Source organism: Acinetobacter sp. UBA3106 (assembly GCA_002365595.1).
Lineage (GTDB): Bacteria > Pseudomonadota > Gammaproteobacteria > Pseudomonadales > Moraxellaceae > Acinetobacter.
Window position 1 is genome coordinate 243,987 of sequence record DFAM01000016.1, and the last position, 54,431, is coordinate 298,417.

General features: G+C 43.6%; 51 protein-coding genes, 4 tRNA genes and 1 riboswitch. Of the genes, 29 read left to right on the forward strand and 26 right to left on the reverse strand.

What is annotated here, in order from left to right; genetic code table 11:
* From mbhE to B4C48_RS09110, 6 genes are all read left to right on the forward strand, one after another.
* Positions 1–1,005 (forward strand): hydrogen gas-evolving membrane-bound hydrogenase subunit E (gene mbhE / locus B4C48_RS09085; protein ID WP_291355718.1); only part of this gene is annotated, 1,005 nt, incomplete at its 5' end.
* Position 1,006: 1 nt separating this feature from the next.
* Positions 1,007–1,372, forward strand: coding sequence for a Na+/H+ antiporter subunit C (locus B4C48_RS09090; protein WP_291355719.1), 366 nt, complete (start codon positions 1,007–1,009; stop codon positions 1,370–1,372).
* Entirely contained in the window at positions 1,372–3,180 is a 1,809-nt protein-coding gene (locus B4C48_RS09095) for a monovalent cation/H+ antiporter subunit D (protein ID WP_291355721.1), read from the forward strand. The genes B4C48_RS09090 and B4C48_RS09095 overlap by 1 nt, the downstream gene beginning before the upstream one ends.
* 2 nt (positions 3,181–3,182) lie before the next feature.
* A complete protein-coding gene (locus B4C48_RS09100) occupies positions 3,183–3,704 on the forward strand; it encodes a Na+/H+ antiporter subunit E (protein ID WP_291355723.1) in 522 nt (173 codons plus the stop codon).
* The gene (locus B4C48_RS09105; protein ID WP_291355725.1) at positions 3,701–3,976 is read left to right on the forward strand and encodes a monovalent cation/H+ antiporter subunit F; all 276 of its coding nucleotides are present in this window, start codon (positions 3,701–3,703) and stop codon (positions 3,974–3,976) included. The genes B4C48_RS09100 and B4C48_RS09105 overlap by 4 nt, the downstream gene beginning before the upstream one ends.
* Before the next feature lie 11 nt (positions 3,977–3,987).
* On the forward strand, positions 3,988–4,386 hold the full coding sequence (locus B4C48_RS09110) for a Na+/H+ antiporter subunit G (RefSeq protein ID WP_291355727.1): 399 nt from the start codon (positions 3,988–3,990) through the stop codon (positions 4,384–4,386).
* Between the two features lie 60 nt (positions 4,387–4,446).
* On the opposite strand, the gene B4C48_RS09115 is transcribed toward B4C48_RS09110, so the two are convergent.
* From B4C48_RS09115 to tpiA, 10 genes are all read right to left on the reverse strand, one after another.
* Positions 4,447–4,854 carry a ribosome-binding factor A gene (locus B4C48_RS09115; protein ID WP_291355729.1) on the reverse strand — a complete coding sequence of 136 codons (408 nt, stop codon included), beginning with the start codon at positions 4,852–4,854 and terminating at the stop codon, positions 4,447–4,449.
* On the reverse strand, positions 4,854–7,559 hold the full coding sequence (infB, locus tag B4C48_RS09120) for a translation initiation factor IF-2 (protein WP_291355731.1): 2,706 nt from the start codon (positions 7,557–7,559) through the stop codon (positions 4,854–4,856). Before infB ends, B4C48_RS09115 begins: the two co-directional genes overlap by 1 nt.
* A 10-nt stretch (positions 7,560–7,569) precedes the next feature.
* Positions 7,570–9,054: a transcription termination factor NusA gene (gene nusA, locus B4C48_RS09125; RefSeq protein ID WP_291355733.1), complete on the reverse strand. Its 1,485-nt coding sequence runs from the start codon at positions 9,052–9,054 to the stop codon at positions 7,570–7,572.
* 39 nt (positions 9,055–9,093) lie between these two features.
* Complete coding sequence (rimP, locus tag B4C48_RS09130; protein WP_291355735.1) at positions 9,094–9,618, reverse strand: ribosome maturation factor RimP; 525 nt, start codon at positions 9,616–9,618, stop codon at positions 9,094–9,096.
* A gap of 211 nt (positions 9,619–9,829) precedes the next feature.
* Positions 9,830–9,906: transfer RNA gene (locus tag B4C48_RS09135), tRNA-Met, on the reverse strand.
* Positions 9,907–10,106: 200 nt separating this feature from the next.
* Positions 10,107–10,183: transfer RNA gene (locus B4C48_RS09140), tRNA-Met, on the reverse strand.
* Between the two features lie 73 nt (positions 10,184–10,256).
* Positions 10,257–10,333, reverse strand: a tRNA-Met gene (locus B4C48_RS09145).
* A gap of 46 nt (positions 10,334–10,379) precedes the next feature.
* A tRNA-Leu gene (locus B4C48_RS09150) sits at positions 10,380–10,464 on the reverse strand.
* A gap of 53 nt (positions 10,465–10,517) precedes the next feature.
* Positions 10,518–10,847: a preprotein translocase subunit SecG gene (gene secG, locus B4C48_RS09155; RefSeq protein ID WP_291355737.1), complete on the reverse strand. Its 330-nt coding sequence runs from the start codon at positions 10,845–10,847 to the stop codon at positions 10,518–10,520.
* A 13-nt stretch (positions 10,848–10,860) separates the two neighbouring features.
* A complete protein-coding gene (gene tpiA, locus B4C48_RS09160) occupies positions 10,861–11,652 on the reverse strand; it encodes a triose-phosphate isomerase (RefSeq protein ID WP_291355739.1) in 792 nt (263 codons plus the stop codon).
* 281 nt (positions 11,653–11,933) lie between these two features.
* Between tpiA and pilB the strand changes: the two genes are divergently transcribed.
* The 4 genes from pilB to coaE are packed head-to-tail and all read left to right on the forward strand — an operon-like array spanning position 11,934 to position 16,372.
* On the forward strand, positions 11,934–13,649 hold the full coding sequence (gene pilB, locus B4C48_RS09165) for a type IV-A pilus assembly ATPase PilB (protein WP_291355741.1): 1,716 nt from the start codon (positions 11,934–11,936) through the stop codon (positions 13,647–13,649).
* A 30-nt stretch (positions 13,650–13,679) separates the two neighbouring features.
* Positions 13,680–14,906, forward strand: coding sequence for a type II secretion system F family protein (locus B4C48_RS09170; protein WP_291355743.1), 1,227 nt, complete (start codon positions 13,680–13,682; stop codon positions 14,904–14,906).
* Complete coding sequence (locus B4C48_RS09175; RefSeq protein ID WP_291355745.1) at positions 14,906–15,766, forward strand: prepilin peptidase; 861 nt, start codon at positions 14,906–14,908, stop codon at positions 15,764–15,766. Before B4C48_RS09170 ends, B4C48_RS09175 begins: the two co-directional genes overlap by 1 nt.
* Positions 15,767–15,781: 15 nt before the next feature.
* Positions 15,782–16,372: a dephospho-CoA kinase gene (gene coaE / locus B4C48_RS09180; RefSeq protein ID WP_291355747.1), complete on the forward strand. Its 591-nt coding sequence runs from the start codon at positions 15,782–15,784 to the stop codon at positions 16,370–16,372.
* An 18-nt stretch (positions 16,373–16,390) separates the two neighbouring features.
* Here the strand turns inward: coaE and B4C48_RS09185 are convergent, their stop codons facing one another.
* The 3 genes from B4C48_RS09185 to B4C48_RS09195 form a co-directional block, all read right to left on the reverse strand.
* Complete coding sequence (locus tag B4C48_RS09185; protein WP_291355749.1) at positions 16,391–17,308, reverse strand: DMT family transporter; 918 nt, start codon at positions 17,306–17,308, stop codon at positions 16,391–16,393.
* A 32-nt stretch (positions 17,309–17,340) separates the two neighbouring features.
* Entirely contained in the window at positions 17,341–18,090 is a 750-nt protein-coding gene (gene rlmB / locus B4C48_RS09190; protein ID WP_291355751.1) for a 23S rRNA (guanosine(2251)-2'-O)-methyltransferase RlmB, read from the reverse strand.
* Between the two features lie 132 nt (positions 18,091–18,222).
* Entirely contained in the window at positions 18,223–18,546 is a 324-nt protein-coding gene (locus B4C48_RS09195) for a pyrimidine/purine nucleoside phosphorylase (protein ID WP_291355753.1), read from the reverse strand.
* A gap of 522 nt (positions 18,547–19,068) precedes the next feature.
* On the opposite strand from B4C48_RS09195, the gene recN reads away from it, so the two are divergent.
* The 3 genes from recN (at position 19,069) to ruvX (ending at position 21,834) form a co-directional block, all read left to right on the forward strand.
* Complete coding sequence (gene recN, locus B4C48_RS09200) at positions 19,069–20,730, forward strand: DNA repair protein RecN (RefSeq protein ID WP_291355755.1); 1,662 nt, start codon at positions 19,069–19,071, stop codon at positions 20,728–20,730.
* A gap of 113 nt (positions 20,731–20,843) precedes the next feature.
* Complete coding sequence (locus tag B4C48_RS09205; RefSeq protein ID WP_291355757.1) at positions 20,844–21,398, forward strand: YqgE/AlgH family protein; 555 nt, start codon at positions 20,844–20,846, stop codon at positions 21,396–21,398.
* Complete coding sequence (gene ruvX / locus B4C48_RS09210) at positions 21,391–21,834, forward strand: Holliday junction resolvase RuvX (protein WP_291355759.1); 444 nt, start codon at positions 21,391–21,393, stop codon at positions 21,832–21,834. Before B4C48_RS09205 ends, ruvX begins: the two co-directional genes overlap by 8 nt.
* A 374-nt stretch (positions 21,835–22,208) precedes the next feature.
* Here the strand turns inward: ruvX and B4C48_RS09215 are convergent, their stop codons facing one another.
* From B4C48_RS09215 to B4C48_RS09225, 3 genes are read right to left on the reverse strand one after another with little or no spacing between them, the layout of a single operon-like run.
* Complete coding sequence (locus tag B4C48_RS09215) at positions 22,209–23,219, reverse strand: HlyD family secretion protein (protein ID WP_291355761.1); 1,011 nt, start codon at positions 23,217–23,219, stop codon at positions 22,209–22,211.
* A gap of 33 nt (positions 23,220–23,252) precedes the next feature.
* Positions 23,253–23,459: a DUF1656 domain-containing protein gene (locus tag B4C48_RS09220; RefSeq protein ID WP_291355762.1), complete on the reverse strand. Its 207-nt coding sequence runs from the start codon at positions 23,457–23,459 to the stop codon at positions 23,253–23,255.
* Complete coding sequence (locus B4C48_RS09225; RefSeq protein WP_291355765.1) at positions 23,452–25,548, reverse strand: FUSC family protein; 2,097 nt, start codon at positions 25,546–25,548, stop codon at positions 23,452–23,454. Before B4C48_RS09225 ends, B4C48_RS09220 begins: the two co-directional genes overlap by 8 nt.
* A 473-nt stretch (positions 25,549–26,021) precedes the next feature.
* Between B4C48_RS09225 and B4C48_RS09230 the strand changes: the two genes are divergently transcribed.
* Positions 26,022–26,786 carry an IclR family transcriptional regulator gene (locus B4C48_RS09230; RefSeq protein ID WP_291355767.1) on the forward strand — a complete coding sequence of 255 codons (765 nt, stop codon included), beginning with the start codon at positions 26,022–26,024 and terminating at the stop codon, positions 26,784–26,786.
* 197 nt (positions 26,787–26,983) lie between these two features.
* Here B4C48_RS09230 and B4C48_RS09235 read toward each other — a convergent pair whose 3' ends face one another.
* Positions 26,984–27,616, reverse strand: a complete 633-nt coding sequence (locus tag B4C48_RS09235) for an alpha-ketoglutarate-dependent dioxygenase AlkB family protein (protein ID WP_291355769.1) — start codon at positions 27,614–27,616, stop codon at positions 26,984–26,986.
* 134 nt (positions 27,617–27,750) lie between these two features.
* On the opposite strand from B4C48_RS09235, the gene B4C48_RS09240 reads away from it, so the two are divergent.
* A complete protein-coding gene (locus B4C48_RS09240; RefSeq protein ID WP_291355771.1) occupies positions 27,751–29,553 on the forward strand; it encodes an ABC transporter ATP-binding protein in 1,803 nt (600 codons plus the stop codon).
* Positions 29,554–29,750: 197 nt separating this feature from the next.
* Here B4C48_RS09240 and phoU read toward each other — a convergent pair whose 3' ends face one another.
* Positions 29,751–30,467: a phosphate signaling complex protein PhoU gene (phoU, locus tag B4C48_RS09245; RefSeq protein WP_291355773.1), complete on the reverse strand. Its 717-nt coding sequence runs from the start codon at positions 30,465–30,467 to the stop codon at positions 29,751–29,753.
* 93 nt (positions 30,468–30,560) lie between these two features.
* Positions 30,561–31,913, reverse strand: a complete 1,353-nt coding sequence (locus B4C48_RS09250) for a TolC family outer membrane protein (RefSeq protein WP_291355775.1) — start codon at positions 31,911–31,913, stop codon at positions 30,561–30,563.
* 271 nt (positions 31,914–32,184) lie between these two features.
* Here B4C48_RS09250 and B4C48_RS09255 point away from each other — a divergent pair, with 271 nt between their 5' ends.
* The 7 genes from B4C48_RS09255 to B4C48_RS09285 all read left to right on the forward strand — a co-directional run bounded on the left by B4C48_RS09255 (position 32,185) and on the right by B4C48_RS09285 (position 38,945).
* Positions 32,185–33,252, forward strand: a complete 1,068-nt coding sequence (locus B4C48_RS09255; protein WP_409514829.1) for a hypothetical protein — start codon at positions 32,185–32,187, stop codon at positions 33,250–33,252.
* Positions 33,253–33,343: 91 nt separating this feature from the next.
* Positions 33,344–33,476, forward strand: a riboswitch (TPP riboswitch).
* A gap of 111 nt (positions 33,477–33,587) precedes the next feature.
* A complete protein-coding gene (gene thiC / locus B4C48_RS09260; RefSeq protein WP_291355779.1) occupies positions 33,588–35,480 on the forward strand; it encodes a phosphomethylpyrimidine synthase ThiC in 1,893 nt (630 codons plus the stop codon).
* 77 nt (positions 35,481–35,557) lie between these two features.
* Positions 35,558–36,178 carry an NUDIX domain-containing protein gene (locus B4C48_RS09265; RefSeq protein WP_291355781.1) on the forward strand — a complete coding sequence of 207 codons (621 nt, stop codon included), beginning with the start codon at positions 35,558–35,560 and terminating at the stop codon, positions 36,176–36,178.
* Positions 36,179–36,188: 10 nt separating this feature from the next.
* Entirely contained in the window at positions 36,189–36,998 is an 810-nt protein-coding gene (gene cpdA, locus B4C48_RS09270) for a 3',5'-cyclic-AMP phosphodiesterase (protein ID WP_291355783.1), read from the forward strand.
* 209 nt (positions 36,999–37,207) lie between these two features.
* Positions 37,208–37,735: an RNA polymerase-binding protein DksA gene (gene dksA / locus B4C48_RS09275; RefSeq protein WP_086174133.1), complete on the forward strand. Its 528-nt coding sequence runs from the start codon at positions 37,208–37,210 to the stop codon at positions 37,733–37,735.
* 4 nt (positions 37,736–37,739) lie between these two features.
* Complete coding sequence (gene gluQRS / locus B4C48_RS09280; protein ID WP_414631502.1) at positions 37,740–38,657, forward strand: tRNA glutamyl-Q(34) synthetase GluQRS; 918 nt, start codon at positions 37,740–37,742, stop codon at positions 38,655–38,657.
* 54 nt (positions 38,658–38,711) lie between these two features.
* A complete protein-coding gene (locus tag B4C48_RS09285; protein WP_291355785.1) occupies positions 38,712–38,945 on the forward strand; it encodes a zinc-ribbon domain-containing protein in 234 nt (77 codons plus the stop codon).
* 19 nt (positions 38,946–38,964) lie between these two features.
* Here the strand turns inward: B4C48_RS09285 and ftsW are convergent, their stop codons facing one another.
* From ftsW to B4C48_RS09310, 5 genes are all read right to left on the reverse strand, one after another.
* Entirely contained in the window at positions 38,965–40,161 is a 1,197-nt protein-coding gene (ftsW, locus tag B4C48_RS09290) for a putative lipid II flippase FtsW (protein WP_291355787.1), read from the reverse strand.
* 21 nt (positions 40,162–40,182) lie between these two features.
* Positions 40,183–41,529: a UDP-N-acetylmuramoyl-L-alanine--D-glutamate ligase gene (gene murD, locus B4C48_RS09295; RefSeq protein WP_291355789.1), complete on the reverse strand. Its 1,347-nt coding sequence runs from the start codon at positions 41,527–41,529 to the stop codon at positions 40,183–40,185.
* Between the two features lie 176 nt (positions 41,530–41,705).
* Positions 41,706–41,957 (reverse strand): DUF6587 family protein, encoded by a 252-nt coding sequence (locus B4C48_RS09300; RefSeq protein WP_291355791.1) that lies wholly within the window; start codon positions 41,955–41,957, stop codon positions 41,706–41,708.
* Between the two features lie 47 nt (positions 41,958–42,004).
* Positions 42,005–43,861, reverse strand: coding sequence for a ferrous iron transporter B (feoB, locus tag B4C48_RS09305; protein ID WP_291355792.1), 1,857 nt, complete (start codon positions 43,859–43,861; stop codon positions 42,005–42,007).
* Positions 43,858–44,121, reverse strand: a complete 264-nt coding sequence (locus tag B4C48_RS09310; RefSeq protein ID WP_291355899.1) for a FeoA family protein — start codon at positions 44,119–44,121, stop codon at positions 43,858–43,860. The genes feoB and B4C48_RS09310 overlap by 4 nt, the downstream gene beginning before the upstream one ends.
* 171 nt (positions 44,122–44,292) lie before the next feature.
* On the opposite strand from B4C48_RS09310, the gene xerD reads away from it, so the two are divergent.
* The 4 genes from xerD (at position 44,293) to thrC (ending at position 48,754) form a co-directional block, all read left to right on the forward strand.
* Entirely contained in the window at positions 44,293–45,210 is a 918-nt protein-coding gene (gene xerD, locus B4C48_RS09315) for a site-specific tyrosine recombinase XerD (RefSeq protein WP_291355794.1), read from the forward strand.
* Positions 45,211–45,308: 98 nt separating this feature from the next.
* Positions 45,309–46,124, forward strand: a complete 816-nt coding sequence (locus B4C48_RS09320) for a DsbC family protein (protein WP_291355796.1) — start codon at positions 45,309–45,311, stop codon at positions 46,122–46,124.
* Between the two features lie 123 nt (positions 46,125–46,247).
* Entirely contained in the window at positions 46,248–47,552 is a 1,305-nt protein-coding gene (locus B4C48_RS09325) for a homoserine dehydrogenase (RefSeq protein ID WP_291355798.1), read from the forward strand.
* Positions 47,553–47,614: 62 nt separating this feature from the next.
* The gene (thrC, locus tag B4C48_RS09330) at positions 47,615–48,754 is read left to right on the forward strand and encodes a threonine synthase (protein WP_291355800.1); all 1,140 of its coding nucleotides are present in this window, start codon (positions 47,615–47,617) and stop codon (positions 48,752–48,754) included.
* Between the two features lie 107 nt (positions 48,755–48,861).
* Here thrC and B4C48_RS09335 read toward each other — a convergent pair whose 3' ends face one another.
* On the reverse strand, positions 48,862–49,908 hold the full coding sequence (locus B4C48_RS09335; protein ID WP_291355802.1) for a D-alanyl-D-alanine carboxypeptidase family protein: 1,047 nt from the start codon (positions 49,906–49,908) through the stop codon (positions 48,862–48,864).
* Positions 49,909–50,129: 221 nt separating this feature from the next.
* On the opposite strand from B4C48_RS09335, the gene B4C48_RS09340 reads away from it, so the two are divergent.
* The 3 genes from B4C48_RS09340 (at position 50,130) to B4C48_RS09350 (ending at position 53,782) form a co-directional block, all read left to right on the forward strand.
* Complete coding sequence (locus B4C48_RS09340; protein ID WP_086174145.1) at positions 50,130–50,765, forward strand: response regulator transcription factor GacA; 636 nt, start codon at positions 50,130–50,132, stop codon at positions 50,763–50,765.
* A 19-nt stretch (positions 50,766–50,784) separates the two neighbouring features.
* The gene (locus tag B4C48_RS09345) at positions 50,785–52,350 is read left to right on the forward strand and encodes a sensor histidine kinase (protein ID WP_291355805.1); all 1,566 of its coding nucleotides are present in this window, start codon (positions 50,785–50,787) and stop codon (positions 52,348–52,350) included.
* Between the two features lie 79 nt (positions 52,351–52,429).
* Positions 52,430–53,782, forward strand: coding sequence for a sigma-54-dependent transcriptional regulator (locus tag B4C48_RS09350; protein WP_409514831.1), 1,353 nt, complete (start codon positions 52,430–52,432; stop codon positions 53,780–53,782).
* A gap of 7 nt (positions 53,783–53,789) precedes the next feature.
* Here B4C48_RS09350 and B4C48_RS09355 read toward each other — a convergent pair.
* On the reverse strand, positions 53,790–54,431 hold a 642-nt coding region (locus B4C48_RS09355), incomplete at its 5' end, for a S41 family peptidase (protein ID WP_291355809.1).

Here is a 54,431-nt window from a genome sequence, read left to right on the forward strand (position 1 = left end):
ATTGCCATTGTGTTGTGGCTGCTCTTGTTCTCAGCCTGCTGGATGATGCTGTGGTTTCATCATGAACGGATTAAGGCCGTGCTGATTAGCGGCGCAGTCGGACTTGTCGTGACCCTGGTGTTTGTGACTTTATCTGCACCTGATCTGGCACTGACCCAAATCACGGTCGATGTAGTCACGACAGTATTACTGCTCATGAGCCTGTCCTTGCTGCCGCAGCTTACTCCTTACGAATCTAGTGTGTCACGGCGCTGGCGTGATGCCCTGATTGCCATTGGCAGTGGTTTCGGTATTGGCTGGATTAGCTGGCTGATGCTGACCCGTGACCACAATTCGATTTCATGGTTCTTTATGCAGCAGTCACTTCCACTCGGCGGTGGTTCCAATGTGGTCAACGTGATTCTGGTCGACTTCCGTGGTTTCGATACCTTTGGCGAAATTACCGTCTTGGGCATCGCTGCAATTGGCGCACTGTGTTTAATGGATGGTATGCGTGCACACGGCACCACCATTACTCAGGGACTGACCTACCGTTTTAATCCCTCTCCGCTGATGTTCCGTATTACCGCATCCTGGGTATTGCCTCTGGCATTGGTGGTGAGCCTGTATATCTTCCTACGTGGCCATAACCTGCCCGGCGGTGGATTTATTGCCGGCCTCATTACCTCATTGGCCTTGATCATCCAGTACATTGCCTTAGGGCAAGATCAGGCAGAACAAATGTTGAAAGCCAAATCAGGCCGTTTATATGAAATCTGGATTGGTTCAGGACTCACTATTGCAGGACTGACCGGACTGGGTGCCTGGTTCTGGGGACGTCCATTTCTGACCAGTGCGCATATCCATATCGCTCCGCCCCTGCTGGGTGATATACATTTAGCCTCTGCGGCATTATTTGATGTCGGGGTTTATGTCACCGTCGTCGGTGCCACCATGTTGATGATTTCTGTTCTGGGTGACTCGCGCCACTCCAGCATGTCTGGTCCAGTGTTGAAGAGGGAATAAAATGATCAGTCTGGAATTTTTACTTGCCTCTGCCATTGGCTTACTGTTTGCCACAGGAATTTACCTGATCTTGCGTGCACGTACTTTTCCCGTGGTTTTAGGACTGGCGATGATTGGTTATGCGGTCAATCTATTCCTGTTTGCCATAGGACGAATTCAGGTCAATGCCCCCGCTGTACTGACTGAAACCACAAAAGTGACCGATCCTTTACCTCAGGCACTGGTCTTGACTGCCATTGTAATTGGCTTTGCCACCACGGCCTTTATTGTCCAGCTGGCTTTGCGCAGCCGTTATGAAAGTGGTACTGACCACGTCGACTCGAAAGAGGAAATAAACCCGATTGACCCGCGTGAGGATGAGCCTTAATGAATGCCTTCATCCAGTTCTGGACTGAGCACACTCCAATATTCAGCATTTTAATTCCGGCATTTACTGGCTTTTTACTGGTTCTTTTGGGTAATCCCGGTACAGGTGCATTAGCACATGACTGGCGCCAGCCTTGGCGTCGTGGCATTAGTTATGTCTCGTCAATCCTGGGTTTAAGTACTGCCATCGTGTATTTAATATTCGCCAGCAGCGGGCAAATTAGCACCTATAACCTCAGTGAGTGGTCTGCACCCTTTGGTATTGTACTGGTTCTGGATCAGCTTTCTGCACTGATGCTGGTGCTGACCTATGCCTTGGCAACCCCAATTTTATGGTTTGCCAGCCATGCATGGGATACCCAAGGGCGCTATTTCCATGCCATGTTCCATTTTTTACTCATGGGCTTGTGCGGTGCATTCCTGACCGGGGATTTATTTAATTTATTCGTGTTCTTTGAAATCCTGTTGATGGCTTCTTATGTCCTACTTCTACATGGACAAGGCAAAGCCCGTTTTCAGCTGGGTATTCATTACGTCACCATCAACCTGCTGGCCTCTGCGCTGTTTCTGATTGGCTTAGGCATGATCTACGGCAGTGTCGGCAGTTTAAACATGGCCGATGTCGCACGTTTAATTCCGCTATTAGAACCGGATCAACATATCTTGGCTGTTGCGGGAGGCTTGCTGTTATTTGTGGTCTTTGGCATCAAGGCTGCTATGTTGCCGGTCGGTTTTTGGCTTCCGAAAACCTATGCCGTGGCCACGACTCCGGTGGCTGCCATTTTCACCATTATGACCAAAGTTGGCATTTATGCCATTCTTCGAGTCAATGGCACGATCTTCGATGACCGCTTAAGTCAGGACATTCTGGCGAACTGGTTACTTCCGATCGGTTTAGTCACCTCAGTGTATGGCGTAATTGGAGCCATTGGCGCGGAGCGGTTACGTCGTTTTGTTGGCTTTATGATTTTGTCCTCCATCGGCACCCTGCTGATTGCCATTTCATTATTTAATACTTTGGCCTGGGCGGCAGGACTGTACTATCTGGTGCACAGTACCCTTATTGGCGCTGCATTTTATCTGCTCTGCGGCTGGATTACCTCTCAACGCGGGATATTCAAAGATCATTTCAATATCGCTCCGCAAATGAAACAGCAAAAAGCAGTGTCCCTCACCTTCTTTTTGATTGCCTTAATGATGGCGGGTTTACCCCCTTTTAGTGGCTTTTTAGGCAAGATTTTTATCTTGCAGGCGACGTCACATTCCCCTTATCAAGGGGTGATTATTGGCGTGGTGTTGCTGGTGAGTTTACTCAGCATTATTGCGTTTACCCGGGTCGGTTTCATTCTGTTCTGGCGTGCCAGCAAACCTGAAACTCAAACGGATACTGAAGAATTTAAAGCGTATCAAGCTATACCCAATCATGCCCCAATACGCAATGACAAAACCATTTATCTGCTGTTGTCAGGCTTGGTGCTGTATATGGTTTGTGCCAATCCGATTCAGAAATATATGTTCAAAACGGCTGAACAGATCCAAAATAATACGTTATATGAAGGCGTGATTTTACACAGAGATGACTTGAATCAGGTGATTAGTGTACAACCTTACAACCCTGAAAATTTACCTGAAACCAAATATGGTGGTGAAACGGTCGATCCAAATGCACATCTGATTCCGTATATCATCTCTAAAGATACTTTAGAAGGTGAGCACATTTCAGAATATAAGCAACGCCAGATCAAGCAACAGCACGGACAGCAATCCGCTCAGCCGGATGATGCCAAACTCAAGCCTAGGGAGCCTTAAGCATGAAAACCTCATCGTTTTGGGAAAACTGGCTGCCCCATCCCTTTGTTTCCGTGATTGTGGCCTTAAGCTGGATCATGCTGGCGCATAGTCTGGATCCGGCAACCTTGCTGATGGCCTTATTGCTGGGCATTGTCATTCCGCGTTTAGTCAAACCCTTTATTGGGCATACTCCAAATATTCACTGGATTCTGGCTATAAAATTATTCTTTGTGGTGTTATGGGACATTATTGTTTGTAATATTAAAGTGGCCAAAATGGTTCTTGGACCCACCCGCAAGTTGCATCCTAAATGGTTTCGGGTGCCTTTGGAAACCCAGCATGAACAGGTCAATGTTTTACTGGCCCTGATTATTACCACTACACCGGGTACAGTGACGGCAGGGATTGATGATGATCGTGGCGACATTCTGGTGCATGCCTTGAGTACCGATAATGCCGAAGTCGATATTATCGAAATTAAAAATCGTTATGAAAAAGCGCTGATCGAAATCTTTGATGTGGAATTAGGAGAAGATTCATGACTATTTTGCCTTATGCACTCGGCTTGTGTATGGTCGCAATCACCATTTCCATGTTTCTTTGCCTGATTCGTATGGTGGTAGGCCCATCCATTGTAGACCGGCTTTTAGCATTGGATACCCTGTTTCTGAATGCGACCTGTCTGGTGGTCATTCTAGGCATCTACTGGACAAGTACCTCCTTATTTGAAGGGGCTTTACTGGTGGCCATGCTTGGATTCGTATCTACCGCAGCCCTGGCACGTTACTTTACCACTGGCCACGTGGTCGATTAGGAGCTACAGCAATGCAACTTATCATGGAAATTCTGGTCTCGATATTTTTGTTGATCGGCTCATTCTTCATGCTGGTGGGCGGCATTGGTATGGTACGTCTGCCAGATTTGTTTATGCGCCTGCATGCACCGACCAAATCCAGTACCTTGGGTCTGGGTAGCTTCCTGATTGCTGCCATGATTTTTTCCGCTTTTCAGGGACGCTTTGGTTTTGCCGAACTGTTGCTGACTTTACTGGCATTCATAACCGCACCCGTGTCTGCAAATTTAATGGCACAAGCTGCCTTGCACTTACGTTTACGCTCAACCAGTGGTGAAGTACCTGAAGCGCTTGAACGTCCTTTACCCTGGCAGCGGAGCCGTCGTCGTGCTCCGCAAAACCCAAATAAATCACCTGATGATCTAGACTAAATCAGCCCAGATTTAAAGGTATAAAAAAAGCCACCCGAAGGTGGCTTTTTTGTTTAGTGATTATTCATCATCTTTTTTTGCATCATCAGTAGGAGGTAAATCCTTCACTGCTTCTGCAATCAGACCAAACATATAGTTACCATATGCGTTGGTTTTGTCGTAATGGAAACGCAAACGAGGCGTTATCCGTGTCTTGATCCGACGACTCAGTTCATGACGCAAGAAACCAGATGCCTTGTTTAGCACATCTAAAGTTTCCTTGTTCGCCGCTTCACTTTGCTCATCGCCCAGCTCACGTCCCATGACGGTTACATAAACTTCGGCATATCCTAAATCTGGGCTAACTTTAACCGCAGAGATGGTCACCAGACCACCTAAGCGTGGATCTTTCAGCTCTTGGCGGATCAGTTCAGACAATTCTCGCTGAACTGAATCTCCCATACGCTTCAGACGTTGACTACCCGCCATTAAAGACTCCGTTTAATCAGTTGAACATCATACACTTCGATCTTGTCTTGTACTTTGATGTCTTTATAGCCTTTTACTGCAAGACCACATTCCATACCGGCACGAACTTCTTCAACCACTTCTTTATAGCGACGAAGAGATTCAAGCTCACCCTGGAACACCACCACATCATCACGAAGTACACGGATTGGCTTGTTACGGTGTAACATACCTTCAAGCACCATACAGCCTGCAGCTGCACCGAATTTGCTTGAGTGGAATACTTCACGTACTTCAGCCACACCCAGAATCGTTTCACGATGTTCAGGAGCAAGTTTACCGCTCATCGCTGCTTTCACGTCATCAATCAATTGATAGATGATGCTGTAGTAACGAATGTCGATACCGTCTGCATCTGCTTTTTGACGCGCAGTGTTGTCCGCACGAACGTTAAAGCCGAGAAGAACTGCTTCAGAAGATTCAGCCAGTGTTACGTCAGACTCAGTGATTGCACCGACACCTGAACCAATAATACGTACTTTTACTTCGTCAGTTGCAAGTTCAGCAAGCGCCACGTGTAATGCTTCCAATGTACCGCGTACATCAGTCTTAAGCACCACGTTGACGATAGGCACATCTTTCTTGCCCATAGACGCCATGATGTTTTCAAGACGCATTGCAGATTGACGCTCAAGACGTTTTTGGCGTTCACGATCCATACGCGCATCGGCAACTTCACGTGCTTTTTTCTCGTCATTCACAACAAGAACTTCGTCACCTGCCATTGGCGCTTCTGGAAGACCCAGAATTTCCACAGGAATCGAAGGACCTGCCGATTTAATACGTTGACCGTTTTCATCTGTCATCGCACGAACACGACCATAAGATGAACCAGCAAGAACTAAATCACCTACTTTCAAGGTACCGTTTTGTACAAGAATAGACGCAACCGCACCACGACCCTTGTCTACACGTGCTTCGATTACCACACCTTGTGCAGCACCTTCTTCAGACGCTTTCAATTCAAGCAATTCAGATTGAATCAAAATCAAGTCTAGAAGTTCATCGATACCTTGACCAGAATGTGCTGAAACCATGGCTACTGGTACATCACCGCCCCATTGTTCAGGCACGATTTCTTTAGTCGTCAATTCGTTCAATACGCGATCTGGATCGGCAGATTCTTTATCCATCTTGTTGATTGCAACAATGATTGGTGTACCTGCAGCACGCGCGTGATCAATTGCTTCAGCAGTTTGTGGCATTACACCATCATCCGCTGCAACAACAAGTACCACGATATCAGTTGCTTTAGCACCACGTGAACGCATTGAAGTAAACGCTGCGTGTCCCGGAGTATCCAAGAAAGTGATAATGCCTTTATCGGTTTTAACGTGATAAGCACCGATATGCTGGGTAATACCACCCGCTTCGCCTGCAGCCACTTTGGTGCGACGGATACGGTCAAGCAGCGATGTCTTACCATGGTCAACGTGACCCATGATCGTTACTACAGGAGCACGAGTTGTTTGAGCACCACGTGCTTCTTCAGCCGCTTCAAGCAAGTTATCTTCAGCCTGAGTATCAGAAACTAGAACTGGGTTGTGGCCCATTTCTTCAACCACAAGTGCTGCAATCTCTTGATCAATGGCTTGGTTCTGAGTAACCAGTTCACCCATTTTCATCAGTGATTTAATGACTTCACGAACCTTGATTGCCATTTTCGCTGCTAAGTCAGCAACAACAATGGTTTCACCAATTTCGACATCATAAACCTGTTTCTTAACAGGTTTTTCAAAGCCATGCTTGTTGCCCTGACTGGTTTTTAGACCACGTTTAGGCTGTTTACTAAAGCTTTGCTCTTCCTGACCACGACGTCCACCTTTTTTTGGTGCACGTGTACTTGTGGTATTACCACCACGTTTGATTTCGCGGTCTTCTTTAGCAAATGAATCTTCATATGCCTGACCCACGAGACCCGCAGCCAATGGAGAATCATCAACAACACGAATGGTTGCAGTGGTATCTTCAGAAGTGTATTTCGACGCCATCTGACGCATTTGTTCAAGCGTACGTTGTTGAGCTTCTTCAGCCGACTTACGACGTGCTGCTTCTTCAACTGCTTTTAACTGTGCAGCTTGAGCTTCACGTAATTTTTTCTGTTCAGCTGTTTCAACTTGCTTAACCGTTTGTTTTACAATCGGTTTGTTGTTTGACTTACGTGTCACAACAACAGCAGCTTTAGATACTTCTTGCTTAGCCGTTTCTTGCTTAGCGGCAGCACGCATTGCTTCTAAAGCTTGTTTCGCTTTAGATACCGGTTGTTGCTTAGACTCTTCAGCTTTCGCTGCTGGCTTTGACTCAGCTTCACGCGAGTTTTGTTCAGCCTGAGCCTTGGCTAAAGCTTCAGCCTTAATTTGTTCCGGATCCGGCTTAACAAATGTATGCTTCTTACGAACTTCTACATTAATTGTTTTCGCCTTACCTGATGTACTGGCCACTTTAGCAGTACTGGTTGTTTTACGTTTCAACGTGATTTTTCCTGCATGCCCATCGTCTTGACCATGAACTTTCTTCAAATGGTTAACGAGGGTATTTTGTTGTTCAGTGGAAATAATATCTTCAGCTTTACGTTGGGGTAAACCTGCGTCACGAACCTGCTCTAGGAGCTTCTCAACGGGGCGATCCACGCTGAGAGCCAACTCTTTAATCGACTTGTCCGTCATATATTTCCTCCTAGTTAAACCATGATTCGCGCGCTTTCATAATAAGTTGACCCGCTTTTTCCGCGCCTAAACCTTCAATATCTTCAATATCGTCAGTGGCTTGGTCAGCTAGATCATCTACAGTTACCACACCGCGAGCCGCAAGGGCATATGCGATTTCCTGTGTCATCCCTTGCATTGCCACAAGTTCTGCACTTGGTTCTTGAATGTTTTCTTGTTGTTTTAACGCGTCTGCCAATGTAATTTCTTTCGCACGGCTTTGCAATAATTCAACAGTATCAGCATCCAACTCAATTTCATCAAATGTTTCAGCTGGAACATAAGCAATTTCTTCAAGTGAAGTAAAGCCCATCTCAACCAAAGCCATTGCCAAATCTTCATCAATATCCAGACGGCTAACAAACATGTCGAGATATTGCTGAGCTTCGTTTTGTTGGCGTGCGTAGAATTCTTCTTCGAGCATCATATCCAGTTTGTAGCCTGTCAATTCAGAGGCTAAACGGACATTTTGACCTTGTGAACCAATCGCACGTGCCAACTGATCGCTTGCTGCGAAAATGATATCTGCACTGTGAACATCTTCATCAATCACAATACTCGATACATCTGCAGGTTCTAAGGCACTGGCGATGTACTGTGCTGGATCATCAGACCACACCACTACATCAATACGCTCACCATTCAATTCTGATTGTACGGCCTGGATACGTGTACCACGCATACCAATACATGCACCTACAGGATCAATACGGTGATCGTTAGTTTTCACAGCAATTTTAGCACGAACGCCCGGTTGGCGTGCAGCTGCTTTAATTTCAATGATTTCTTCAGAAATTTCAGGAATTTCTTTCTTCATCAACGCAATCAGCATTTCAGGACGGGCACGTGACAATAACAGTTGTGCACCACGACCTTCACGATTCACGCTATATAAAATCGCGTTTACACGTTGCTTAGGACGAAGAATCTCTTTAGGAATCATCTCTTCACGAGCAAGATATGCTTCAGCATTGTCACCCAAGTCAATAATAAAGCCATCTTTGGTTTGTTTTTTCACTTCACCGTAGATGAGTTCACCAACTTTAGATTCATAGGCATCAGCGACTAGAGCACGTTCAGCTTCACGAATTTTTTGCACAATCACCTGTTTGGCAATTTGCGCAGCAATTCGACCGAAATCAATTGATTCAACTTCGAGTTCACGAATGTCACCAATTGACCACTGAGCAGGATCGACATCCGAAATCGCATCCTGACATGCAGGCATTTCGTGATCTTCATCAGCCACTACTTCCCATTGACGGAAAGTACGGTAGTCGCCTGTTTTACGATCGATTTCTACACGTAAACGTGCTTCTTCCGAGTTTGTGCCTTCATAAAATTTCTTTTTAGTCGCAGCTACAAGCGCTTGTTCTAGCGCTTCAAAGATCGCTTCACGAGGTACACCTTTTTCGTTACTAACCGTTTCTACTACGGTAAGAATTTCACGTGCCATAAGTCACCTATTCGTTCAGATTCTTATTTATTGGATAAATTAATCTTGGTAAATCAAATTTGCTTTGTCGATATTATGACTATCAATTTCAAGAACTTGTTGTTTTTCAACTTCTACTTGAATGATTTCATTTTCAAGATCAACAGCAATCAGTTTTGCTTGAAATTTACGACGGTTATCTACAGCACTAATCAGACGTAATGCGACTTGCTGTCCAATATAGGCTGGCATTTGTTCGAGCTGGAAAAATGGACGATCCCAACCTGGAGAAGAGACTTCAAGAGAATATTCACCAGAAATTGGATCATGTACATCAAGCATGGCACCCACTTGCTGTGTTACGCGAACACAATCTTGTACGCCGATACCTCGACCCTGCTCTAGTTCGCCTTCTTCATTCATAACAGGCTGTGCATCAGTTTCGCCTGCTTTATCAATATAGATACGCAATAAAGAACGTTTTCCTTGAGGAATAAATTCGATTCCCCAAAGATCTACATTGCATGCTTGCACTGCAGGAGCGATTAAGTCTTGGAGTGCTTGAGTTTTATTTGATAGCTTCATTTACTCTCGTTATTAAGGTGCGATTTAATGGTCGCGGTGACCGGTTCAGACTAACTCAACTATATTAGTAGTGAAACATGACGATTTGACCAATAAATGTCGGACACTACACGATAGCCAATAAAAAAGGGCGTAATCGCCCCTATTTACACAGAAAAACCAAAGTCCACTGTGCAAAAAGGCCCACCTTTTTGTGAGCCTTTTAGAAACTTGGTAGCGGGAGCTGGATTTGAACCAACGACCTTCGGGTTATGAGCCCGACGAGCTACCAGACTGCTCCATCCCGCATCAACGTGCAAAAATTATATACAATCTGCTGATCATTTTCAATCAAAAACTCTTCAGCGATTGTTTGATTAAGTTGCACCTTAATCAAAAGTGGTAGCCGGAGCTGGATTTGAACCAACAACCTTCGCCAGTTTATGGAGAGTTGAGCCTGATGAGCAATCAACTATTCAATAAATAGCATTTCTACACACTTAAAAACTTGGTAGCGGGAGCTGGATTTGAACCAACGACCTTCGGGTTATGAGCCCGACGAGCTACCAGACTGCTCCATCCCGCAACAACATTACAAAAAATTAATCTCACCTTAAATACTCAAGGTGCTTATTTCAGTTTGCATCTAAAATAAAGATTGGTAGCGGGAGCTGGATTTGAACCAACGACCTTCGGGTTATGAGCCCGACGAGCTACCAGACTGCTCCATCCCGCATCAACAGATTTGCTGCTTACACCCACTTATGTTCTGGATTATAAGTTGGTGCGGAAGGGGGGACTTGAACCCCCACGCCCGAAGGCACTACCACCTCAAGGTAGCGTGTCTACCAATTCCACCACCACCGCAGCTGTGTCGCATTCTAGTCGGATCAGACCCAAAAAGAAAGAACTAAATATATTTATTCGCCTGTTTTCGGTGCAACTGGTGAAGTTTCACTCGAATTTGCCGGAGCCGTGGTTGTTGTTTGTACCGATTTTAAGCTATAGGCATCACTGGTCTGCTTTTTGGCAAAAATAGCTAAACTCAAGCTCGTTACAAAAAACAAAGCTGTTAATATGGCAGTTAGACGGGTTAAAAAATTGGCTGAACCTGAAGCGCCAAAGACGGTTGCAGCACCGCCCCCACCAAATGAGGCACCTGCATCTGCCCCTTTACCATGTTGTACCAGAATCAATACAATCATTAAAAGGGCTAAGATAATATGTACTACCAGCACAAAAGTTTGCATGCTGAACTCCTAATTATTTTGTATTTGCAAAAGCCTGAGCAATTTTATAGAAAGACTCTGCATTTAAAGATGCACCACCAACCAGCGCACCATTAATATCTGGACAGGCAGCCAACTCTACTGCATTTTCTGGCTTAACACTACCACCATATAAAATCGCCATGCTTGCACCCACAGATGTAATTTGAGTCAAACCTGCACGAATTTTGGCATGCATTGCCTGTGCATCTTCAGGTGAAGCAGTTTTACCGGTACCAATTGCCCAGATAGGTTCATAGGCTACGATAATATTTTTCCACTGCTCAGCCTGCACCACTGCGGCAATATCACAGATTTGCTGCAAGACCACCTGCTCTGCCTGACCATTTTCACGCTGTTCCAAGCTTTCACCGACGCAATAAATAATGGTTAAGCCTGCATTTAAAGCATTCTTCACTTTTTCATTTAAAATTTGAGCGGTTTCAGCAAAAATCTCGCGACGTTCTGAATGACCAATCAGTACAAAACCGATCTGATGATCTTTCAATAAGTCAGCACTCACCTCACCGGTATAGGCGCCCGTACCGGCAATACGAGAAATATCCTGCGCAACGGTATAAACAGGATGGGCTGCACTTGCCAGTTCCGCTTGAACAGCGCTCAAAGCCAGCATAGTGGGAGCAATACCCAAATAGCAATTTGGTTCTTTAATTTCATTATTTTGCAATAATTTTTTAAAATCTTTTAGTAACGCTTTTGCGTCTGCCTGCATTGGGTTCATTTTCCAATTGCCGACAACCCAAGGAGTAATAGTCGAACCCGACATACAGTAACCTATTAAAAACAATTCATTAAACCGCGCACATTCTACACGGAATTCAAGATTTTTCAGAAAATTTTCATATAGCTTTTTTATCTCATTCTTATTTTTTGCAACCTCGACTTTTACCTTAAAGAAAAAACTTCCTCCTGTAATTACGACTGGTTCAAAGTTTTATGTGATATTAAGTAGATGACAACATTTTAAGATATGGTATTTTTATACAACAAAAGTATAATTCAAATATACCAATTATAAACAAATTGATTAAGCAGGCATATTCAAGCATGGCAGCATTACAAAGTTCACCTAGATTCACTGGTTTTATTCGGCGGTTAGTTGAAGATGGCTTAGTTTCTGCTGAAAATATGCAGAATGCGATGGCGAATGCCAAAAAAGCCAATCAGGATATTGTCCCTTTTTTAATTGATCAGTTAAAGATTTCAGCTCTAGATATTGCCGAGAAAATTTCTCAAGAATTTGGAGAGCCTCTTTTTGATTTGAGCGCCTATGATTCTGCGCAAATTATCCGAGAAGGGATAGATGAAAAACTCATTAGTAAACATTGCATTCTGCCCATTTTTAAACGTGGCAATTTACTCTACGTCGCCACCAGCAATCCCACCAATATAGATGCTATGGATGCGATTCGCTTCAGCAGTAAAATGAATATTGAAGCGATTATTGTAGAACACCCAAAATTACACAAACTCATCGAACAAAATTTTACTCAAGCGGACAGTTTTGAATTTTCTGATGATGATATCGATCTCGATCTCGAACAAGAAGATTTCAACAAATCTGCGGATGAAGATGATGGTCCACCACAAGCGGATGAGGCCCCTATTGTAAAATATATCAATAAATTATTGATTGATGCGATTCGTATGGGTGCCTCCGATTTACATTTTGAACCTTATGAGAAATCATACCGTGTTCGTTATCGTATTGATGGCGTGTTACGTCAGATTGCCAATCCTCCCCTACAACTTGCTACACGCCTGGCCTCGCGTTTAAAAGTCATGTCACAAATGGACATTTCTGAAAAGCGCTTACCTCAAGATGGACGGATTAAGCTTAAGCTTTCAAAAACCAAAGCCATCGACTTTCGTGTTAACTCTTTACCGACCCTATTTGGGGAAAAACTGGTACTACGTATTCTGGATCCATCTAGTGCCATGCTAGGTATTGATGCCTTGGGTTATGAACCAGAGCAAAAAGAACTGTTTATGCAAGCCTTGGAGAAGCCTCAAGGCATGCTGTTGATTACAGGTCCAACCGGTTCTGGTAAAACCGTATCCCTGTATACGGGCTTGAATATTTTAAATCGCGAAGACACCAATATTTCCACTGCAGAAGATCCTGTAGAAATTAACTTGGAAGGAATTAATCAGGTCAATGTCAATGCTAAAGTGGGTTTAACTTTCTCGGCTGCGCTTAAATCATTCTTACGTCAAGATCCCGATATTGTGATGGTCGGTGAGATTCGAGATTTAGAAACCGCAGAAATTGCTGTTAAAGCTGCTCAGACGGGTCATATGGTAATGTCTACGCTACACACCAACAGTGCACCAGAAACCTTGACCCGTTTACGTAATATGGGCGTCCCTTCCTTTAATATTGCGACCTCCGTCAACTTGGTGATTGCACAACGTTTAGCACGTCGTTTATGCTCTCAATGTAAAGTACCTGCAGATATTCCGGAACCGAGTTTGTTAGAAATGGGTTTTAGAGAAGAAGATCTTCAACATGAAGACTTTCAGGTCTATCAACCTGTAGGCTGTTCCGAGTGCCGTGAGGGTTATAAAGGTCGTGTTGGTATTTATGAAGTCATGAAAGTGACACCTGAAATTTCGAAAATTATTATGGAAGATGGCAATGCACTAGAAATTGCAGCAGCATCTCAAAAATCGGGGTTTAATAATTTAAGACGTTCAGGATTAATCAAGGTTATGCAGGGGGTGACTTCCCTACAGGAAGTCAATCGTGTAACCAGTGAATAAATGAAAATTTAAAAATAAGGATAAATGCACATGGCTGCCAAAAAAGCACAGATGATGCCAACCTTCAGTTATGAAGGCATTGATCGTAAAGGGGAAAAGCTTAAGGGAGAATTACCTGCGCGTAATATGGCACTTGCTAAAGTGACTTTACGCAAGCAAGGAATTACCATTAAGACCATTCGGGAAAAAAGAAAAAATATTTTCGAAGGCTTAATGAAAAAGAAAGTCAGCACGCTCGATATCACTATTTTTACTCGTCAACTGGCAACCATGATGAAAGCCGGTGTACCCCTCGTGCAGAGCTTTGAAATCGTCGCTGAAGGCTTAGAAAATCCATCCATGCGTGAAGTTGTATTAGGGATTAAAGGTGAAGTCGAAGGCGGGAATACCTTTGCTGGTGCACTTAAAAAATATCCTCAATATTTTGATAACTTATTTTGCTCATTGGTTGAATCTGGTGAACAGTCAGGCGCCTTGGAAACTATGCTGGATCGCGTCGCAATTTATAAAGAGAAAAGTGAGCTTTTAAAGCAAAAAATCAAAAAAGCCATGAAGTATCCAGCAACTGTTGTAGTTGTAGCTGTTATTGTTACTATTATTTTGATGGTCAAAGTGGTACCGGTATTCGAAGAATTATTTAGTTCATTTGGTGCAGATTTGCCGGCCTTTACCAAAATGGTGGTGAATATGTCTGAATGGATGCAAAAATATTGGTTTATTCTGATCATTGCAGTTGGTGCAATAATTGCTGGATTCCTTGAAGCAAAAAAACGTAGTAAAAAATTCCGTGACTTCCTCGATAGAGCTGCACTTAAAGCACCTATTTTTGGCGATCTTGTTTATAAAGCCATTATTGCCCGTTACAGTCGAACCTTAGCGACTACTTTTGCTGCCGGTGTTCCCTTGATTGATGCCTTGGAATCTACTGCTGGTGCAACTAACAACGTGGTTTATGAAACTGCGGTAATGAAAATCCGTGATGATGTAGCAACTGGTCAACAATTACAGTTTGCCATGCGAGTGACCAACAAATTCCCTTCTATGGCTGTACAGATGGTCGCCATTGGTGAAGAATCGGGTGCACTGGATGCCATGCTGGATAAAGTCGCCACTCATTTTGAAAATGAAGTCGACAATGCAGTAGATGGCCTAACCTCAATGATGGAACCTCTAATCATGGCTGTACTTGGGGTACTGGTCGGCGGTCTGGTGATTGCCATGTATCTCCCAATTTTCCAAATGGGCTCTGTGGTTTAATGCAAGAATTTATCGCTTATTTTATGATTAACCCAACTGCTTTGTATCTTGCAGTTGGGCTTTTTAGTCTCTGTATTGGCAGTTTTTTAAATGTCGTGATCTATCGCACGCCGAAAATGATGGAACAGGAATGGCGGCAGGACTGCCAAATATTGCTGCATCCTGAACACGCCATGATTGATGAAACAAAGATCACCCTCAGCAAGCCTGATTCAACCTGTCCGAAATGCCAGACCTCCATTCGCTGGTATCAAAACATTCCTGTCATCAGCTGGCTGGTTTTACGTGGTAAATGCGGTTCGTGCAAAAACCCAATTAGTATTCGTTATCCTTTGATTGAATTATTGACTGCTGCGTGTTCCCTGATCATTGTGGTAGTCTTCGGCCCTACCCTACAGATGCTGTTTGGTCTAATTCTCACCTGGGTTTTGATCGCACTTACCTTTATTGATTTTGACACCCAACTTCTACCTGACCGTTATACTTTAACCTTGGCAGCACTGGGTTTAGGCATTAATAGTTATGCTATTTATACCAGTCCAACATCCGCCATCTGGGGCTATATTATTGGTTTCCTGTGTTTGTGGATTGTCTATTATCTGTTTAAGATGATTACCGGTAAAGAAGGCATGGGCTATGGTGATTTTAAACTCCTTGCAGCCTTAGGAGCCTGGATGGGGCCATTGATGCTGCCACTCATCGTATTACTTTCTTCTTTTGTGGGTGCAATCATTGGCATCATTCTGCTAAAAATCCGTAAAGAGAACCAGCCTTTTGCTTTTGGTCCTTATATCGCCATTGCTGGTTGGATTGCGTTTATTTGGGGTGAGCAGATCATGAAAATCTATTTAGGACAGTAATTTTTAGGTATATATATGACGTTTATCTTGGGTTTAACAGGCGGAATTGGCAGTGGTAAATCAGCGGCCAGTCGATGGTTTGAAGCCCAAGGCATCACGGTAGTCGATGCCGATATTGTTGCCCGTGAAATTGTTGAAAAGGGGCAACCCGCTTTACAACAGATTCATGCTGCTTTCGGTGATTGGGTTTTGTTAGACAATGGCGAGCTGAATCGCCGGGCTTTACGTGAACACATCTTTAAAGATCCCGATGCACGTAAAACTTTAGAAAGCATTACCCACCCGGCGATTCGAGAGTCCATTATTCAACAGCTGCAGGCTGCGACCAGCCCCTATGTGATTCTAGTTTCCCCCCTATTGTTTGAAACCAACCAACATGAACTGACCGATCACACCCTGCTGATTGATGCATCGATTGACTTGCAGATTCAGCGGGCTGCCATGCGTGATCATCAGTCCATTGAACAAATTGAAAAAATTATTCAGTCACAGATGCCACGTGAACAAAAACGTCGTTTGGCGGATGATATTGTGCTGAATGATGGTCATCTTGATCATCTCTACAGTCATTTACAACCGCTACATGAAACTTATTTAAAACGTTAAAATTAAAAAAGCAGTCCTTTAAGACTGCTTTTTTTGTTGCTCAATTCGCTGCTTCAAACTGTCTTGATGACCAATCCAACGCCACGGCTGCAATGCACCGATTGCCATGCCTACCAGGCCACAAATAATTGCTACACTTAAAGGCTCATCCAAAAGTGGCACGGCCAGAATTGCTGCCATAAACGGTGCCAAAGTGACGATACTTCCTGCCTTGAATGCCCCTAAACGTTTAATCGCTTCCACGTAGGTCAAGGTAGCGACAATCACCACAAAGATCCCGTGAAAAACCACCTGTAACAGTAAATGCATAGGTTCAGGTACAGTTAAATTTTTCGGTAACAACAGCAGATAAATTGGTACATAAACAATTGCCGACCAGATAGCAACGCCTGCCATGGAATGCCAGGCGGAGAGCTGCCATTGCCGTAATAGCACGGTAAAAATGCCCCACCAGATCGCACTCAAGAAAAATAGCATGTCGCCAAAACCAAAGGCCACTCCGGTTTCCTGATACATCAAGAAGCTCATGGCAGTGATCGCGCTCAGCATAATCACCAAGCTAATCCAGATGTGTTTATCTAAAGGCTGTTTAAATAATACAAGCCCAGCGACTGCGGTACACAGCGGAAGACAACCATTCAGGAAAATGGCGGCATGCGCTGCGGGCACATAATGAAATGCCGTATAGGAGGTTAAGCAATACGCTACCCCACCGATCATCGCCAACAGGAAAGGCTCTTTTTTCCATAAAAAAGCAGTATCTTTTTTATAGAGCAAAATAGGCATTAAAATACAGAAAGCCAGCGCAAAACGTAGTGCTGTGATATCCCAAGCACTAATTCCCCACTGGGCATTCAGGCGGGAAGTAATGGTAAATCCCCCCCAAATACACATGGTAATGGCGACATAAAGATAACCTTGAGACCGGGGAGACATAGCAAACAACTTTTAAATTTGAAAGAAAAAAATTACACGTTACGTTGACGGCAAGCTTCATACAGTGCCATCCCTGTGGCAACACTGACATTTAAACTCTGCAAGTTTCCTGCCATTGGAATATAGACCGTCTGATCACATTGCGACTGGGTAATCGGACGTAGACCGGTATCTTCAGCACCCATGACTATACATACGGCTGTACCGGTAAAATCAAACTTATCCACTGGTAAGGCTTTTTCATCCAGCATGGTTCCGACTACACGTACATTAAATTCATCTTTGATATTACCCAGAGTACGCGCCAGATTGGTCACCTGAATAAACTTCACCTTTTCTGCGCCACCTGCAGCCACTTTACGTGCTGTTGGCGTTAGGCTTGCAGAACGATCACGTGAAACCACTACCGCTTCCACACCCATGGCAGCCGCTGTACGAATACATGCGCCCAAATTGTGCGGATCGGTGACCTGATCCAGTGCCAGCAACAGCGCTTGAGGATTTTGTTTTAGCACTGCATCCAGATCCTGTTCATTCAAGACCGGATGTGGACGTACTGCTGCCACTACGCCCTGATGAAAAGGCTGACCTGCCAGTTTTTCCAGCTTGTCGCGACTGGCTTGCTGTACACTGATGCCGAAAGGTTCAGCCAGAGCCAGCACATTTTTCAAACGCTGGTCATCACGACCTTTTAAGGTAAATAAAGTCAGTACGCGCTCAGGCTCGAGTTCCAATAATGACTCCACCGAGTGAACGCCATAATAATATTCTGGTTTTGCCATGAACGGCCTCTAAAATTTATGCTGATAATACAAAAAAGAAAAATCCTGCAAAGCAGGCTTTACAGGATTGATGCTTGAATCTAGTTTAACCGATTCAAGTTAAAAATTCTTTGTCTTCTCTAGAACGAATGCTTAGCCTTCGAAATGACAGACATAATCGAGCACGTCATCGGTCTCGATTTTAAAACGGCTATTGCCTGGTACATAAAAAGATTGACCGGCACGGAACAATTCACTTTCGATTTTGTCGCCAATTTGTACACGACACTCACCTGAAATAATTTCCATACGTTCAGGCACATGCGTTTGAAAGGTCAATGCCTGTTCTGTTGGCAAAATCACCCCTAAGGTTTTTTTGGTGCCATCTTCAAACTGTACGGTATGACTGATACACAATCCATCGAAATAAACATTCGACTTTTTGACAACCGAAACGTGATCAAACTGATTTGACATGCGTATTCTCCAGATAATGCGCATTTATAATTTTTGCTCGAGCTAGTTTAAAGCTGAGCATTAAACTAATCAATCGCTGTTTCATCCCGCTAAATCAATATTTTTCAAATTTTTACAAATATTTTTTAGGCTGAAGAAGAAAACGAACGAGCCGTGCACGAACATCTTCAATAATGAAATTATATGCACAAATTGCGACTGATGTTTCCCCGACCAAAGGTGAATAGCATTCTTTACTCTGATTCATTCTTTAAAGTAGCTGCATTACTCTGGCTCCAATCTGGTTCAGGTTTTGCAAGGCTGAATCAAGCTATGAATGAGATTTTTGATCTTTTTATAAAAACAGGTTTAAGTGATCGATGGAAAATTTTTATCAGCTATTTTCAACTGCAAGTTTCATTTTCTTTGCCCAGATAAGGTAAGATATTGATGTTTTAAATCCTTTTAAAATAAAAGCTGTCTTGTGACCAAAACAAAATTTCACTATCTTAGATTAAAACTTTTCGCAGCTTGGATGCGTTTATGCTGACACATTTAACTCTGATCAATTTTGCTTTAGCCGATCATTTAGCCATTGATATTGAACAAGGTTTCAATGTCCTGACAGGCGAAACCGGAGCGGGTAAATCATTATTACTGGATGCCCTGTCTGCTTGCCTAGGCGAACGTACCGATACCAATTACGTGCGTTTTGGCTCGGATAAAGCCGATGTGACCGCTATTTTTAGTTATCAGGAACAGAGCCCTGAAGCCCAATGGCTAAAAGCACATGAGTTGGATGATGAATCAGGTGAAATTCATTTAAGACGGGTGATTTTTGCCACGGGTCGTAGTAAAGCCTGGATTAATGGTCGTCCAAGCAGCCTGTCTGAACTGAAAGAGATTGGCCGTTTATTGGTACAACTGTATAGTCAGCACAGCCAGCAACAACTGTTAGAACCGCCCTATCCCAAGCACTGGCTGGATCGTTACAGCAACTTTTATCAACCTGCGCAAGATGTGCGTAATGCCTATAGCACCTGGCAAAAAGATATTCGCCAGCATCAGGCGGCTTTAGATGCTCAGGCCACCCGTAAACAGCGCATTGAAACGCTAGAGTTACAACTGGAAGAACTCGAAGAGCTTAGCCAGATTGACTATAAAGAGATTGAACAGGAATTTGACCGTTTAAGCCATCATGAACATATCATGCTGGACTGCAGTTATAGCTTGAATGTGCTGGATGAAGCGGAACAAAATCTGACCCAGGAACTGGCTTCAATTATTCGCCGCCTGGAATCACATGCCGGTCGTAGTGAACAACTTTCCGAAATCTATAATTCACTGATCAATGCACAAAGTGAAATAGATGATGCAACGGCAAATTTGCGCCAGTTTATCGATCGTCAAAGTTTCGATCCTGAACGCATGGAAGAGTTGAACTCGCAACTGGAGATCTTCCATCGTCTCGCGCGAAAATACCGCACTCAACCAGAAACCTTGAAAGAAGAATATCAGGCCTGGCAAGCTGAACTTGAGCAACTGCATCAGCTGGAAGACCCGGAAACCCTGGCTGAACAAGTCGAGTTATCACATCAGGAATTTTTAGCCAAAGCCCAATATCTGGATGAAATTCGCCGTGAAGCTGCGGTGCCTTTGGCGAAACAATTAACTGAACAGGTCAAACAGCTGGCTTTGCCGGAAGCCTATTTTGAATTCAAATTCGAACCTTTGGAACAGGCAGGCGCTGAAGGTCTTAGCTTTATTCAACTGCTGTTTACTGCGAACAAGGGTATACCAGCACAGCCTTTGGCACGCGTGGCCTCCGGAGGTGAGTTGTCGCGTATTGCCCTGGTCATGCAAGTGATGAATGCGGAAAAAACCGAATCGGAAGTGCTGGTTTTCGATGAAATTGATGTCGGGATTAGCGGTGGAACAGCAGAAATGGTCGGCCGTTTACTGGCAGATTTGGCCCAGCATGTACAGATTTTATGTATTACCCATCAAGCCCAAGTGGCAGCACAGTCCGATCATCATTTACTGGTGAAAAAACTCCAGACCGATCCGGCCAGCAGTACCATTATCAATCTTGCAGAAGAACAGCGCATTGATGAACTGGCACGTATGACTGGTGGAGTCGAAATTAATGACACCACACTGCAACATGCCAAGCAGTTACGTCAACTTAAGTTTCAACAGGTATAAATTTGAGGTTTAAATCACAAAAAATGATTGGCGAAACCCAATTAGTTTAGTAACTTGGTCATAAGCGCTTTGTTAATTTAATCAGTTTTTGATTTTAAGGGGGAATGGCTTAGATGACTAAACAATATCTGACACATCGCTGTCTCATTGCACCTCCTGATTTGGGCGATGATTTTTTTGCCAATACCGTTATTTATCTGGCACGCCATGATGAAGATGGTGCTCAAGGCATTATCATCAATCGTCCATCCGGTCTTTCAATCAAGGAATTGTTGAATGACCTGGAAATTGAAGCAGATAACGTCAATCCCCATGCAGTCTTGCAAGGCGGACCCTTACGTCCCGAAGCCGGTTTTGTACTGCATACCGGTCAGCCGACCTGGCATTCATCCATTGCTGTGGGTGAAAATGTCTGTATCACCACCTCGAAAGATATCTTGGATGCTATCGCCCACAATGAAGGCGTTGGACGCTACCAAATTGCCTTGGGCTATGCCAGCTGGGGTAAAAATCAACTGGAAGCAGAAATTTCCCGTGGTGACTGGCTAATCTGTGATTCAGATATGGATTTAATATTTAACTTACCTTATGACGACCGCTGGGATGCTGCCTATAAAAAAATGGGCCTAGACCGCACCTGGCTATCATCTGAGATTGGACATGCCTGATTTATCACAACCTCACATGATCATGGCCTTTGATTTCGGTACCCAGAAAATGGGCATGGCGGTGGGCCAATCGCTGATTGAAAGTGCCAATCCGCTTGCCTTGTTTCCGATGAAAGACGGCATTCCGAACTGGGATGCTTTACTGAAAATTGTCAAACAGTATCAGCCTACTCTATTTTTAGTGGGCTTGCCCCTGAATATGGATGATAGCGAATCTGAACTTTCAGCCCGTTCGCGTAAATTTGCCCGGCGTCTGCGCCATCAAACCAATATTGAAACCTTGATGGTCGATGAACGCCTGACCACCCGTGAAGCACGTGATGAACTGGATCATTATCAAGCTCAGGGGCGTGGCAAAAAATTAGCTGCGGACAGCATCGCGGCAGCCTTATTCATCGAGAGCTGGTATCGAAATCCTGAAGGTATCGCACCGTAAAGATAAAAAACATCTTTTAGAATAATGCCAGTCCGTTCAATAATTTACTGGCATTATTCTTATAAATTCAGCATTTTGTTTGATACACGGAAACGTCATCCGCAATTGTTTGAGGCATGAGGTGCATTGCACCGCAAGATTAAAAAAGTGGTTGTTTCTGCGATACATTCTTTAGTTGATGGTAATGGACGAGTTTTGCGGATGACAAATGGTTTTGGTTACTTTTGCCAAAACAAAAGTAACATACGAGCTGCAAAAATTTAATTTAAGGCAGTAAGACTCTGTCATGAACCACTTAATTAAGGAGTTGTTATCAACTCCTTAGATCAGCATTAATCTCTCGTATGCTTTTTTTGAAATGAACAAGGCTAAATTTATGGCTGATCTTTTTTCAGAATATGTACGGTCGCAGTACGTCCTGCCACAAAAGCCAGCTGATTCTTAGGCAGCTCATCTATCACAATTTTAACCGGAACACGCTGTGCCAGCCGTACCCAGCTAAAGGTGGGATTCACATTGGCAAGCAAACCCGTAGTAGATGTACGTTCGCGGTCTTCAATCCCGGAAGCAATGCCCTGCACATGGCCTTTGAGTTTTTGCGCATCGCCCATCAACTGAATGGTTGCCGGAGCACCAACATAAATCTTGTCGAGTTTGGTTTCCTCAAAATAACCCACGACATAGAGCTGCTGACGATTTAACAGTGCAGCCACTGCCTGCCCCACTTTGACATAATTACCTTCCCGCAATTCAAAATTGGATAAGGTACCATCAGTCGGCGCCACCACTTCAGATCGGTTTAAATTCAGTTCTGATAAGTGCAGATTACTATTCGCCACTTCAATCAAGGCTTTTTGCTGCACAATATTGGCTTTAGCCTGTTCAATTGCAGCCAGCATTTGCTCATGTTCGGCATGCGACTGATCACGCGCTGCAAAGATCTGGTCCTGTTCCTGTTTCGAAATCGCTCCCTCCATCAGGTTGGCATAGCGGATGGCATTTTTATCTGCCAACTTGATATTGGCCTGAGATTTCACCAGATTGGCTTTGGTCTGAGCCAGTTCGGCCTCGGCGGCAGCCAAACTGGCTTTGGCTTTAGACAAATCCGATTTGGCCTGTTCCACATCCAGGGTTTGACGGGCCACATCAATCTTAAACAACACCTGCCCTTTTTTCACGGTCTGGTTATCCTGCACCAAAACGTCAGTCACCAAGCCAGAAACATCGGAAGACACCTGAATCACATCGCCCCGTACACGACCATCACGGGTCCAGGGCTCAGAATTGTAATAATCCCAAATGTGTTTTACCGCCAAAATTGCCACGACCGCGACTAAAATAAATAGTACCGGTCGGACGACTTTACGCAAGTCTAAGGATGTCATGGAAAAACCTCATTCATTTCAAAAGATAGCTGCTTAGCCCAAGCAGACGATAAAACCCCAATGCACCAGCCACAGCAACACCAGATAAATACAGAGATAAAAAATATTCGGTAACGCAATCCAGCCCTGCTCCACAAAACGGTCAAGCACATGCATCAACAGACGCAGAAGAACATAAGCCAGCACCGCCTGAATCAGCAGAACTGGGACATACACCCCATAGACATTTAACTCACCCATGAACAACTTCTCCAAGTTCAGTGTGGTCTTGAGGCTGTATCGGCTCATGACACAGGCTGCTGCGAATATTGTTTAAAGAAATCTGAATCCGCTGGGGAATTTCCGTCTGCTCCAAATGCTGTGTCTCTTTTTTTAACTGTCTGATTTTTAAAACAACCTGTTGATGAAGATTTGAAATTAACTGCGTTTGTGCATTTTCTTTGGCACGAAAATAGTCATCTAGACTTTGTTGCAGATCTTCCAGACTAGTCAAAATGGCTTGATCAGAAGCAAGTCGATTCATTAGCTCTTGCAATCGTGTCAGGTCAATTACCGCGCTGGTTTCCACCAAAGCCAGATTAATCTGGAGCTTTAATTTTTCTGACTGAACCATCTTGGTATTTAATATTCCAATCCGGTCTAACATGCTGCGCAAATGGGTCCGAAATTGCACACCGTAAGGAAGATATAAGGCTTGACGAATCGACTTGTAATGCAGCGACAAAATCCGCTGTACCGTGATTTCAGGAGACATCGCCCGAACCAGATGAATGATATAAATTGAAATGATCGGTCCCAGCACAGAACCGATGGTGGCATCAAAGAAAAAAACCTGATCCAGCGCGTAATGGTTTTGCAAGTTCAAGCCCATGATGGTTCCCATCAATAAGGGCAAGGCAATCCCGGTGAGTGGCGGATGGGGAAACATCATCAGGCAATAGATCACAAAAGGGGCCAGTACCAGCGCCAATTCCCAAAACGAGGTCACGTGCGGAAAAATGCCATAGGCATAAATAAATACCATTATCCCTGCATAAATATTGCCACGCACAAATAGCTTGAGCGCCGGGACCGGATTATCCATCGCAGTTAAAATACAGGCACTAATCGCTGCCATTTCCGCCATCATAAAACCGGCTTTCCAGCCACTTAAAATCCAGAATCCCGTGGCAATGATCACCACAATAAATGCGGAAATCCCACCCCGTAGCGCAACCCCATGGTCACGGTGTAAAGTCGGATAGGTCGTGCTCAGGGGAGTTACGCTTTCAGGCAATGAAGCATCACCCTGTTGAAGGCGCTGCCAAATCAGCCTGATCGCACGAATATTCTGGATGAAATGGCGAATATCCATTTTCAGGCTAGCCAAAATTACCTGCTGTTCAGCCGGTGCAGTTGCCATTAAATGGGCAAAATCTTGTTCAAAATTTTCAGGTAACTGATTTAATGTCTGCTCCTGAATGTCCTGATCAGCTTTTAAAAATGCCGCACTATGATCGTGGATCACCTGAAGTTGGGTACGGTAACGGCTATCGGCTTGATCCAGTTGCTTAACCCGCTCTGCCATCGCCACCAGATTCGCCACCAGCATGCTCAGTTGATGCAGCATTTCCTGCAGCGGTTTGGTCATCCCCTGCAAGGTCGATTTTTCATAAGATAGGTGCACGGCCATGACATGAATTTCAGCAATATCACGGGCAATCTGACTGAGTGCGATACTGTAATTTCCCAGTTTGGAGGGATCCAGCAAAATCTGGTCAAATAAGATTTTGGTGTCCTTAAAGGACTTAGACACCTTTGAGGCCACGGCTGGACCAATATGCAGCGGAAAAATTGTTGTGGTCACAATGGCACTACAGACCACCCCGACCATAATTTCTAAAAACCGCCCCATTGCCATATCAAACATCGATACCGTGTCGATGTTATAAATAATGTTATAGCTGATAATGACCGTGGTATAACCCGCCAGCATAAATACATAGCTACGCGGGGTCCGGTCAAGCATCGAGATGTATAAGCAAAACCCCACCCATGCGGCCAAAAACAAAGTAAACAGCCACGGCGTATTAATCAGCAGCGGAGTCACTGCAACCGAAACCACTGCTCCGAATAAGGTTCCAAGTGCCCGGTATAAACTTTTCGAAGAAGTCATCCCGGAAAAGGGATTGGCAATCACAAATACCGTGCCGATTGCCCAGATGGGATAAGCCAGGTTCAGCGCAAAGGCCACATACAGGGCAAGCATGCCTGCCAAAAACGTTTTAATCGCAAAAATCCAGTCCATCTTGCTGGGACGAAATGCGAGTACTTGTTTGGTAAGCAGCATGGACGAATCTCAAATTAGGGTTTAGACCTTCTCCCCTAATTTTGTAACGACGACTCCTAGCACGATCCACCCTGAAGATGGATCATGTCAAAATAGACATGTTTAAACATGTCATCAAAGATGAGCGTCATTCAAAATGAATGGAGAAGATTGCACAGCATTTATGCATGTGAAATAGAACAATAAAACAGCTAACCGAATTAGGTTAAAAATTCATCATTGGATATTTATTTGTTTTATTCTTTCAAAAAGACCCTATAAAGTCAATAATAATATCTTATTGTGATAATTAATCTAAAAAAACAAGATATATTACATAACTTATTATTTATTTTCTCATGCTGCATGGAAAATATTTTTGAATGCTGACAAATACGGCATTGTCTCAACAAAAGCCCTGCTCTACCTGATTTTTTGTTATAAAGTAATATTGATTCGTTTCTCTTTTATATGCTTTGACCAAGCAGGTACTTATGGCACTTTCTAGTTTTGGTAAGATTCTCACCGTTTTGGATTTATTTTCGGTGTCTCGCCCTATTATTAATGTGGACATTATTAGTGAGGAATTAGGACTCTCTAAGCCCACAAGTTACCGTTATTTAAAAGAATTGGTTTCGGCAGAATTGTTGCAGCGCCTCAGTGGAACTTCAGGTGACTATACGCTCGGCTCGAAAATTGCCGTACTGGATTATATTTCCCGCACTACCGACCCGTTGGTACAAATCAGCATTCCATTTATGCAGCAGATTGTAGAGCGTACTGAATTCGGCTGTCTGCTTACGCATTTAAATTACGATTCATGTATCGATATTCATCACGAACTGTATAAAGACTTGACCACGCTGATTTATGGTCGTGGTTGTCCTCGACCGATTTATAAAGGCTCTTCTGCCAAGGTGATTCTGGCTCATCTGCCGAAACAGCGGATCATAGATTACTACCAGCGCTTTGCCAGCGAACTGTCTGAAGTTGGATTTGCCCATAGTGAAGAAGAGTTCATACAGCAAATGAAGCAGATTAAAAAGCAAGGCTATTACTTTTCTAATGGAGAAGTTGATCCGAATTTCGCCACTCTTTCTATTCCAGTGAAGTTTTCCAGCAAAGAACCGCCTTTGGCTTTGACCTTATTGGCCTCTAGAAACCGCTTTGAATTTACCAATTTCCAAAAGTTAATTGAGATATTACGCGACAATGCCGACTTAATCGAAAAGAAATTTATGACCCTGACCCATCAGTAAGACTAATGGTTAATTTGAGGAATGATTATATTTTTTAATCTAAAATATGTTGAATTTAACAATATATTCTCATAATATGATTATTGTTCTTCAGTATCCATTATTCCATGATAATGAGATGTCATGTTAAAGTGCTCCTCAAACTTAAAAAAAGCTCATCCCCATATGGGCTTTTTTTATGCACTCATGAGGGGTTTTTATGAATGTTCATACGGATAAAAATAACGAAAAGTGAGATTCACCCGCGGCTCAATAATTTTTGTCGATTTTCTTAAGGTATGTTTCCAGTACTGCTGGGTTTGGCCGCGCATCACTATCAATTGGCCACTATGTAATAGCAGATCCACTTTTTCTTGACTGGTTTTATGCTTAAAACTAAATTTCCGTGTTACGCCAAAACTTAATGAAGCTATTACGGTTTCAAAACCGGCTTTAGAAACCAGAGCCGGTTCATCATCACTATGCCAGCCTACAGCTTGATCACCATTTTCATATAAATTGGCAAGGCAGGAATTAAACGAATGTCCGACCAACTTTTCAATCTGCTGCTTTAAACGAAATAATCCGGGTGTCCAGACATGAGCTTGCTTGAATGTGCCGGAGTAATGATATTGGTAATTTTCATCACCGTACCAGGCCACTTTGCGTGCAGTTTTATAGTGTTTTCCATACAACCGCACTTCATCATGTTGCCAGGCCAGATGAGTTAAAAAATACTGTAAATATTGCTCGCTCTGCTGAGGCGTTAAAATCAGGCCATAGTCTTGCACAATGCCGTCACGGGGCAACAGATTGGCTCGGGCTTCCGGCTCAAATAATTCGAAGTTCATGACCGACAATAAATATAAAATTCACTTTATTCTAGCGGAGTATGGCTGTTCACAATTCAAAACATTGTATGCGCTTGTGACATGGACAGATCAGGCTTAGACTCAAATCAAACTTGAAAATAAAAAAATTGCATATGAATTTATGGCACTTGTTTCAAAAACTTCGGCCCTTTGTTCGTCCTTACCGTTTATTGGTGGTTGCTACCCTGCTATTAACCCTGATCGGTTCCTTCACTGCTCAGGTCAACGCACTAACTTTACAATATGCGGTAGATAGCATTAACCGGCTGATTGAATCCGGTTTGGGGCTATCTGAAGGCTGGCATATTCTGATCACCATCTCTGCCATTTTATTGGGTAAAGAAGTGGTGAATGCCTTTGTGCAATTTGGACAAAAATTTTATGGTGAAAAGCTACGCATTTTTGTCTCGCAAGATTTAGCCCAAGGCATCATTGAAAAATTTCTGACCTATCGGCTGGCTTTTTTTAATGAAGACAATAATCAGGCCGGTAAACTGCAAACCCGAATCGACCGCGGGATTGGTTCGCTGACGCGTTTGGTTCAAATCTTTTTTATTGATATTTTACCTTTATTTACCAGCGCGATTGTGGCATTGGGGCTGATGTTTTATGCCAATTTTTATGTCGGTCTGGTGGCGCTGAGTATTGTGCCGATTTATTTCTGGCTGACCTATAAACAGGCACAAAAACTGGGAGGATGGCGGCGTAATTTACGCGATGGGCGCGAGAAAAAAAGCCAGGGTATTCTCAGCATCATTAATTCCATTACCGTGATTAAATCCTTTAACCGTGAATCGATTGAATCCGACAAACAGCTCAAGCTGCAAAAAGAACTGACCAATAATCAGATGCAGACCCGTCAAACCAGTTTTCTATTTGACGGTTTAAAGACCTTTATTGAACAGATTGGCATTGTGCTGATTATCATCCTGACCGCTTATTTTGTACTGGATGGGAAAATGAGTATCGGCATGATCATGTATCACGTGCTGTTATTTAACAACGTCTCTGCCCCGATTCGCTCGCTGCATCGTATATATGATGAAGTCAATGATGCGATGATTTATTCGGAAAGCTTCTTTAGAATTCTGGAAGCCGATCATGAAATTGAGCCCAGTGGAACTCAAAAGCCGGTTATTCAGGGACAGTTTGAACTAAAGAATGTCGAATTTTATTATCCCAATGGTCATCATGCCTTAAAGCAGATCAACATGCTGATTCAGCCCAATAAAATTACCGCCTTGGTCGGATTGTCTGGTGCAGGTAAATCGACCCTGATTAGTTTACTGGATAAATTTTATCAACCGGCATCCGGACAGGTACAACTGGATGGCATTAATCTGGAAAATATTGATACCCAGTATTTACGTGATCATATTGGGCTGGTGTTGCAGAAAAATCATATTTTCCAGGGTTCAATTTTTGACAATATCCGTTATGGTAAAACTGATGCCAGTCTGGAAGAGGTCGTCGAGTCAGCTAAAAAAGCCTCCATTCATGAGCAGATTTTACAGCTGCCTGAAGGCTATGATACCGATGCCCTAATGCTTTCTGGTGGCCAGCAGCAACGGATTGCCATTGCCCGCATGTTCCTGAAAAATCCACCGATTATTTTTCTGGATGAACCGACTGCCAGTCTGGATGCAATTGCCTCAGAGCAGATCAAACACAGTCTGGATCAAATCAAACAAGGACGAACCGTGATTATTATTTCGCACAGTTTGTCGCAAATTATTGATGCCGATTATACCTATGTGATGAAAGAAGGTCGTATTGCTGAACACGGCGAACATGATGCGCTCTACCATCAGGACGGCGTCTATAAAGAAATTTTTGATGCTATGGCGAAAAGCCTGAATATTGAAAAGATTGCCAGAACCTTTGAAGAGGATGCTGAGGAAGAAACGCATAGCTGATTATGTTATGAATATTTTTATAACAGCGTGCTCTCATGATTCATTCCATAATCGAAACTCGTTTATTACTTTTCATGAGCACAGCAATATATGCTTTTCGCTAAGTTGCACGCTTGAACCCTTATTGATGGCCTGACCGTGAATGCATGGGCAATAAAAAACCCATCATTGAGATGGGCTTTTTGAGACTGTTTCGCTTAACGCTGAACTTTTTGTTCAATCTCTTCGACACTGGTATGGCGTACATCCAGACCTTTGACCATATAGATTACCTGTTCAGAAATATTACGGGCATGGTCGCCAATCCGCTCCAGAGAACGCAGCACCCACATCACATTAATGACGCGGGAAATATGCCGCGGATCTTCAATCATATAAGTCATTAAGGTACGTGTCGCAGACTGGTATTCCCGGTCAATATCGGCATCAGCAAGCAGCACCCGTAAAGCCTGATCGACATCCAGACGCGCAAAGGCATCCAGGGCCTCATGAATCATCACCCGAACCTGATTGCCAATATGACGGGTTTCCATATAACCCCGCGGAGAACTGCCCTCTTCACATAAATTTTGTGCAATACGGGCAATCTTTGCAGCTTCATCGCCAATACGTTCCAGGTCAGTATTGGCCTTGGACATGGCAATCACCATACGTAAATCAATCGCAGCAGGATGACGACGCGCCAGAATCAGGGTTAAGGCTTCATCAATCTCGGTTTCCAGACGATTAACCACATTATCCTGAAATTGCACATCAATCGCTAAAGTGGCATCGGTATCTAACAAGGCATGAATACTATTGGCAACCTGCTGTTCTACCAGCCCCCCCATAGTCATGAACTTGGTATTTACATCTTGCAAATCTTCATTAAATTGCGAAGAAATATGATGATTTAACACCGGATTATTTGGCAAGGTACATACTCCACAACAGCGATTTTAAAATGAATGATCGTGTTCAATATTAAAACATATCTAATGTGAAGTTTTCATGACAAAAACCGCAGATTAGCTGGCTGGCTTGAATGACTTATCAATTAACCAGGCATTCATTTCTTCCAGGTCTTTTTCAGTCAATTTACCGACCGATGCTTTTAAACGCAGCACATTAATCAAATAATCGTATTTTGCATTTAAATAATCCTGTTTGGCAGAAAAAGCATTACGCTGCGCCAGCAGTACATCGACCATGGTTTTCAAGCCTTCCTGATATTGTGCTCTAGAAGCCTGAGAAACCACTTCCGAAGAATCCATGGCGGCTTTTCGTGCCTGTAGTTTGGCTTGATCAGTTTCGACCTGCATATAAGATTTTTTAACATCAGTATTGGCTTTGCGAATCACGGCATCGAGCTGAGTTTCGCTTTTTTTCACATTCACTTCAGCTTTTTGAATAGACTTTTGCGTTCTGCCCCCAGTATAAACATTCCAGTTCATCTCTACGCCAACCTGATCAAACTGGCCATCACTGGAAACCACATTTTGCGGGGTCTGTTTAATATAGCCATAGGTACCGACCGCCTCAATTTGCGGATATAAGGCGGCTTTTTCTACCCGTTTCTGGTCTTCTGCATAATGCTGCTGGATACGCGCCTGCTGAACCGAAAGATTTTGGCTCAGTGCCAGCGCTGTCCAAGCATCCAGATCGGCCGGATAAGGTTTCTGGAATTGGAAGTCATCTCGGAGTACTGCCAGACTCTCTTGATAGGGCCCGATTAACTGGGACAGCTGTTCCTGTGCCAAAACCAGTTGTACATGCGTGGCAATCCGGTTGGCCCGGGCACTTTCATATTGTGCATTGGCCTCACTGACATCACTTTTTGCCACCAAGCCTTCTTTCAATTTGGCATTCATGACATTAAGCTGTTCGAACAGTGCTTTTTCTTCTTGTAGATTGGCTACGGTTAAACTCTGCTGACGCAACACATTAAAATAACTTTCAGAGACATTTAAAATGTGTTCTTGGCGCTGTAATTGTAAAGTGATTTCACTCAAACTAACGGAAGTTTTGACCTGCTTTAAACCTTCCCAAGCATCCCAACGGAATATCGGCTGGCGTGCAGTAATGGCAATTTGTCGAGTTGTGGACGATGAAGACGTAAATGCATCTGAAGGAAAACCTGGAATACTGGTGTCACTGGTCTGCTGGCTTTTACGTGCCACATTTCCAGAAATAGTCACTGTTGGCAGTAAATTTCCTTTGGCAATACCTAAATTGAGTTGATCTGCTTCATATTGTAGAAGATTGGCCTGCCAATTCGGATCGCTGTTTTTTGCCCGTTGATAGGCTTCCACCAAATCCAAAGCATGACTCCATGGGCTAAACAGCAACACACATGCACTAATGACTATTTTAATATCCATTTTTTATAGTAAATCCTTACTAGCGACCATCCATAGACACGCATATTTATAATAAAAGCTATGCAATATTAAAATGATCTTTTCAATTTTCCGTATGATTTTTATTAATTTTTACAATATGTACCGGTGTTATCCATTTGTCTCCATAATTATTTGTCGATAATCACAGCGCGTAACCAAAACTCTTCATAATACTACACAGACAAAGACTTTTTCAGTTATAAAATATCGATATACCCGACAAATCATTGCCGCATGTACCCGATATAGAATGACTGTGCCTTTAAAAACGAAATTTTCTGTTAAGCAATGCTTTCCCTTTTTTATTTTTATGCTTCTGCTCGGGTGTCAAAAACCCGAGCCTCAACCTATCCCAGAACAGGTACAAAAACAATCAGAACAAGATGAAACGGTAGATTTATCGTTATTATGCAAAAATCTTGAAAAAAACATGCTGGCCATTAATGCGGAACGCACTACTTTTGCTCTGGAACAGATCAATCAGGATTTAAAATTATGCTTGCCTCTGTCTACCTTTGCAGAACAGCAGCATTTATTAAAACTGTCCAATCAAATGTATAACAACTTCCTCAGCGTGGACAGAACTGCGCTGCAACAACTCGCTTTCGAAGAGTACGCTTTTGATTTGTCCCAGCATCCGACCATTCAACAGAACCATTTTGAACAACTGAATTTACGTGATCAATATTTATTAAAACATAAAGGGCAGGCGTATATAGAGATGTATGATACTGGCAATGGTCAGGTCAATTATCGCCGTAGCCCTGAATATTTAGCCAGAATTTTTGCGCCTTATATGCCAAAAGCCGAACAGGTCTTTATCGAAAATCTGGCTACCCAAAATATGCAGCCGGTATTTTCAGACCAAATCCTGATTATTGAACCGTATGAGATTTCGGCTCGAGCCTTATTTTGGGAAGAGTATTTAAATCAATACCCGAAGAGCAGCTATCGCAAGGATGCTGAGTATCTTTTACAGATGTATACCCTGTTTTTATTTAAAGGCATGAATGATTCGCCTGTCTCGGATACTTACCTGGATAAATATGCCATCCAAAGTAGCTCGCTGGATGAAATTGAAAAATTAGCCCAGGTCAAAAATTCACATTTAGCCTTTCAAGCGAACAAATTTCTGCAATTTCTGCAATTATCTGAGCAGCAGCGCTTAAAAGAAATTCCAGTCCAGTTAAGCCCTAAAGAACAACAGTCGATGTCTGAAAAGCAGCTGGCACTCAAACAGTTAGATGAATATTTAGGTCTACAAAATTTAAGTCTTTCTAACCCGCGCGACTGTTTTAGTGATGCGGTTTGTCTTTAAGCCATTGCTTTCTATGCAGAATCAATAAAACCACTCAAAAGCGATATTTTATGTGAATGTTTTTTAGCAGTTTGGCGTGTTAATATTGCCGCATAGCTTGACGGAGCGCGAGTAACAACTCGCTGAGATCACCTAAATTCTATATGCAGATATAGCATTTGATGGTGAGTACCGTTGAACCTGATCAGGTTAAGACCTGCGTAGGAATCAAGCCATCAGAAAACCTAAGCCTATAATTTATTCGTGTGGATTTTTACAATAAATTTACCCGGATAAAACAGCCACGTTTTTGGTCGTGCTTGATTCGTTGATGTCATTTCACAAGGATCATTGCAATGCACCAATTAACGAACTCTGCAACAGATATGTCTGCTCAACATGAGCAAGATGCCAGAGATCTCACCCGAATTTTACCCGCTTCCAGAAAAGTCTATGTCCAGGGTTCGCGTAGCGACATTCAAGTGCCTATGCGCGAAATTTCCCTGACTGAGACCCCAACCGGTTTAGGCGGCGAATACAATCCTGCGATTATGGTCTATGACACTTCAGGGGTATATACCGACCCAAACGTTGCCATTGACCTGAATAAAGGCTTGCCCAATGTGCGTGAAGCCTGGATTGAAGAACGTCAGGATACTGAACGTCTTGATACCTTAAGCTCTGCTTTTGGACAGGAACGCCTGAAGGATATTCGCACGGCTGAAATCCGCTTCGCCCATATTCAAAAGCCGCGTCGTGCCAAAGCGGGCAAAAATGTCACCCAGATGCACTATGCCCGTCAGGGCATCATTACCTCGGAAATGGAATATATCGCCATTCGTGAAAACCAGCGCCAGCAGGAAGGTGTCGATGTACGCCAACATGCCGGTCAAAATTTCGGTGCGAAAAACCTGACTGAAATTAGCCCTGAATTTGTGCGTCAGGAAGTGGCTGAAGGTCGTGCCATTATTCCAGCCAATATTAACCATCCTGAAATTGAGCCGATGATTATCGGGCGTAACTTTCTGGTAAAAATCAATGCCAACATCGGTAACTCTGCCCTTGGTTCCAGCATTGATGAAGAAGTCGCGAAAATGACCTGGGCAACCCGCTGGGGTGCCGATACCATTATGGATTTGTCGACCGGCAAGAACATTCATGAAACCCGTGAATGGATTATTCGTAACTCCCCTGTCCCGATTGGTACTGTGCCAATCTATCAAGCACTGGAAAAAGTCGATGGGGTTGCTGAAGATTTAACCTGGGAAATCTTTAAAGACACTCTGATTGAACAGGCGGAACAAGGCGTGGATTATTTTACCATTCATGCCGGCGTGCTTTTAAGATATGTGCCGCTGACTGCCAACCGCTTAACCGGAATTGTTTCACGTGGCGGTTCTATCATGGCGCAGTGGTGTCTGGCGCATCATCAGGAAAATTTCCTTTATACGCATTTCGATGAGATCTGCGAGATCATGAAAGCCTATGATGTTTCCTTTAGCCTGGGCGATGGTTTGCGTCCCGGCTGTATTCAGGATGCCAATGACGAAGCGCAGTTTAGTGAACTGCGTACTTTGGGTGAACTGACCCATCGTGCCTGGGAACATGATGTACAGGTGATGATTGAAGGACCGGGCCATGTGCCGATGCATATGATCAAGGAAAATATGGATCTGCAACTGGAAGTCTGTAAGGAAGCTCCTTTTTATACTTTGGGGCCGTTAACTACCGATATTGCTCCGGGTTATGACCATATTACCTCGGCAATTGGCGCTGCCATGATTGGCTGGTACGGTACCGCCATGCTGTGCTATGTCACACCGAAAGAGCATTTGGGCTTACCCAACAAGAAAGATGTCAAAGACGGTATCATCACCTATAAAATTGCTGCCCACGCAGCAGATTTGGCCAAGGGACATCCAGGTTCTCAAGTACGTGACAATGCCTTATCCAAAGCACGTTTTGAATTCCGCTGGGAAGATCAGTTCAATTTAAGTCTGGACCCAGATACTGCCCGCAGTATGCATGATGAAACCATGCCGAAGGAAGCACATAAATCGGCGCATTTCTGCTCCATGTGTGGTCCTAAATTCTGCTCCATGAAAATCACCCAAAATGTGAGAGATTATGCGAAAAATCAAGGTGTTGCAGAACAAAATCAACAACAGGACACAGAGATTGAAGCCGGTTTGAATGCCATGAAAACCAGCTATCATGAGCATGGTCAAAAATTGTACCACAAGCTGTAATTCTGAAAAAAAAATCTTTTATTTTCATGAAATTCTCAGTTAGGATGAATGTATGATTTTCATCCTGACTGAGCTATATGAATATTATTAAACAAGCGACCTATAATCGCGACCAAGTGCAAGTTCAGTCCCGTGAATATCTTTTTCGTGGCTTCATTCAGGTTGAAAAAGTAAATCTCTGCCATCGTTTATTTAACCAAAGCGAATTCACTCCCGTCATGCAGCGTGAACTGATTCACCGGCCTGAAGCTGCAGGTGTGCTGATTTATAATGATGCCCAGCAAAAATTTGCCCTGATTGAGCAATTCCGTGTCGGTGCGATGGATGATCCAGAGTCCCCCTGGCAACTGGAAGTGATTGCCGGTGTACTCGATGGCGATGAATCGCCGGAAAGCTGTATACGTCGTGAAAGCTTGGAAGAATCAGGCTGTGAGATTGATCAGTTACAGCTTTTATTCAGCTTTTATCCTTCAGCTGGGGCCTGTTCTGAACTGTTCCACCTATATAGTGCCCAAGCACATCTTCCGCAGCAAGGCGGAATCTTTGGCATGCCCGATGAAGGCGAAAATATTCAGCTACATATCCTTGATTATAGTGAAATAACCACTTTACTGGGGAATGGTCGCTTAAAGAATGCGCCTGTCATTATGGCCTTGCAATGGCTGCAACAACATATTAAAACAACAAGGAATGTCTAAGGAGTCGGACATGACTTTATACCAAAACAATGCAGACCAGCAGGACTGGACCATTATTCAAATTTCAGACACACATTTGATGAATCAGGAAGATTTAGAATTTGTGCATATGAATCCTGAACACAGCTTTCATTCGGTGATCCGGCAAATTCAGCAGCAATATCCGGATACAGATGCCATTGTTCATACTGGTGACCTGGCCCAAGTTCCGGTAGAAGAAACCTATAGCCGTTATTTGGCTTTTATGCAGACACTGGGAATCCCGTTTTATCAAATACCGGGTAATCATGACGATATTGATATCTTCCCGTTCTACCAGCATAAAAACCAGGCCCAGGCGATTCATTTTGGCCGATGGAGCTTTGTTCTATTAAACAGTGCGGTACATGACAGGATCGATGGCTGGATTGAACAGGAGCAATTACAACAACTGGATATACTTTTAGCAAAACTGCAACAGCAATTCGTAATTGTGGCATGCCATCATCATCCCTTCGAAATGCAATCAAAATGGATCGATCAGCACAAACTGAAAAACACTCAAAATCTAACCGACATTCTGGCCAAGTACAGTAATGTTAAAGCGGTGATTTTTGGTCATGTGCATCAGGATTCTTGCAATGAATGGCAGCACATCCAGTTTTTCTCCACGCCATCGACCTGTGTTCAGTTCAAACCTTTAAGCGAAGATTTCGCCCTGGATGACCAAGCGCCAGGTTTTCGTGTCCTGCATCTGAAAGCCAATGGTGAACTTGAAACCCAAATTCACCGTGTTCACACAGCACGACAACAAATTAATAGTGAAATTTCAGGTTATTAACTTTTCATTTTGCTTTTTTTCTATTACTTTATGCCTTCTAAAGGAAGCATGATCGATAGAATCCAAGCATCAAAGACTATCAAAAAGCACAAAAAGTCTATATGATGACGACCCTCGCAGGAAAATCTCCTGAGGGTTGGATAAAAACACTTGCATATCACCATATTTTTTGCGTATAGATAATACGTATATGATGAGGAATGCCCTATATGGCGAATGACAACCAAAATCAAGTCTTGGACGAACAAACTGATGTTGTAGATGAAAAATCTACCAAACGCGTGCGTAAAACAAAGCCAAAAGCGTCAGAAAGTGGTTCTACTGCTAGCTTATTTGGTATTGCACCTTATCAGCCTAAAAAAAATGAAGAATACATGTCTGAAGGACAGCTTGAGCATTTCCGCCAGATTTTATTGGCGTGGAAAGCTGAACTAATGTCTGAAGTAGACCGTACTTTAAACACCATGCAAGACGAAAATACAGCTTTGCCTGATGTCAATGACCGTGCGACACAAGAAGAAGAGTTTGCCATTGAACTCCGTACACGTGACCGTGAACGTAAGTTAATCCGCAAGATTGAGCAATCTATCGAAGCGATTAAAAACGATGATTACGGTTTCTGTGAAACTTGTGGTATTGAAATTGGTCTGCGTCGTCTTGAAGCACGTCCAACTGCAACCCTTTGTATTGACTGCAAAACTCTAGCAGAAATCAAAGAGAAGCAAAATAACGGTTAATACTGTGTTAAGTAATCCCTCCCTGCCCCTCCCTTTAATAAAGGAGGGGGACAACAGGACGGCTTATGTGGGTCGGTTTGCGCCATCGCCAACCGGCCCTTTGCATTTTGGCTCACTCATCACTGCACTAGCCAGTTATTGCGATGCCCGTGCCCATCAGGGTCAATGGGTGGTCAGAATTGAAGATACCGATATTCCGCGTATTTATCCCGGCAGTGAAGAACATATCCAGCGTTCAATTGCAGCGTTCCAGTTTGAACCCGATGCCGAAATCATTTTCCAAAAAGACCGTCTAGAACTGTATGAACAGGTCATTGAACAGCTGCATCAACAAGGCTGGGTCTATGCCTGCCAGTGCACCCGTAAAATGCTCGGCTCCAATCATATTTATGCCGGAACTTGCCGGGATTTACATCTGCCTTTTCAGCAGCAAGCTATTCGTCTGAAAGTCTCCAATCAACAGATTTGCTTCACCGATCGTTTGCAAGGTCCACACTGTTCCAACCTGCAACACGACCTCGGTGATTTTGTGCTGAAACGCCGTGATGGCATTATCAATTATCAGCTGGCCGTGGTGGTGGATGATTACTTACAAGGCATGACGCATGTGGTTCGTGGGGCTGACCTGCTAGACAATACCGAACGGCAAATCTGGCTCGGTTCGCTGCTCGGTTATCCGCAACTTGAATATATGCACCTGCCGCTCGCGATGAATGATCAGGGACAAAAGCTCTCTAAACAGAACCTGGCACAAGCGCTGGACCTCAATCGCGCACCCGAATTACTTCAGCAAGCGATTCACGCCTTGCACCAGCCCGAAGTTGATTTAGACACCCCAGCCCATATGCTCAAGCAAGCCATTGCACAGTGGAATACAGACTTAATTCCGCATACAACTAAGCTACACGGCAGCTATTTATAAAATTCAGATTATCGTTAAGCTAAAAATACCTACACCAGTCATGGCAGAATCACGATGTTTTTTATATTTGGCATTGGTCCTAAAACCAAAGTAGTTGAGAAAAATCAGTTTTTATGTCCAGTATGCAGAACCAGAAGTGCCTATGAATTAAAACAGCAGCGTAATTATTTTTCTTTATTTTTTATCCCACTGATTCCCCTCTCAAAAGCCAAAGGAGAATTTGTGAAATGTTTACACTGTGGAACTGAAATGCCGAGCACAGTATTAAACCATGCTCAGCCAAATTGATTGATCATTTACAGCAAAGCTAGAAACTCGATTCTTCTTTGCTTGGATTGGCTTTTTGCGTGGTGGCATCAATTTTCAAAATCAAACTGATCATCACGGCACACATAATTAATGACGAACCGCCATAACTAATAAACGGCAAGGTCAAACCTTTGGTCGGCAGCATGCCCATATTCATCCCGGCATTCACCAAGATTTGCAGCAAGAAAATAATACTGATGCCATAAGCCAAATAACCTGCACGCAAATATTGATATTGCAAGGCACGGTGTCCGATCTTGATACAGCAGACCACCATCATGAAGGACAAGATCAATACGCTACTGATGCCAAAGAAGCCAAATTCTTCACCCAAAATCGCCAACATAAAGTCAGTATGTGCTTCAGGCAGATAAGACATTTTCTGGATACTATGACCGAGTCCTACCCCAGTCCATTCACCCCGACCAAAGGCCATCAGCGCATTGGAAAGCTGATAGCCGGTGCCCAAGGGATCCGCCCAGGGATTGGTAAAGGACAGCGCACGCTGCAAGCGGTAAGGCTCAAAGATAATTGCAGCACCCAGAGCAAAGATAATCGCGATCAAGAAGAAAATAAACTGAATCGGTGGCGCACCAGCCAGGAAGAAAACGCCTAAAATCATCAGGACAATTACTGCAGTTGCGCCCAGATCGGGTTCCAGCAGGATCAAGCCTACAGTGATGATCATCACACCGACTAGGCGGTACAGGCCAGAAGCGCTGTTTCTCACCTCTTTCGCCCGTCGTACCACATAATCCGCAGTAAAGATGGCCATCATGACCTTGGCAACTTCGGAGGCCTGTAAAGTAAAGCCAGCAATACGAATCCAACGGGTGGAACCATTCACCTCTGTACCGACGACCAGCACCACAGCCAGCAACAGAATGGTCATAATCCACAGGGGAAAGGTATTATTAAACCAAACATTCAGCGATACTTTATAAGCCAAAAATGCGGCTACCGCAGCCACCAGAATTGAAATACCGTGTCGGATTACATAGTGAAATGCATTTTCATGTAAGCGGTCTGCATAGGGCATCGATGCCGATGCCACCATGATTGAACCGATACACAGCAAGGCAATAACACAAAAAATCAGCACATTACGCGGCGTAACTTCAGCGGGGATTTTTGGTCCCCACTCATTGTAGACCTGATTAATTTTATTTATGGTCGTCTGAGCTAACCCAGCCATACAACTTTCCTTATCGTTCTTCTAAGCAAGTGTGTTCACACATTCAACAAACTGGTGTCCACGTTCACTATAACCTTTAAACATATCAAAACTTGCACATGCAGGTGACAATAACACCACATCATTGGCTTGTGTATGTTGCTGGCATAATTCCACCGCTTCTTTTAAAGATTCTGCATGAAGCAATGTTGTGGTTCCTGCAATCGCGGCTTCAATCACTGGTCGGTCTTCACCAATCAGCACGGCAACTTTGGCATATTTAGTCAGGGCATCGCGAAGTGCAGTAAAGTCCTGCCCTTTACCTTGACCGCCTAAAATAATCGCCACTTTACCCTGTTGCGGCTCGATTGCAGCACCTAAACCATCAATAGCTGCAAGGGTTGCACCGATATTGGTGCCCTTAGAATCATTATAATAACGAACGCCTTTTACTTCTTTCACAAATTCACAGCGATGCTCTAAGCCTTTAAAGGTTTTTAAAGTATTCAGCATCGATTCAAGCGGCAGTCCAATCGCTTCACCTAAAGCCAGACATGCCAAGGCATTGGCCACATTATGTGTGCCTTGAATATACATCTCGGAACTTTTTAGTAAACGCTCACGACCACGTGCCAACCAGATGGTGCCATTATCTTCTTTTAAAATACCGTATTGATTTAAATCCGGTGCATTCAAGCCAAAGCTTTGCATCGGCGTGTTATCTGGAACCAGTGGACGAGTGAGCGAATCATCACGGTTAAACACGACTTTTTTCACGCCCTGGAAAATACGGTGTTTTGCCGTGTGATAACCAAACATATCGCCATGACGGTCTAGATGATCTTCACTCATATTCAGCACCACAGCCACTTCTGCATTTAAATGAGAGGTGGTTTCCAACTGGAAGCTGGAAAGTTCCAAAATATAAAGTTCAGGATCATCTTTGGTTAAGTCCAGTGCCGGACGGCCCAAATTACCGCCTACAGCTACTTTCTTGCCGGCATCTGCAGCCATCAATCCAAATAAGGTCGTCACCGTGCTTTTGGCATTTGAACCGGTAATTGCCACAATCGGTTTATCGGTGGCACGGCGCAATATCTGAATTTCACTCACCACCGGAATGTCTTTGGCAATAGCAGCCTGAATTTCAGGCAGTTTTAGATCCAGTCCCGGACTAATCACAATTTCTTCAGCTTGCAACAATAGCTCTTGATCCAGCTGACCAAAACTGGTTTGTACTTCCGCTGGAATCTGGTCATGCCCGGGCGGTGTCTTTCGAGAATCTGTTACTGCAACGCGGTAGCCATGTTCATGTAAGAAATTTACTGCTGCAACCCCTGAAATTCCGAGTCCTGCAACAACTTTTAATCCACCACGCTGTATTAACATTTTTACCCCATTTTATGGTCTGTTTCAAAACTGCCAAAATGTTAGCACTTTGCTCTTTTGAATGCTTTTTCTGTTTTGACTTTATATCGGCTTTTTTGTGTCAGCGCGTAAAAAAACCGTCATAAAAATGACGGTTTTTCAATATGCTTATTTAAGATGGAAATAGAACTTGAAATTTATTTCCATTTTACCGCTTGAACTTCGGTTTTTTTCTGAACCTGATCTTCATTTGCAGAACAGCCACAGCTTCCTCCGCAACCAGAAACCATCGCCGGCTTTAACCATTCTCCCAGTGTTGCCCACCCTTGCTTGGCACAAAAACTGGACAACTGCATGAAGACTGAGTTTGCCGTCGTAGGAAATACCTTTTTGAAGACCACAATTGCACTCCACATCACCAATGCCGCAACAATTACCACTTCAATCATCTCAATCTCCTGTGCAGATTATTTTCAGTCAACTGAACCCAATCCAATTAACCCAAATAATGCGTTGCAATTTGATAAGTCAGGAATGACATCAAATAAGCCAAACCAAACAAGTAAGCCGTCATAAAGCTCACGGTTTTCCATGAACCTGTTTCACGTTTCACCGTTGCCAAGGTTGCCAGACAATGCGGCGCATAAATAAACCAGACCAAAAGTGATAAACCGGTTGCCAATGACCAGCCCAGGTCACCTGTACCACCGATTATAGAGGCCAAGCCTTGTGACATGGCATCCTCATCTACCGCAGAAAGTGCATAGACTGTGCCCAATGCAGCCACCACCACTTCACGTGCGGCCATGGCAGGAATCAAGGCGATACAGATTTGCCAGTTAAAGCCTAGCGGGGCAAAAATCGGCTGCATCACATGACCCAGCATTCCGGCAAAGGAATAATCAATTGCCGGGGCAGTCGCACCCTCCGGGGCTTGCGGGAAGGTACACAAGAACCACAGCAAAATAGATAGCGCAAAAATGATGCCACCGACACGTTTCAGGAAGATCTTGGCGCGATCCAGCAAGCCAATCCACACACTTTTGACATCAGGGAACCGGTAGCTTGGCAACTCCATTAACAACATATGCTGAGACTTGTCTTTCTGAAAAAATTTCAGCACGGTTGCTACAATCAAGGCACTAATAATCCCGGCCATATATAGGGCGAACAGCACCAAACCCTGTAAATTGAATAGGCCCCAGACCATTTTTTCCGGAATGAAAGCGGCAATCAGCAAGGCATATACCGGTAAACGGGCCGAACAGGTCATCAATGGTGCCACAAAAATTGTGGTTAAACGGTCACGCGGATCACTGATGCTACGGGTCGCCATAATCCCCGGAACTGCACAGGCAAAACTGGACAGTAACGGAATAAAGGCACGACCTGAAAGACCAGCTTTAAACATCAGTTTATCCAGCAAGAACGCAGCACGTGGTAAATAACCTGACTCTTCTAACACCAAAATGAAGAAGAACAGAATCAAAATTTGTGGCAAGAACACCACCACCCCACCGGCTCCGGCGATAATGCCATCGACCACCAAGCTGTTCAGCAAGGGATGGGAAATATTTGCCCCAACCACTTCACCAAACCAGCCAAAGAAGGCTTCAATTCCATCCATAAACGGCGCCGCCCAGGCAAATACTGCCTGAAACACAATGAACATCATCAGCGCAAGACTGACCAAACCTAAGACTGGATGTAAAAATATTTTATCGAGGAAGTCGGAGCGTTTATCTTCCTGCTCAACTGAATGCACCACATCATGCAAAATGGTTTCAATCTTCTGATGGTTACTGCCAGTTAAACCGCTCAGTTCGGTATGCGGTGTTGAGTATTTACCTTGATCCAGCGCATTCATCAGGTTTTCAATGCCTGAATTACGTACAGCTACAGTTTCCACCACAGGAATACCCAAACGCTCCGCCAACTTTTGCGTGTTGATTTGCATGCCACGGCGACGCGCTTCATCCATCATATTCAGCACAAGCAGAATTGGACGGCGCAGCTCGATCATTTCCAGAACCAGACCAAGATGCAGTTTCAGGTTGGTGGCATCGACCACACACAAGAACGCATCTTGCTGGCCTTCTTCGGCAATTTTACCTTGCACCACATCACGGGTAATCGCTTCATCCGGACTGGTGGCATCTAAACTGTAAGTGCCGGGTAAATCTAATACACGAACTGGTTTAGCCGACGGCAAGGTGAACTGCCCTACCTTACGCTCAACCGTGACACCGGCATAGTTGGCGACTTTCTGACGTGTACCGGTGAGATGGTTAAATAATGATGTTTTACCACAGTTTGGGTTACCTACCAGGGCAATACGCAACGCATCACTCATGCAGGTGCTCCCTCAAGATTAATTTCAATTTTTTCAGCTTCAACTTTACGCAGTGCGAAACGGGTAAATCCAACTTGAATTAAAATCGGGTCTCCACCAAAAATACCTTTGGTAATGACCTGAACCTTTGTCCCCGGTACAAAGCCCAAAGTTTCCAAACGACTCGCCACCAGATCAGTCTGAGCTGTATCATTATTCAAAGTACGATTTACTTTGCGAATGATGGCCGCTTGTTTCACTTTCAAATCAGATAATCGCACCGCATCTAATCCTAAAATATTTGCTACAGTATACAAACAAATGAGAATAATTACCAAGTAAGGTTTATTCCAATTCTCATCTTGTGCTGTTACATCGACATTCGTACAGAATTGTTCTAAATTGATCCCAGCCAAGAAAAACTTGGATTTTTCATTCAATGTAGAAGTGACATGCTTAATAAAAAACCTCGTATCCCTGCTTCTGTGAGCATTCCTGAACATTTAAGTTTTTTACAGGGTTTCCGAGATTATTTAATTGCACAAACCGTCAGTCCGCATACCCGTAATGCCTATCTGTCTGATTTAGTTCAATGTAGTGAGTGCAATTCCAATTTAATGCCAGATTGGTCCAGCGATGATATATCGGATGTTTTACTGGCATTAACCAAACAAGGTAAAAGCCCACGTTCGATTGCGCGCTCCCTTTCTGCCCTGCGTTCTTTTTATAAGTTCTTGCGTGAGCAAAAATTACGTAGCGACAATCCGGTTGCTACCCATAAAACTCCTAAAATTGGTCGGGCCTTGCCTAAGGATTTATCTGAAGCCGATGTTGAAGCCCTCATTAACGCTCCCGATATCAATACTGCTCTGGGCTTACGCGACCGGGCGATGTTTGAAGTCCTGTATGCCTGTGGGCTACGGGTGACTGAACTCCTCAATTTGCGCCTTGAATTGATTAATTTAAAACAGGGCTATTTACGTATTGTTGGTAAAGGCAATAAGGAACGTCTGGTGCCTTTAGGACAGGTGGCGTGTGAATGGATTGAAAAATATCTGAATGAAGCACGCGCTAGCCTTTATAAATCTGCCACCGACTATGTTTTTTTAACCCAGCACGGCGGCATCATGAGCCGGCAAAATTTCTGGTATGCCATTAAACGCTATGCGCTACAAGCCGGGATTAAAGCCGAACTTTCACCGCATACCCTGCGTCATGCCTTTGCCACCCATTTACTCAATCATGGCGCTGACTTACGTGTGGTACAGATGCTGCTCGGACATAGTGATTTATCGACCACACAAATTTATACCCACGTGGCTCAGGTGCGCATGCAACAATTGCATGCGACTTATCATCCACGCGCTTAATGGCGCTAAATATCAGACCAAGAAGTTTTATCGCAGGCATTTTTTTTTGTTATGCTAAGCCACCAATTTTTATCTATAGCTAAAAGAAAGGGTTATTTATGTCATTTACCCGCTCAAAAATTTTTATTGCCTGTACCTTGGCTAGCAGCCTGGTCATCACTGCTTGTTCCAACTCTAATAACGATGAAAAAAAGCAAAGTACTTTAACCGCTAGCGCACCTGCAACCGGACAGGCATCGAATCTTTCCGAACGCAATGCACAGCAGCGCCTGATTAACACGCTGCAACAGCACTTTAAAAAAGCCAATATCAATGCCAAAGTTTTAGATATTAAAGCCACTGAAGTACCGAATCTGTATTGGGTCAACTTAGAAGGCATGTCATCGGTTTATGCTACTGCCGACGGCAAATACATTATTCAGGGTGATGTGCTGCGTTTAGGCGACAGTAAAATTCACAATGTCAGTGAAAGCCTGCAATCTGAAGCCAATAAAAAGCTGCTGGCCAACTTAAAAACTGAAGATCTTCTGGTGTACAAAGCCAAAGGAAAAACCAAACATGTGGTTTATGTCTTTACCGATGCCAGCTGTCCGTATTGTCACAAACTGCATGAACAGATGAATGAAATCAATGCGAAAGGTATTGAAGTACGTTATATCGCATGGCCACGTGGTGAACAGTTCATGCCAGCCATGGAAAGCGTCTGGTGTAGTGAAGACCGTCAGGCGGCTTTTGATCAGGCCATTGCCGGTGCACCGCTTGCTCCAGCAAACTGTAAAAATCCGGTCAGAGATCAATATCAGTTGGGTCTGAATATGGGCGTCAATGGAACTCCGGCAATCTATAATAGCGAAGGTGTTTACCTTGGTGGATATCTATCGCCTGAAGAATTGGTAGAACGTTTAAATAACTAATTTTTATTCGTTAAATTAGTGTTTTTTATAGTTGCAGATAAAGTTATTTCTTTCCTAGAGTCTCATGCTTTTTTTAGCTATGATCTAGGTTCGCTTAAAATTGATTAGATATTGGAGTGTGACGTGAAACCAGTTCGTCTGGCAATCCTCGGTCTTGGTACTGTGGGTGGTGGTGCCCTTAAACTTTTAAAAGAAAACGCTGCTGAGATTAGACGTCGCACCGGTCGAGAAATTGAAATTACCCATGTGGGTACACGTCGTCCGCGTCCTGATTTGGATCTTCCAGAATCAATCAAACAAAGTGCTGATCTTCTAGAAATTGTACGTCAACCCGATGTTGACGTTGTGGTTGAAGTGATGGGCGGAATTCATCCAGCCTATGAAGTCATTATGGAAGCCATGAAACATGGCAAACATATTGTGACTGCCAACAAGGCACTCTTGGCTGAACACGGTAATGAACTGTTTAAAGCGGCTGAAGACAATGCCGTACAGATTGCCTATGAAGCGGCAGTTGCCGGCGGTATTCCAATTATTAAAGTCATTCGTGAAGGTTTGGCTGCCAATAAAATTGACTGGTTGGCAGGTATTATTAACGGAACCGGCAACTTCATTTTAAGTGAGATGCGTGAAAAAGGCCGTGCTTTTGAAGACGTGCTGAAAGAAGCTCAAGAACTCGGTTATGCCGAAGCCGATCCGACTTTTGACGTTGAAGGCATTGATGCTGCACATAAACTGACCATTCTGGCGTCATGTGCATTTGGTATTCCGCTACAGTTTGATAAAGTCTTTACAGAAGGCATTGGCAAAGTTACTGCACAAGATGTGAAATATGCAGAAGACTTGGGTTTCCGTATCAAACACTTGGGTATTGCGCGCCGTACCGATGCCGGCATTGAATTACGTGTGCATCCGACTTTAATTCCAGATGACCAGCTGATTGCCAATGTAAACGGCGTGAAGAATGCGGTCTTGGTACAGGCCAATGCTGTTGGTCCAACCCTTTATTACGGTGCTGGTGCAGGCGCAGGTCCAACCGCTTCAGCTGTGGTTGCCGATGTCGTCGATATTGTCCGTGATATTATTTATACCGAAGATGGCGCCGGAACCATTCCGCAATTGGCCTTTGAAGCCCTCACGGATTTGCCAATTTTAACGCGTGAACAAATGACCACAGGCTATTACATCCGTATTAATGCCGAAGATCAAATGGGCGTACTTGCCGATGTCACCACGATTTTAAGTCGTGCCGGCATCAGCATTGATGCCATCATGCAGCAGTCGCGTTTAAAAGACCTGATTCCGATCGTGATTTTAACTGATCCTATCGTTGAATCAAAAATGGATGAAGCGTTGCAACAAATTCAAGCATTGCCCTTCATTCATGGCGAAATTGTACGAATTCGTTTAGAATCGCTTGATAATTAATCGGGTCGAGGGGAATATTTCCGTTCCTCTCGCCAAGCTCTACACACAATTGGAACATCATCATGTCTAATGCCAATCGTTATACTGGTTTAGTTGACCGCTATCGCGACCGTTTACCAGTGTCTGCAACTACTCGTGCAATCTCTTTAGGCGAAGGTAACACGCCACTGATTAAGCTTGAGAACATTCCACGTATTATTGGCAAAAATGTTGAAATTTATGTGAAGTACGAGGGCTTAAACCCGACTGGTTCATTTAAAGACCGTGGTATGACCATGGCAGTGACAAAAGCAGTTGAAGAAGGCTCTAAAGCCATTATCTGTGCGTCTACTGGTAACACTTCTGCTGCTGCAGCGGCTTATGCTGCCCGTGCGGGGATCAAAGCGTTCGTAATCATCCCTGAAGGCAAAATTGCCATGGGTAAAATGGCGCAAGCGATGATGTATGGTGCTGTAACCATGCAAATTCGCGGTAACTTCGATGACGGTATGCGTTTGGTGAAAGAAGTGGCTGACCAAGCACCGGTGACCATCGTGAACTCAATCAACCCTTACCGTTTGCAAGGTCAAAAGACTATTGCTTATGAAATTGTTGAAGCTTTAGGCCGTGCTCCTGATTACCACTGCTTACCAGTGGGTAACGCAGGGAACATCACTGCACACTGGATGGGTTATACCGAAGCTGTTGCAAACCAATCAAAAGATGAGTTTGAGCAAGTGGTTTATGATGCTGCAACAGATCAGTTCACTGGTCCTAAACCTGAAGGCTTGCCAACGATGGTCGGTTACCAGGCATCTGGTGCTGCACCGTTCCTGCGTGGTGCACCGGTTGAAAGCCCTGAAACAGTAGCAACTGCCATCCGTATTGGTAATCCACAAAGCTGGAACCATGCAAAAGCTGTAGTTCGTGATTCTAAAGGTTGGTTCGACGAACTTCAGGATAGCGAAATTTTGGATGCGCAGCGCCTACTTTCTATGTACGAAGGTGTATTCGTAGAGCCTGCTTCCGCAGCATCTATCGGTGGCGCAATTCGTGACATTAAAGCAGGTAAAATTGCTCAAGGTTCTGTGATCGTATGTACCGTAACAGGTAACGGTCTGAAAGACCCTGACACAGCCATCAAGCAATGCCAAGATGCTGTCATGTTGTCTATCGATGCCACTATGGATCAAGTTAAAGACTCTATTCTTTCGAATATGTAATTTATTTCATCTTTAGATGGAAAGAAAAAAGCCCTGCAATTGCAGGGCTTTTTCATTTGGAAGTATTCAAACGTTGAGTAAATTTGAATCCTTCGCAAAGTTAAACATTAAATACGTTTTGGTAACTGGCTTGCCCAAGTCATTAAACGGGTTGCATCATTGGTACGTGCGGCAGATGTATCTGCGCCCAGCAACACCACCACCGCTGGACGATTATTTAAAGTCGTATGCATTGCTACGCAGCGTCCTGCTTCATTGATATAACCGGTTTTTGAAATATTGATATTCCAGCCACCATTACGCACTAGGGCATTGGTGTTGTTAGATTTCAAAACTCGATAACCCAGATTAAAATCATAACTTGGTGTGGTTGAGAATTGGCGAATCAAACTATATTGAGATGCTTTATTGACTAAAATACCCAAATCACGTGCAGAAGACACATTTCCAGGATGCAAACCTGTTGACTCCAGATAATGTGTTGAATGCATACCGAGAGATTTAGCTTTCGCATTCATTGCAGAAATAAAGGCTGCGCGGCCACCCGGGAAAGTACGCGCCAATGCAGACGCAGCAGGATTCTCAGACTTCATCAATGCAAATAAAAGTGCTTCAGCACGATTCATGCTGTCACCAGCACGTAAGGTTGAGCTTGAACTCTTACAGCCCGAACAAGAAAAATCGGCCTGTTGTAAGGTAATTTTTTCCGACATGTTTAAACGGGCATCCGCAATGACAACCGCAGTCATCAGTTTAGTCAGGGATGCAATTGGAAAGGCGGTATTACTATTTTTACTGTATAAAACCTCACCTGTTTGAGCGTCCATCACCAAAGCAGCACGGGCATTTACAGAAGGTTGATTGCTATAGTTTGAATTATTTAAAATCTGTACATTTTGAGGTGCAGAATGAGCAACCACAGCATTTGAGCTACGTACAGAAGTGGTTATTTTTGTTGAACCTTGTGGAGAAACTTCTTCAGCTGAAGCATCACCGTTTAATAATTGATTGGCATCCTCAGAAGACCAGTTCAATGCAGCTTGTCCGGGCCCTTTAGAAGCATCCATGACCAGCTCTGCAAAACTGGTTGAACTCATGATTAACAGAATCGACATGCCTAGCACATGGATTAAAGATTTTTTCGATTGTTTCACGGTGATTTACTCAACTCAAGGAGACAATATACATTTGTATATTCCCTCAAAAATGCTTACATTTAAACACAAATATGAACACTTTTTGTTACTCACAACATTGTGTATAACATTTAATGGAAAGATATAGAATAGGATTGCTAATTTTGTCATTTCATTGCAAGCTTATTTTGCTTTATGTAACAAAAAAAATGCATTTTTTTGATATGAGGGAGAACTAGGTGATCACAGTTTTAGTGGTAGATGACCATGAATTGGTACGTACCGGAATTTGCCGTATGCTCGAAGACCATGCGGATGTTCAAGTGATTGGTCAGGCTGAATCTGGTGAAGAAGCAATTAACTTAGTCCGTCATCATCACCCTAATGTGGTCTTGCTTGATGTAAACATGCCGGGAATTGGCGGGGTAGAAACCACCCGACGTCTGCTACAGACTGCCCCTGAAACCAAAGTGCTGGCCGTCAGTGGCCTGGCTGAAGAACCTTATCCTTCTTTATTGCTGAAAGCCGGGGCTAAAGGTTATATCACCAAAGGTGCGCCTGTGACCGAAATGGTCCGTGCCATCAACAAGGTGATGCAAGGTGGGAAATACTTCAGTGCAGATATTGCCGAACAATTGGCCAGTTCATATCTGTCAGACACCCAGCAATCTCCTTTCGATGCATTATCGGAACGTGAAATGCAGGTCGCGATGATGGTGGTGAATTGTATTAGTGCCCAGGAAATTGCCGATAAACTTTTTGTCAGTGTTAAAACGGTCAATACTTACCGTTATCGCATCTTCGAAAAGCTGAATCTGGATAGTGATGTTAAATTGACTCATCTGGCCATTCGCTATGGACTGATTAAACCTTAATGCCTGCTAGAAGACCTGCATGACGCAAAATACCAATATTTTTCAGTTTAACCAATATCGTTTAGGCATTTGGTATAGCACTTACAGATTCATTATTGCGACTAGTCTTCTCGTGATTTTCTTATTAACCAATCAGCGTTTAAATACCGATTATCACTATCCGCAGCTTTATTTTTATGTCCTGATCGGCTATGTGTTAACAAGCTGTATTCAGTTAATTACGCTAAAAAGTATACGCTTCAAAATTTCCCAGCAGCTCCCACTATTGTTTGTCATTGACGTTATTGCTTTAAGCTTGCTTACCTTGGCGGTAGATGGCCCTAATCTGCAATTAAGTTTGCTGTTCGTAATTACCATTTTTGCAGCCTCATTATTACTGAATGCCAAAAAGGCTTTGATTATTACCTTAATTGCCGTGATTAGTGTGATTTATCAGCTTTTTTTAGGCAGTATTTTTGATTTTTCCTCACTGAATAATATTGGCAACAGTGCCATATTGGCTTTTCTTTTTTTAGTCGTGTATGGCAGTGGGCAAATTGCGGTACGCCGTTTCCAATTGCTGGAAAATTTAAACTTTTCTCAATCCCTGGAGTTAAACCGGCTACAAAATCTGAATCGCTATATTCTGGAACAGATAGAACTCGGTTATTTGGTTTTAGATGAAAACTGCCATATTGTGCTGAGCAACCCTGCTGCTTGCCTGCTTTTAGGCATTCCTCCGCTCTATGCCTATGACAAATATCCCTTATACAAGGCCCAGCCCGATTTATTTGAATTACTTAAATTTGATCAATTGCAGGACGGAGAAAAATTTCAGTTCGAGTCGCAGCTCAGCCATTATCATATGCATATTGAAGTGCAAAAACTCATGGTCCCGCATCAGACCCTGACTCTATTGGTACTGCAGGATGCCACCAAGCTTAATCAACGCGTGCAACAATTAAAACTTGCGGCACTTGGACAATTGTCTGCGAGCATTGCCCACGAAATTCGCAATCCTTTAGCGGCCATTGTCCAAGCCAATGAACTTTTGCGAGATAGCGATCCGCATCAACAAGCGGCATTGAGCCGGATGATTTCGAAACAGACCCAGCGTATCGATCGTATTATCCAAGACACACTGAATATGGTGCGCAATAAAGAAACCCATCCCTCCACGATTGAACTGAAACAGTTTATTCCGCTCCTCATTCAGGAAGATTTGGCTGATATTGCCATCCAGATTAAATATACCGTTCAAAGTAAAATTTTTATTCGTTTTGACGAGGCCCAATTGCGTCAAGTTTTGATTAACCTGATTCGTAATGCTATTCGACATAATTCACCTGAGCATTCACATATTGAATTGAATGCCTATTTACATGAACCCAATGTCCGCATTGAAGTCCGTGATTTTGGCGCTGGGGTTGCGTCAAAAGATTTAACCTCTTTATTTCAACCTTTTTTTAGTACCGAAATCACAGGAACTGGTTTAGGATTATACTTATCACATAGTTTTTGCGAGGCCAATCAGGCAAAACTCAACTATGTAGAACAAGAACAAGGGGCATGCTTTCAAATAGAATGCCTGCGAGTTGTATTATAAATTAAAATTGCCGGGGTGTACTTTGGAACAACAACCACTTGTATTGTTAGTAGATGATGAAGAAGATTTGTGTACCCTCATGCAAATGTCTTTAGCGCGTATCGGGATCAAAACCCATATTGCACATCGTCTTGAACAAGCCAAAAAATTCTTGTCTGAATACCGGTATGATGCTTGTTTAACCGATTTAAATTTACCGGACGGTAATGGACTGCAACTGGTGGAATGGATTAGCCAGCACTTTCCATCCATACCGGTGGCGGTACTGACAGCATATGGCAATATGGAAATTGCCATTGCGGCACTCAAAGCCGGTGCATTTGATTTTGTCAGCAAACCCGTGAATCAAAAGCATCTGGAACAACTGCTGCAAAAAGCCTTTAATAAACCCTTTGAGCATTTGCAGACCAAAGAAGATAGTCTGGAACAAAAGTTATTAATCGGCCAATCACTGCCGATTCAACAGTTAAGAGTAACCTTAAATAAAATTGCCCGCTCTCAGGCACCGGTATTTATTACTGGCGAATCCGGGACCGGAAAAGAAGTGATTGCCAATCTGGTACATCGCCTCAGTAACCGTAATGAAGGACCTTTTATTGCCATTAACTGCGGAGCTATTCCGACTGAATTGATGGAAAGCGAACTGTTTGGACATAAAAAAGGCAGTTTTACCGGTGCTACTCAGGACAAACAGGGTCTGATTCAATCTGCACACGGCGGCAGTCTGTTTCTAGATGAAATCGCCGAACTGCCTTTAAGCATGCAGGTTAAATTGCTACGTGCCGTGCAGGAAAAGCGGATTCGTCCAGTCGGTTCAGACTGTGAAATTGATGTCGATTTTCGTGTGATTAGTGCCAGCCATCAAGACCTGGAAGCACTGGTGCAACAAGGTCGCTTTAGACAGGATCTGTTCTTTCGTATCCATGTGATGGATCTGGTCCTGCCCCCACTGCGTGAACGTGGTGACGATATTATTTTATTGGCGCATCATTTTATTCAGAAAATTAGCCAGGAATGGGATATTCCGCAAAAACAGCTAACTGATCGTGCGAAAAGCTTTTTACTGAGTCAGTATTATCCCGGAAATGTCCGTGAATTGCGTAATATTATTGAGCGTGCCATTACCTTAAGCGATGATGAAAGAATCGACTTGCAACACTTACAAAGTGCACCTTTACGCTATCCAACTGCAGCGATGCCAGAAGTTGCGGAAGATCAACACGTTTTGCGCAGCGACATTCTGGTTTCTTCTAAAAAATTACCCGATGAAGGTTTAGAGCTGTATCTGGAAAATATTGAAAAAGATATTTTACTCAATGCCCTGAATTTGACCCATTGGAACAGAACCCTGGCTGCCAAAAAACTGGGCATGTCTTTCCGTTCCTTGCGTTATCGTCTGAAGAAATTTGGTTTGGATACCGACGAAGAATAAGCTGTTTTTATTTATGACTTAAAATAATCTCTGCAACATGTTCCAGATAGTTGTCTTCTTTCATGTCATGTTGCAGCAGATATTGTTGATCCGGTTGAATACCGACACCCTCAATCATCTGTCCTTTCGGTGTGTAATAATGCGATACCGTCATCTGCAAAGCTGCACCATTGGAGAGTGGAAACAGTTTTTGTACCACCCCTTTTCCATAGCTTTTTTCACCCACTACCCAGGCACGGCCATGATCTTTCATCGCAGCGGTAAACACTTCAGCAGCAGAAGCGGAGCGGTTATTGATTAAAATGCCCAACTTTAAATTCTGAAATTCAAAACTAGGTAGGGCTTGAAACTGCTGATCCCCTTCAGAACGACTTTTGGTCGAGACAATCAATCCTTGATTCAAAAATAAGTCGGCCGATTCCACCGCAGCAGATAACAATCCACCAGGGTTATTTCTTAAATCCAGCAATACTGCTTTCAAACGTGAGGAAGGATGCTCTTCAATCAGGCGTTTAATTTCATTGGCTGTATCTTGCTGGAAAACTTTGACTTTAATCACCAATACCTGATTATGCAGCAAAGTTGCCTGAATATCGGTTTCGATTTTTTTATTACGGACTAAAATCAGAGGTTTACTATTAGGTGCCAG

Excerpts from the sequence above, each read along its gene's own strand:
- B4C48_RS09090 (WP_291355719.1), top strand. The coding sequence starts at position 1,007 with ATGATCAGTCTGGAATTTTTACTTGCCTCTGCCATTGGCTTACTGTTT.
- B4C48_RS09095 (WP_291355721.1), top strand. The coding sequence starts at position 1,372 with ATGAATGCCTTCATCCAGTTCTGGACTGAGCACACTCCAATATTCAGC.
- B4C48_RS09100 (WP_291355723.1), top strand. The coding sequence starts at position 3,183 with ATGAAAACCTCATCGTTTTGGGAAAACTGGCTGCCCCATCCCTTTGTT.
- B4C48_RS09105 (WP_291355725.1), top strand. The coding sequence starts at position 3,701 with ATGACTATTTTGCCTTATGCACTCGGCTTGTGTATGGTCGCAATCACC.
- B4C48_RS09110 (WP_291355727.1), top strand. The coding sequence starts at position 3,988 with ATGCAACTTATCATGGAAATTCTGGTCTCGATATTTTTGTTGATCGGC.
- B4C48_RS09115 (WP_291355729.1), bottom strand. The coding sequence starts at position 4,854 with ATGGCGGGTAGTCAACGTCTGAAGCGTATGGGAGATTCAGTTCAGCGA.
- infB (WP_291355731.1), bottom strand. The coding sequence starts at position 7,559 with ATGACGGACAAGTCGATTAAAGAGTTGGCTCTCAGCGTGGATCGCCCC.
- nusA (WP_291355733.1), bottom strand. The coding sequence starts at position 9,054 with ATGGCACGTGAAATTCTTACCGTAGTAGAAACGGTTAGTAACGAAAAA.
- rimP (WP_291355735.1), bottom strand. The coding sequence starts at position 9,618 with ATGAAGCTATCAAATAAAACTCAAGCACTCCAAGACTTAATCGCTCCT.
- secG (WP_291355737.1), bottom strand. The coding sequence starts at position 10,847 with ATGCAAACTTTTGTGCTGGTAGTACATATTATCTTAGCCCTTTTAATG.
- tpiA (WP_291355739.1), bottom strand. The coding sequence starts at position 11,652 with ATGTCGGGTTCGACTATTACTCCTTGGGTTGTCGGCAATTGGAAAATG.
- pilB (WP_291355741.1), top strand. The coding sequence starts at position 11,934 with ATGGCAGCATTACAAAGTTCACCTAGATTCACTGGTTTTATTCGGCGG.
- B4C48_RS09170 (WP_291355743.1), top strand. The coding sequence starts at position 13,680 with ATGGCTGCCAAAAAAGCACAGATGATGCCAACCTTCAGTTATGAAGGC.
- B4C48_RS09175 (WP_291355745.1), top strand. The coding sequence starts at position 14,906 with ATGCAAGAATTTATCGCTTATTTTATGATTAACCCAACTGCTTTGTAT.
- coaE (WP_291355747.1), top strand. The coding sequence starts at position 15,782 with ATGACGTTTATCTTGGGTTTAACAGGCGGAATTGGCAGTGGTAAATCA.
- B4C48_RS09185 (WP_291355749.1), bottom strand. The coding sequence starts at position 17,308 with ATGTCTCCCCGGTCTCAAGGTTATCTTTATGTCGCCATTACCATGTGT.
- rlmB (WP_291355751.1), bottom strand. The coding sequence starts at position 18,090 with ATGGCAAAACCAGAATATTATTATGGCGTTCACTCGGTGGAGTCATTA.
- B4C48_RS09195 (WP_291355753.1), bottom strand. The coding sequence starts at position 18,546 with ATGTCAAATCAGTTTGATCACGTTTCGGTTGTCAAAAAGTCGAATGTT.
- recN (WP_291355755.1), top strand. The coding sequence starts at position 19,069 with ATGCTGACACATTTAACTCTGATCAATTTTGCTTTAGCCGATCATTTA.
- B4C48_RS09205 (WP_291355757.1), top strand. The coding sequence starts at position 20,844 with ATGACTAAACAATATCTGACACATCGCTGTCTCATTGCACCTCCTGAT.
- ruvX (WP_291355759.1), top strand. The coding sequence starts at position 21,391 with ATGCCTGATTTATCACAACCTCACATGATCATGGCCTTTGATTTCGGT.
- B4C48_RS09215 (WP_291355761.1), bottom strand. The coding sequence starts at position 23,219 with ATGACATCCTTAGACTTGCGTAAAGTCGTCCGACCGGTACTATTTATT.
- B4C48_RS09220 (WP_291355762.1), bottom strand. The coding sequence starts at position 23,459 with ATGGGTGAGTTAAATGTCTATGGGGTGTATGTCCCAGTTCTGCTGATT.
- B4C48_RS09225 (WP_291355765.1), bottom strand. The coding sequence starts at position 25,548 with ATGCTGCTTACCAAACAAGTACTCGCATTTCGTCCCAGCAAGATGGAC.
- B4C48_RS09230 (WP_291355767.1), top strand. The coding sequence starts at position 26,022 with ATGGCACTTTCTAGTTTTGGTAAGATTCTCACCGTTTTGGATTTATTT.
- B4C48_RS09235 (WP_291355769.1), bottom strand. The coding sequence starts at position 27,616 with ATGAACTTCGAATTATTTGAGCCGGAAGCCCGAGCCAATCTGTTGCCC.
- B4C48_RS09240 (WP_291355771.1), top strand. The coding sequence starts at position 27,751 with ATGAATTTATGGCACTTGTTTCAAAAACTTCGGCCCTTTGTTCGTCCT.
- B4C48_RS09250 (WP_291355775.1), bottom strand. The coding sequence starts at position 31,913 with ATGGATATTAAAATAGTCATTAGTGCATGTGTGTTGCTGTTTAGCCCA.
- B4C48_RS09255 (WP_409514829.1), top strand. The coding sequence starts at position 32,185 with ATGACTGTGCCTTTAAAAACGAAATTTTCTGTTAAGCAATGCTTTCCC.
- thiC (WP_291355779.1), top strand. The coding sequence starts at position 33,588 with ATGCACCAATTAACGAACTCTGCAACAGATATGTCTGCTCAACATGAG.
- B4C48_RS09265 (WP_291355781.1), top strand. The coding sequence starts at position 35,558 with ATGAATATTATTAAACAAGCGACCTATAATCGCGACCAAGTGCAAGTT.
- cpdA (WP_291355783.1), top strand. The coding sequence starts at position 36,189 with ATGACTTTATACCAAAACAATGCAGACCAGCAGGACTGGACCATTATT.
- dksA (WP_086174133.1), top strand. The coding sequence starts at position 37,208 with ATGGCGAATGACAACCAAAATCAAGTCTTGGACGAACAAACTGATGTT.
- B4C48_RS09285 (WP_291355785.1), top strand. The coding sequence starts at position 38,712 with ATGTTTTTTATATTTGGCATTGGTCCTAAAACCAAAGTAGTTGAGAAA.
- ftsW (WP_291355787.1), bottom strand. The coding sequence starts at position 40,161 with ATGGCTGGGTTAGCTCAGACGACCATAAATAAAATTAATCAGGTCTAC.
- murD (WP_291355789.1), bottom strand. The coding sequence starts at position 41,529 with ATGTTAATACAGCGTGGTGGATTAAAAGTTGTTGCAGGACTCGGAATT.
- B4C48_RS09300 (WP_291355791.1), bottom strand. The coding sequence starts at position 41,957 with ATGATTGAAGTGGTAATTGTTGCGGCATTGGTGATGTGGAGTGCAATT.
- feoB (WP_291355792.1), bottom strand. The coding sequence starts at position 43,861 with ATGAGTGATGCGTTGCGTATTGCCCTGGTAGGTAACCCAAACTGTGGT.
- xerD (WP_291355794.1), top strand. The coding sequence starts at position 44,293 with ATGCTTAATAAAAAACCTCGTATCCCTGCTTCTGTGAGCATTCCTGAA.
- B4C48_RS09320 (WP_291355796.1), top strand. The coding sequence starts at position 45,309 with ATGTCATTTACCCGCTCAAAAATTTTTATTGCCTGTACCTTGGCTAGC.
- thrC (WP_291355800.1), top strand. The coding sequence starts at position 47,615 with ATGTCTAATGCCAATCGTTATACTGGTTTAGTTGACCGCTATCGCGAC.
- B4C48_RS09345 (WP_291355805.1), top strand. The coding sequence starts at position 50,785 with ATGACGCAAAATACCAATATTTTTCAGTTTAACCAATATCGTTTAGGC.
- B4C48_RS09350 (WP_409514831.1), top strand. The coding sequence starts at position 52,430 with ATGCAAATGTCTTTAGCGCGTATCGGGATCAAAACCCATATTGCACAT.